Source organism: Streptomyces sp. NBC_01334 (assembly GCF_035983595.1).
Taxonomy (GTDB): Bacteria; Actinomycetota; Actinomycetes; order Streptomycetales; family Streptomycetaceae; genus Streptomyces; species Streptomyces coriariae.
Map to the genome: position 1 here is coordinate 7957698 of NZ_CP130718.1, position 57252 is coordinate 8014949.

The following is a 57252-nucleotide window of genomic DNA, read 5'->3' on the forward strand; positions in this document are numbered from 1 at the left end:
GGGTCGCCGAGGTCGTCTACCGTCCGCTGGAGACCGAGCTGCTGCGCACCGCGCGCGCGGTCGGCTGCGCCACTCTGGACGGGGGCGGCATGGCCGTCTTCCAGGCCGTGGACGCCTTCCGGCTGTTCACCGGCCGCGAGCCGGACAGCGTCGGCATGCTGGCCGACTTCGCGGAGATGGCCCGTGGCGCGGAGCACTCGGCGGGCCATGCCGTATGACGGCCGCGGGCCCACACCCTGGGACTGCCGCAGGATGTCCCGCCCCGCGCCCTGACGGGTCGCGGCACAGCCCTCGAAGGAGCATGACCGTGCGTACGTCGATAGCCACCGTCTCCCTCAGCGGATCCCTCACCGAGAAGCTCACGGCCGCCGCCCGGGCGGGTTTCGACGGCGTCGAGATCTTCGAGAACGACCTGCTCGCAAGCCCGCTCACGCCGGAGGAGATCCGCGCCCGCTGCGCCGACCTCGGCCTGAGCATCGATCTCTACCAGCCGATGCGGGACATCGAGGCGGTGCCGGCCGAGGAGTTCGCCCGCAACCTGCGCCGCGCCCGGCACAAGTTCGAGCTGATGGACAGGCTCGGCGCGGACAGCGTCCTGGTCTGCTCCAGCGTCTCCCCGCTCGCGGCCGACGACGACGCGCTCGCCGCCGGGCAGCTGAGCGAACTGGCCGACCTGGCACAGAACTTCGGCATCCGCGTCGCCTACGAGGCGCTCGCCTGGGGCCGGCACGTCAGCACCTACGACCACGCCTGGCGCATCGTCGAGGCGGCCGGCCACCCCGCGCTCGGCACCTGCCTGGACAGCTTCCACATCCTGTCCCGGAGCTCCGATCCGAAGGACCTCGACGGCATCGAGGACATCCCCGGCGAGAAGATCTTCTTCCTCCAGCTGGCCGACGCCCCGCTGCTCGGCATGGACGTCCTCCAGTGGAGCCGCCATCACCGCTGCTTCCCGGGTCAGGGCGGCTTCGACGTCGCCGGGCTGGTGAAACACGTCCTGCGCACCGGTTACGACGGACCCCTCTCGCTCGAGGTCTTCAACGACGTCTTCCGACAGGCCGAGGCCGGCCCGACCGCCGTGGACGCCCGCCGCTCCCTGCTGATCCTCCAGGAGGAGGCCGGCATCCGGGCCCTGCCCGCGCCCGCCGTGCCCACCGGGGTCGCCTTCGCCGAACTGGTCACCCACGACGCCGAACCCGTCGCCGCCCTCCTCACCGGCCTCGGCTTCGCCCGCACCGCCCGCCACCGCGGCAAACCTGTCGAGCTGTGGGAGCAGGGCGAGGCCCGCGTCCTGGTCAACACCGGTCCGGCCGTCCTCCCCCACGTTCGGCTTCGCTCGCGCGGGGGGTCTCCCATCGACGGCACCACCCTCGCCGCGCTCGGCCTGGAGTCACCGGACCCCGCGGCGGCCGCCCGCCGCGCCGAGGCACTGCTCGCCCCCGTCCTGCCCCGCCGTCGCGCCGCCGAGGACGCCCCGCTCGACGCCGTCGCCGCCCCCGACGGCACGGAACTCTTCCTGTGCGCGACGAACCGGCCCGAACTGCCCAACTGGCGGGCCGACTTCGCGGACGTACCGCACGCCCCGGCCGCCTCGGACGCCGTCCGCATCGACCATGTGGCGCTCACCCAGCCCTGGCACCACTTCGACGAGGCGGTGCTCTTCCACCGCGGTGTCCTCGGCCTCGACGCCCAGGAGAGCGTCGACGTCGCCGACCCCTACGGGCTGCTGCGCAGCCGCGCCGTCACCAACGCCGACGGCAGCGTCCGCTTCCCGCTCACCGTCGGCGCGGCCCCGGGCGACGACACCGCGCACGCCCGGCACATCGCGCTGGCCACCGACGACGTGGTCGCCGCGGCTCGCCGGTTCACCGAGGCCGGCGGACGCCTGCTGCCCATCCCGGCGAACTACTACGACGACCTCGCGGCCCGTTTCGAGTTCGCCGACGGCGAGCTGGACACCTACCGCGACCTCGGCATCCTCTACGACCGCGACGCGCACGGCGCCTTCCGCCACTGCTACACGCACACCGTCGGCCGGGTCTTCTTCGAACTCGTCCAGCGCGACGGCGGCTACCAGGGGTACGGCGCCGCCAACGCGCCGGTGCGGCTGGCCGCCCAGCACACCGCGCGCTGAGCTACTGCCGGCTGACCGTCCTGGTCACGCCGGCGACGACCGTCGTGGCCAGGATCCAACCGGTCACGATGAGGACGTACGACAGCGTCTGGTACCAGTCCCTCGGAGCGAACGCGCTCTCCTGCCCGAAGGAGATCACCGGAAGCAGCAGGTCGAGGGTGTAGAAGACCGGGTTGAATTCGGGTGCCTCACCCGCCTTGAGCGGGGGCGGGTGGTGCCCGGCGTACGTGATCGAGCCGACCGCCAGCAGGGACAGCAGCCAGACGGCCGCGCGCAGCGGGCGGAACCCGTAGCCGACGGCCGCGTCCTGGAGGTGGCCCCACGCCCGGCCGTACCAGGGCAGGGTGCCGCGATGCCGGCGCTGCTTGGCCAGCTGCACCACCCGGGCCGCACGGTCGTCGCCGATGCGACGGTAGGCGCCCGTCAACTGCTCGTAGGCGTGCGGGTCGAACGCGCCGTCGTCGCGCTCCAGCATCGGCAGCCGCCGCTCGGCGGGCTCGTGCGGGGTGAGGAAGGTGTAGGTGAGATCCAACAGCCGGACCTGGTCGGGCAGCATCTCCGGCTCCAGCTGGAGCTGGCCCACCTCGGCGCGCCGCAGATTGAGCCGGCCCTCGATCGGAGCGCCCTCGCGCAGCCAGAGTTCCCCGATGACGCAGCTGCTGGCCCGCAGCGCGGTGCCGCCCGGGTTGGACAGCGAGGTGCGCAGCAGGTCCACCCGGCCGGGGATGCGGGAGCCGCGCAGATCGATCCGGCCGTGTGCGCGCAGCCGCCGGCCCAGCAGGTTGGCCCCCACGTCGAGGGACTCCGCGTTCAGCACATGCGCGCCGGGGTTGTTCAGTTCGGCGTCCTCCAGGTCGATCGAGCCGGTGACGGAGGCGCCGTCGAGCCGGATCAGGCCCTGGGTGCGCAGCCCGCGGGCGCAGAGGTCGTCGTCGATGAACACCTGGTTGAGCTGGAGGACGGGCTCCGTGGGGTCCGTCGCGGCGACCTCCGCCCCGTCGAGGTACAAGGCACCCGAGATCTGCGCCCTGCTGAGGTGTACCTGGCCGCCGACACGGCAGCGGGTCAGCCGCAGCCCCCCGTCGATGCGGGTGTGCGACGCGTCCAGACCGGGCAGCTCGGAGTCGCGCAGGCTGACGTAGTTGAGCTGGGCGCCCACCAGCCGCGGGGCCTCGTCGAAGCGGCAGTGGACCAGGCGGATCATGCTGTCGACGACCGCGTGCCGCAGGTCGAGGAGACCGGTGACGCGCGCCCCGACGACCTTGAGGGCGGCTATCTCCCCCGGTTCGCGGGGGCCGTTGAGGAGGAGAGCCCGCAACACGGCCGCCCGTACGCTGCGTTCGGGGCCGTTCTCCTCGCCCTGCGCCCGGAAATCGACGGTCGCACCCGTGGCGAAGGCCCGCCAGAGTCGCTGTTCGGCCGGTGTCAGATCGTTGATCTCCATCAGCCGCGACTCTGGCGGGCCTTGCCGAGCGGTGTCAACCGGCTAGGGCCGGATGTTCCATTCGGCGATCACGGGTCGTCCGTGCTCCGTCGACAGACGGCTGACCGTGCCCGTCGCCAGCTGGAACAGCCGTCCCTCGGCGGGCGGGAGTCCCAGCCGACGTGCGGTCAGGACGCGCAGGAAGTGTCCGTGTGCGACCAGTACGACGTCACCGCCGCAGTTCTGGAGTGCCGCGTCCACCCGCGACAGCACCCGGTCGGCACGCCGGCCGACCTCCTCGGGCGACTCGCCGGGATGACCGTCAGGGCCGGGCGGCACACCGTCCGTCCACAGGTCCCAGGCGGGACGGGTGCGGTGTATCTCGACGGTGGTGATGCCCTCGTAGGCGCCGTAGTCCCACTCGTGCAGGTCGGGTTCGGGTACGGCCCCGGCGACGCCCGCGAGTTCGGCGGTGCGGACCGCGCGGTGCAGCGGGCTGGTCAGGGCGAGGCAGAAGGTCCGGCCGGAGAGGAGCGGAGCGAGCGACTTGGCCTGTTCCTCACCGTGTTCGGTGAGGGGCAGGTCGGTGAGGCCGGTGTGCTGTCCCGACACGCTCCACTCGGTCTCCCCGTGGCGGACCAGCAGCAGATCCCCCACGGCCGGGCCTACTTCTTCGCCGACTCGACGGCGTGGCCGCCGAACTGGTTGCGCAGCGCCGCGATCATCTTCATCTGCGGCGAGTCCTCCTGGCGGGAGGCGAACCGCGCGAACAGCGAGGCCGTGATGGCGGGCAGCGGCACGGCATTGTCGATGGCGGCCTCGACCGTCCACCGGCCCTCGCCGGAGTCCTCCGCGTAGCCGCGCAGCCTGTCGAGGTGCACGTCCTCGTCGAGGGCGTTGACGGCCAGGTCGAGCAGCCAGGACCGGATGACGGTGCCCTCCTGCCAGGACCGGAAGACCTCGCGCACGTTCTCCACGGAGTCCACCTTCTCGAGGAGCTCCCAGCCCTCGGCGTAGGCCTGCATCATGGCGTACTCGATGCCGTTGTGGACCATCTTCGAGAAGTGCCCGGCGCCCACCTTGCCCGCGTGGACATAGCCGTACGGGCCCTCCGGCTTGAGCGCGTCGAAGATCGGCTGCACCTTGGCGACGTGGGCGACGTCGCCGCCGACCATCAGCGCGTAGCCGTTCTGGAGGCCCCAGACGCCGCCGGACACACCGGCGTCGACGAAGCCGATGCCCTTGGCGCCGAGCTCCTTGGCGTGCTTCTCGTCGTCCGTCCAGCGGGAGTTGCCGCCGTCGACGACCGTGTCGCCGGACTGGAGCAGGCCGCCGAGCTCGTCGATGACGGACTGGGTGGCCTCGCCGGCCGGGACCATCACCCAGACGGTGCGCGGCGCTTCGAGCTTGTCGACGAGTTCGGCGAGACCGCTGACGTCGGAGACCTCGGGGTTGCGGTCGTAGCCGATGACGGTGTGGCCGGCGCGGCGGATGCGCTCGCGCATGTTGCCGCCCATCTTGCCGAGACCGATCAGGCCCAGCTGCATCGATGTCATGTCAGTTCACTACTTCCTGAGTTCGCGGTAGGCGGCGACGAGAGCGGCGGTGGAGGGATCGAGGCCGGGCACCTCGGCACCCTCGGTGAGGGCGGGTTCGACGCGCTTGGCGAGCACCTTGCCGAGCTCCACGCCCCACTGGTCGAAGGAGTCGATGTCCCACACGGCCCCCTGCACGAACACCTTGTGCTCGTAGAGGGCGATGAGCTGACCGAGCACCGACGGGGTCAGCTCGGGGCTGAGGATCGTGGTGGTGGGGTGGTTGCCCTGGAAGGTGCGGTGCGCCACCTGCTCCTCCGGCACGCCTTCCGCCCGGACCTCTTCGGCGGTCTTGCCGAAGGCGAGGGCCTGGCCCTGCGCGAACAGGTTGGCCATCAACAGGTCGTGCTGCGCCTTGAGTTCGTCGCTCAGCTCGTCGAGGGGGCGGGCGAAGCCGATCAGGTCGGCCGGGATCAGCTTGGTGCCCTGGTGGATCAACTGGTAGTAGGCGTGCTGCCCGTTGGTGCCCGGAGTGCCCCACACCACCGGGCCGGTCTGCCACTGCACGGGCCGGCCCTCGCGGTCCACCGACTTGCCGTTGGACTCCATGTCGAGCTGCTGGAGGTAGGCGGTGAACTTCGACAGGTAGTGGCTGTAGGGGAGCACGGCGTGCGACTGCGCGTCGAAGAAGTTGCCGTACCAGATGCCCAACAGGCCGAGGATCAGCGGGGCGTTGGACTCGGCGGGCGCGGTGCGGAAGTGGTCGTCGACGATCCTGAACCCGTCGAGCATCTCGCGGAAGCGGTCGGGGCCGATGGCGATCATCAGCGACAGGCCGATCGCCGAGTCGAAGGAGTAGCGACCGCCGACCCAGTCCCAGAACTCGAACATGTTGGCCGTGTCGATGCCGAAGTCGGCGACCTTCTCGGCGTTCGTGGACAGCGCGACGAAGTGCTTCGCGACCGCTTTCTCCTCGCCGCCCAGCCCCTTCAGCAGCCAGGTGCGGGCCGACGTGGCGTTGGTGATCGTCTCGATCGTGGTGAAGGTCTTGGAGGCGACGATGAACAGCGTCTCGGCGGGATCCAGGTCGTGGACCGCCTCGTGGAGATCGGCGCCGTCGACGTTGGAGACGAACCGGAAGGTCAGCGAGCGGTCCGTGTAGGCGCGCAGTGCCTCGTACGCCATCGCGGGCCCCAGGTCGGAGCCGCCGATGCCGATGTTGACGACATTGCGGATCCGGCGGCCCGTGTGACCGGTCCACTCGCCCGAGCGCACGCGCTCGGCGAAGCCGCTCATCCTGCCGAGCACGGCGTGGACCTGGGGGACGACGTCCTCGCCGTCGACCTCGACGACGGTGCCCGTGGGGGCCCGCAGCGCGGTGTGCAGAACCGCGCGGTCCTCGGTGATGTTGATCCTGTCGCCGCGGAACATGGCGTCGCGCAGCCCGAACACGTCGGTGGCGGCGGCGAGTTCGCGCAGCAGGGCGAGCGTCTCGTCGGTGACCAGGTTCTTGGAGAAGTCGATGCGCAGGTCGCCGACGCGCACCACGTACCGCTCCGCGCGCTCCGGGTCGGCCGCGAACAGCTCCCGCAGGTCCGTCTGCCACCGGGCGCGGTGGTCCTTCAGCGCGGTCCACTCGGGCCGCTGGTCGAGCCGGGGGGTGTCAGACATGGGAGGGGGTCTCCTTGGTGCCCTCGCCGCGCAGGGCGACGGCGTACATCTCGTCCGCGTCGAGGCGCCTGAGCTCCTCGGCGATGAGTTCTGAGGTGGCGCGGACCTTCAGCGCCAGGGTGCGCGAGGGCTGGCCGGGCAGCGTGAGCGTGGCGAGCGGGCCCTCGGGGCGGTCGATGACGATCTCGCCCTTTTCGGTGCCGAGCCGGACGGCCGTGACGACCGGCCCCGCGGTGACGACCCGGTCGACCACGACGTTCAGCCGGGCCTCCAGCCAGCGCGCGAGCAGCTCGGCGCTGGGGTTGTCTGCCTCGCTCTCGACGGCCGCCGAGGTGATCGGCACCTGGGCCTGGTCCAGGGCCGCCGCGAGCATCGAGCGCCACGGGGTGAGCCGGGTCCAGGCGAGGTCGGTGTCGCCGGGCGCGTACGACTTCACGCGCGCCTCCAGGGCCGTCAGCGGCCGCTCGACGGCGTACATGTCGGTGATCCTGCGCTGCGCGAGGGCGCCCAGCGGGTCCTTGGCGGGGTTCATCGGCGCGTCCACCGGCCACCACACGACCACCGGGGCGTCCGGCAGCAGCAGCGGCAGGACGACGGAGTCGGCGTGGTCGGACACCTCGCCGTACGTCCGCAGGATGACCGTCTCGCCGGTGCCCGCGTCGGCGCCCACCCGTACCTCGGCGTCGAGACGGGCGTTGGTGCGGTCGCGCGGGCTGCGGGCGTGCCGCTTGATGACGACCAGGGTGCGCGAGGGGTGCTCGTGCGAGGCCTCCTCGGCCGCCTTGATCGAGTCGTAGGCGTTCTCCTCGTCCGTGACGATGACCATCGTCAGGACCATGCCCACGGCCGGTGTGCCGATGGCGCGGCGACCCCGCACCAACGCCTTGTTGATCTTGCTTGCCGTGGTGTCGGTCAGGTCGATCTTCATGGCCTGCGCCAGCTCCGTCCGTCTCGTGCGAGCATCTCGTCGGCTTCCTCGGGTCCCCAGCTGCCCGAGGCGTACTGCGCGGGCTTGCCGTGCCGTGCCCAGTACTCCTCGATCGGGTCGAGGATCTTCCAGGACTCTTCCACTTCCTGGTGGCGCGGGAACAGGTTGGCGTCGCCGAGCAGCACGTCCAGGATGAGCCGCTCGTACGCCTCCGGGCTGGACTCGGTGAAGGACTCGCCGTAGGCGAAGTCCATCGTGACGTCCCGGATCTCCATCGAGGTGCCCGGCACCTTGGAGCCGAAGCGGACCGTGATGCCCTCGTCCGGCTGGACGCGGATCACGATGGCGTTCTGGCCGAGCTCCTCGGTCGCGGTGGAGTCGAAGGGGGAGTGGGGAGCGCGCTGGAAGACCACCGCGATCTCCGTGACCCGGCGGCCGAGGCGCTTGCCGGTCCGCAGGTAGAACGGCACGCCCGCCCAGCGGCGGTTGTCGACGTTCAGCTTCACGGCGGCGTACGTGTCCGTCGTGGAGGTCGGGTCGATGCCGTCCTCCTCCAGGTAGCCGAGCACCTTCGCGCCGCCCTGCCAGGCGCCCGCGTACTGGCCCCGCACGGTGTGCCTGCCCAGCTCCTCGGGCAGCTTCACCGCCCTGAGCACCTTGAGCTTCTCGGTGAGCAGCGCGTTCGCGTCGAAGGCGGCGGGCTCCTCCATGGCCGTGAGGGCCATCAGCTGGAGCAGGTGGTTCTGGATGACGTCACGGGCGGCGCCGATGCCGTCGTAGTAGCCGGCCCGGCCGCCGATGCCGATGTCCTCGGCCATCGTGATCTGCACGTGGTCGACGTACGACCGGTTCCAGATCGGCTCGAACATGGTGTTGGCGAAGCGCAGCGCCAGGATGTTCTGGACGGTCTCCTTGCCCAGGTAGTGGTCGATGCGGAAGACCTGGTCCGGCTCGAACACGTCGTGCACGACCGCGTTCAGTTCCTGCGCGCTGGCGAGGTCGTGCCCGAAGGGCTTCTCGATGACGGCCCGCCGCCAGGACCCCTCGGGCCCCTTCGCCAGCCCGTGCTTCTTGAGCTGCTCGACGACCTTGGGGAAGAACTTCGGCGGTACGGAGAGATAGAAGGCGAAGTTGCCGCCCGTGCCGCGGGAGGAGTCCAGCTCCTCGACGGCGTCCCGCAGCTGCTTGAACGCCGTGTCGTCGTCGAAGTCGCCGGGGACGAACCGCATGCCCTCGGCGAGCTGCTGCCAGACCTCCTCGCGGAACGGCGTCCGGGAGTGCTCGCGCACCGCGTCGTGGACGACCTGGGCGAAGTCCTGGTCCTCCCAGTCGCGGCGGGCGAAGCCGACGAGCGAGAAGCCCGGCGGGAGCAGACCGCGGTTGGCGAGGTCGTAGACCGCCGGCATCAGCTTCTTGCGGGACAGGTCGCCGGTCACGCCGAAGATGACGAGGCCGGAGGGGCCCGCGATACGGGGCAGGCGCCGGTCGCGGGCGTCCCGCAGGGGGTTCTCCCAGGCCGCGTCGAGACTGCTGGTGCTCATTCCGCGTCAACTCCCTTGCTCATCAGCGACTTCGTGACCGCGTCCAGAAGGTCCTGCCACGCCACCGCGAACTTGGCGACACCCTCGTCCTCCAACCGGGTGACGACCTCGTCGTAGGAGATGCCGAGCGCCTCGACGGCGGCGAGGTCGGCCCGCGCCTGGGCGTAGCCGCCGGTGACCGTGTCACCGGTGATGTCGCCGTGGTCGGCGGTGGCGTTCAGCGTGGCCTCGGGCATGGTGTTGACCGTGCCCGGTGCCACCAGGTCGTCCACATACAGCGTGTCCTTGTATGCAGGATCCTTCACACCGGTGGATGCCCACAGCGGACGCTGCTTGTTCGCCCCGGCGCCGCTGAGCGCGGTCCAGCGGTCGCCCGCGAAGACCTCCTCGTACGCCGCGTAGGCCAGCCGCGCGTTGGCGAGGGCCGCCCTTCCCTTCAGCGCGAGCGCCGCGTCGGTGCCGAGCACGGTCAGCCGCTTGTCGATCTCGGCGTCGACGCGGGACACGAAGAAGGAGGCCACCGAGTGGATCGTGGACAGGTCCAGGCCCTTGGCGGCGGCCTTCTCCAGGCCCGCCAGATAGGCGTCGATGACCTCGCGGTAGCGCTCCAGCGAGAAGATCAGCGTGACGTTGACGCTGATGCCGAGGCCGATGACCTCGGTGATCGCCGGGAGACCGGCCCGGGTCGCCGGGATCTTGATCATGACGTTGGGGCGGTCGACGAGCCAGGCGAGCTGCTTGGCCTCGGCGATGGTGGCGGCGGTGTGATGGGCCAGACGGGGGTCGACCTCGATGGAGACCCGGCCGTCACGGCCACCCGTCGCCGTGTATACAGAATGCAGGATATCGGCTGCGGAACGCACGTCGGCCGTCGTCATCATCCGTACGGCCTCGTCGACCGTGACGCCCCGCACCGCCAGGTCGGCGAGCTGCTCCTCGTAACCTTCGCCGGAGCCGATCGCGGCCTGGAAGATGGACGGGTTGGTGGTGACGCCGACGACGTTCTTCGTCTCGACGAGTTCGGCGAGGTTGCCGGAGGCGATCCGCCTGCGCGACAGGTCGTCCAGCCAGATGGAGACGCCCTCGTTCGACAGGCGGTCCAGTGCTCCCGCGGTCGCGGTTGCTTCGGTCACTTCGATCATCTTCTTTCTGGCGGTCGGATCAACCACGCGCTGCGGCAAGGGATTCCCTGGCCGCGGCGGCGACGTTCTCGGCGGTGAAGCCGTATGCGGCGAACAGGGTCTGCGCGTCGGCGGAGGCGCCGAAGTGTTCGAGGGAGACGATGCGTCCGGCGTCCCCCACGTACCGGTACCAGGTGAGGCCGATGCCCGCCTCGACCGCGACGCGGGCCTTCACCGACGGCGGCAGGACGTGGTCGCGGTACTCACGCGGCTGCTCCTCGAACCACTCCACGGACGGCATGGACACCACCCGGACGCCGACGCCCTCGGCCTCCAGCGCCTCGCGCGCGGCGACGGCCAGCTGCACCTCGGAGCCGGTGGCGACCAGGACGACCTCGGGGGTCGCGGTCGAGGACTCCACCAGGACGTAACCGCCCTTCGCCGCGTCCGGGTCCGGCGCGTACGTCGGCACGCCCTGGCGGGTGAGGACCAGACCGTGCGGGGCCGGCCGGGTGGCGTGCCGCTTCAGGATCTCGGCCCAGGCGATCGCCGTCTCGTTGGCGTCGGCCGGGCGGACGATGTTCAGGCCCGGGACGGCGCGCAGCGAGGCCAGGTGCTCGACCGGCTGGTGGGTGGGGCCGTCCTCGCCGAGGCCGATGGAGTCGTGCGTCCACACGTACGTCACCGGCAGCTGCATCAGGGCCGACATCCGGACGGCGTTGCGCATGTAGTCGGAGAACACCAGGAAGGTGCCGCCGTAGATGCGGGTGTTGCCGTGCAGGGCGATGCCGTTCATCTCTGCGGCCATCGAGAACTCGCGGATACCGAAGTGGACCGTGCGGCCGTACGGGCTCGCCTCGGGCAGCGGGTTGCCCTCGGGGAGGAAGGAGGAGGTCTTGTCGATGGTGGTGTTGTTGGAACCGGCCAGGTCGGCGGAGCCGCCCCACAGCTCGGGCAGGACCGCCCCGAGCGACTGGAGCACCTTGCCGGAGGCGGCGCGGGTGGCGACCGGCTTGCCGGGCTCGAACACCGGCAGCGCGTCCTCCCAGCCTTCGGGCAGCTGACCCGCGAGGACCCGGTCGAACAGCTGGGCCTGCTCGGGGTCGGCGCCGCGCCACTTCTCCAGCTGCTTGTCCCAGGCCGCGTGGGCCTCGGCGCCCCGGTCGAGGGCGGCCCGGGTGTGCGCGAGGACCTCGTCGGAGACCTCGAAGCTCTGCTCCGGGTCGAAGCCGAGGAGACGCTTGGTGGCGGCGACCTCCTCCGCGCCGAGGGCCGAGCCGTGGGAGGCCTCGGTGTTCCGGGCGTTCGGCGCGGGCCAGGCGATGATCGTGCGCAGCGAGATGATCGAGGGGCGTCCGGTCTCGGCCTGCGCCGTCTTCAGGGCCGCGTACAGGGCGGGGACGTCGACGTCGCCCTCCTCGGTCGGCTCGACGCGCTGCGTGTGCCAGCCGTAGGCCTCGTACCGCTTCAGCACGTCCTCGGAGAAGGCGGTGGCGGTGTCGCCCTCGATGGAGATGTGGTTGTCGTCGTAGACGAAGACGAGGTTGCCGAGCTTCTGGTGGCCGGCGAGCGAGGAGGCCTCGGCGGAGACGCCCTCCTCCAGGTCGCCGTCGGAGACGATGCCCCAGACGGTGTGGTCGAAAGGCGACTCGCCCTGCGGGGCGTCGGGGTCGAACAGGCCGCGCTCGTAGCGGGCGGCCATGGCCATGCCGACGGCGTTGGCGACACCCTGGCCGAGCGGTCCGGTGGTGGTCTCGACACCGGCGGTGTGCCCGTACTCGGGATGGCCGGGCGTCTTCGAGCCGTGCGTACGGAAGCTCTTGAGGTCCGCCAGCTCCAGCTCGTAGCCGGAGAGGAAGAGCTGGGTGTAGAGGGTCAGCGAGGTGTGGCCGGGGGACAGGACGAAGCGGTCACGGCCCGTCCACTCGGGGTCCGCCGGGTCGTGCCGCATCACCTTCTGAAAGATCGTGTACGCGACCGGGGCCAGGCTCATGGCCGTTCCCGGGTGCCCGTTGCCCACCTGCTGCACGGCATCCGCTGCCAGAAGGCGTGCGGTGTCGACGGCACGCCGGTCAAGTTCGGTCCACTCGAAGTTGTTCGGTGTCTGCGTGCTCATCTTCAAGAAATCCTCGATAGGAGCGGGTCATCTGCTCTGTTGTCTTCAAACCTAAAAGTCTGACTTTTACGAAGGAAGGTCTCCCTGTGTCAGCCTGTGGTGAAAGTGGGACACCCGTCGGCGACACATGAGCGCCACGGGGCGGCAACTGGGCGGCACGAGATGGACATGGTGGACACAAGTACCCAAGACGGCGTCGGTGAGGGCATCAGAACCTTTCCCTTTCCCGTCGAACTCAGCGTCGGCGGCGTCGGCATGCAGGTGGGCCCCATGGGCACCGGTCGCACCTGGCACACCGACGCGCCGCTGGACCGTGTGCACCGCATCGACTTCCACGTGGTGATGCTCTTCGACGACGGTCCGGTCCGCCACATGATCGACTTCGCCGAGCACGAGGCGGCGGCCGGCGACGTGCTGTGGATCCGCCCGGGCCAGGTCCACCGCTTCTCGAAGTCGAGCGGGTACCGCGGAACGGTCCTGACCATGCAGCCCGGTTTCCTGCCGCGTGCCACCGTCGAGGCCACCGGCCTGTACCGCTACGATCTGCCGCCGCTGCTGCACCCGGACGAGCGGCAGCTCGCGGGCCTGCGCGCGGCGCTGACGTATCTGCGCGGGGAGTACGACGACGGCGGTGCCGACGGAACGCTGCCCCTGAGTCTGCACACGGCGGTACTGCGGCACTCCCTCACGGCGTTCCTGCTGCGGCTGGCGCACCTCGCGGCGAGCAGCGCCGAGGCGGCGCGCGGCCTGGCCGACACCACGTTCACGCTCTTCCGGGACGCCGTGGAACGGGACTTCGCCACCAACCACAGCGTCAGCGCCTACGCCGACGCGCTCGGTTACTCCCGCCGTACCCTCGTGCGCGCGGTCCGCGCCGCCACCGGCGAGACACCCAAGGGTTTCATCGACAAGCGGGTCGTCCTGGAGGCGAAGCGGCTCCTGGCCCACACGGACCTGCCGATCGGCCGGGTCGGTGCGGCGGTGGGCTTCCCCGACCCGGCGAACTTCTCCAAGTTCTTCCAACTGCACACGGGAAACACCCCGGTGGCCTTTCGCGCGGAATTGCGCTGAGGCGACCGGGGTGTGTTTCGGCCGGGGTGTGCTGCGACCGGGGTGTGTTTCGGCCGGGGTGTCAGACCCGGGCGGCTCCCCTTCCGAAGTAGTGGCCCTCGTCCAGGTCCGCGAAGAGACCGCGCTGTTCGGGCCGCCGGTCCAGCAGCTTTCGGGTCAGGGCGCTGGACGCGGGGATGTCCCGGCCGACGAGCCCGCCGAGCCGGCCGAAGTGGGCACCCGCCTCGGCGGCCGGGACCGCGGTGACGGGCAGGTTCAGGTGGCGGCCGATGGCGGCGGCGATGTCGCGGAACGGCACGCCCTCGTCGTCGACGCCGTGCAGACGACTGCCCGCCGGGGCCGACTCCAGGGCCAGCCGGTAGAGGCGGGCCGCGTCGAGCCGGTGCACGGCGGGCCGGCGGTTGGCGCCGTCGCCGACGTACGCCGAGACACCCCGCTCGCGGGCGAGGTCGAGCAGCCGCGGCACGAAGCCGTGGTCGCCGACGCCGTGCACCGAGGGCGCAGGACGGACCGCGCCGACCCGCACACCGCGCTCGGCGAACGCCAGGGCCGCCGCCTCGTTGGGCATCCGCGCCGCCCACGCCCTGCACCTCACCCAGCCGTCCCTGAGCCGCCAAGTGCATTGCTTGGAGCAGCAGTTGGGCGTACGCCTGCTGGACCGCACGCCGCGGGGCACGCGGCTGACGGAGGCGGGCGAGGTGTTCCTGCCGCGCGCCAGGGCGCTGCTGGGCTCGGCCGCCGAGGCCGCCGCCCGGGCCCGCGCCGCCGCCGAACCCAGCCGGATCGTCGTCGGCTACCTCACGGCGATCATCGTCACGCCGGCCGTACGCGAGCTGCGTCGCAGGCACCCGGACGCCGACGTCCGCACCCTGCATCTGAACTGGAACGAGTCGCGTCAGGCCCTGCTCGACCGCCGGGTGGACGCCCTGGTCGCCCGGCTGCCGTTCCCGACGGACGGGCTGCACGTCACCGTCCTCTACGACGAGCCCCGGGCGCTGGTCGTCCCCCTCGACCACCGGCCGGTCGGCAAGGAGTCCGTCACCGTCGACGACCTGGCCGGCGAACCCATGCCCCGGGTGCGGGACTTTGACCCCGCCTGGAGCCGGTTCTGGCGTCTCGAACCGCGCCCCGACGGACTCCCGGTGCCGGACGGGCCGTATGCGGACGAGGTCGAGGACAAGTTCGAACTCGTCGCGCCGGGACAGACGGTGCTGGTCTCGGCGGCCGCCCCCGGATTCGCGCTGCGTCCCGACCTCACGAGTGTTCCCCTCGTCGGCGTCGAGCCGAGTCATGTCGTCCTGGCGACCCGCGCCGACGACCGCGGCCGTCTGGTGACCGCCTTCCGCAAGGCCGCCCGGACACACCCCACGGGCGGTTTCGTGCCCCGCGAGCAGGCCGGCCGCTGAACGCCCCGGAAGCAGGTCGCGCTCGTCGCACACGCGGCGCCGGGAGTCGACCGGTGCACACAGGTCGACCGCCCGGCGCCGCGCGGCCCTCGGTCAGTGGCCGAAGGTGAACCAGTTGACGTTCACGAAGTCCGCCGGCTGGCCGCTGGTGAAGGTCAGATAGACGTCGTGGGTGCCGGTGACGGAGCTGATGTTCGCCGGGATCGTCCGCCACGACTGCCAGCCACCGGTGTTGGCCACCGCGAAGCTGCCGACGGGCGTGGCGGTACGGCTGTCGAGGCGCACCTCGACCAGTCCGCTGACCCCGCCGGCCGCACCGCTCGCGACCCGGGCGCTGAACTGGGTCGCCGCCGAGGAACCGAAGGTGACGCCCTTGTAGAGCGCGTAGTCGCCGTTCGCGAGGGAGCCGATGTCCTGGCCGCCGCCCGTGTCGGTGGTCGTCTCGGTGACCGTGCCGGAGTGGCTGTCGTACGACTCGGCCTGGATCGTTCCGTAGGCGTCGCGGCTGCCGGACGGCGGGGGTGTGGTACCGCTCCCACCACCCGCGGCCTGGAGCACCTGCACATAGTCCACCACCATCGGGTGACCCGGCTGGGTGTCGCCGTCCAGACCGCCGCCGAAGGCGTCCGGGAAGCCGCCGCCCATCGCGACGTTCAGGATCACGAAGTAGCCGTGGTTCGTGGCGTTGGTCCACGTCGTCGCGTCGACCTGGTTCGCCGTGACGGTGTGGTAGTTGACGCCGTCCACGTAGAACCGGATCGCCTCGGGGCTCACCGAGCGGTCCCACTCCATGCTGTAGGTGTGGAAGCCGGACTGGCAGGTGGTGTTCGGACACGCGACGGAGTTGCCGATGCCGGTGGTCTCGTTGCACGGGCCGCCCGGGTTGGTGCCGCAGTGCATCGTCGACCAGACCTTGTTCAGGCCCTGGACGTTCTCCATGATGTCCAGCTCGCCGACGCCCGGCCAGTTCTGGTAGTTGCCGCGGTAGGGCGCGCCGAGCGCCCAGAAGGCGGGCCAGTAGCCCTCGGCGGCGGTGCCGGTCACGTTCGGCATCTGGATGCGGGCCTCCACCCGCAGCTTGCCGCCGGACGGGGGCTGGAAGTCGGTGCGGTTGGTCTCGATGCGGCCCGAGGTCCAGCGGCCCGCTGAGTCGCGCAGCGGGGTGATGCGCAGGTTGCCGTTGCCGTCGAGCGAGACGTTGCCGGTGCTGTTGGTCATCGTCTCGACCTCGCCGGTGCCCCAGTTGGCAGGCCCGCCCGGATACGAGGTCCCGGTGCTGTACTGCCAGTTGGAGGTGTTCACCCCGGTGCCCGCGGCGCCGGTGAAGTCGTCGAGGAAGACCTGCGTCCAGCCGGACGGGGGCGTGGGCGCGGAGGCGTTCGCGGGCAGGGTGACGGCCGCCGCGGCGGCGGCCGCCAGACCGAGGGTGCTGAGCACGGCGACGAGTGCGCGTCGCCGTCTGGGTATGCCGGAGGTTGCACTCATGGGGGGGTGCCTCTCGGGTACGGAGTGATGGGCGCGGGTGACTTCGAGAGTGTTTGAGAGCGCTCTCAAAGTGGGCCCAATGTGCTCTCCGTCCCGGAGGCCGTCAAGACTTAAAGCAAGGAAAGTCCTTTCGTGGCAAGGAAGTTCACGGGTTGAACCACGCAAACGTGCTAAAGCGCGCTGCCCGCCGTCCAGTCCGCCCAGGAGAGGTTCCAGCCGTTGAGCCCGTTGGCCGCGTCGACGGTCTTCTCGCCCGAGTTCTCGACGATCACCACATCGCCGAGCGTCGAACTCGCGTAGAACTCGTAGCCCGCGACGGAGCTGTCGTTCGCGCCCTTGGCGTCGTGCAGGCCGACGCAGCCGTGGCTGGTGTTCTGGCTGCCGAATATCGAGGTCGAGGCCCAGTAGTTGCCGTGGATGAAGGTGCCGGAAGTGGTCAGGCGCTGGGCGTGCGGGACGTCGGAGATGTCGTACTCGTCGCCGAGGCCGACCGTGGAGGACTCCATCCGGGTCTGTTTGAAGCGCTCGCTGATCACCATGATCCCGGACCAGGTGGTGTGGTCGGAGTCGCCGCCGGAGACGGGGTAGGTGGCCAGGGTCGCGCCGTCCCGCTCGACCGTCATCTTCTTGCTCGACAGGTCCACGGTGCTGATCTGTGCGCGGCCGATGTGGAACGTGACGTCCTTCGACTGCATACCGTATACACCATTCGATCCCTCGACGTCCTTCAACCGCAGACCGAGGGTGATCGTCGTCCCGGCCGCCCAGTACGTCTTCGGCCGGAAGTCCAGCCGGGTGGCGCTGAACCAGTGCCCGACGATCTCCACGGCCGGCTCGGCGGTCACCGTGATCGCCTTCTCCACGGCGGCCTTGTCGGACACGGCGTGCGAGAAGTTGATCGAGACCGGCATGCCCACGCCGGAAGTGGAGTTCGCCTCGGGAGTGAAGTAGCCGACGAAGGTCTCGCCGGGGGACTTGGTGGTGAAGGTGGCGGTCTGCGCGGCGGCGCCCTCCGCCTGCGCGGTGACCGTGTACTTCGTCCCCGAATACGGGTGGGCCGTGGACGTCCACGTGGTCCCGGCCTCGTCGAGGGAGCCCGCGAGCGTCGAGCCGTCGTTGCCCGTCACCGTCACGGAGGCGAGCGTGCCGTCGGTCACGGTGACCTCGACGGGGCTCGTGAAGGCCGCCTTCTTGGTGCCGTCGGCGGGGGTGACCGAGATCACCGGCTGTTTGACGGCCGGCGCGGCCTTCGTGGACGCGGAACCCGAGGTCCCGGTCGTGTTCTCCGAGGCGTCCGCCGATCCGGAGCTGCACCCGGTCAGCGCGACGGCCGGGACGGCCCCGAGCACGCCCAGGATCCCGCGCCGGGACCAGCCCTCCGGCTGCTGTTCGGACCGGTTCGATATGTGCGAGACGCCCACGGCACGCCTTCCTGAGTTGTCCACCTTTGCGCGTGCATCCTGCGCCTCCCAGATGGGGCGATCCTTTGAATCACCGGGTCGCAACCTGAGATTCCTGTGAGGACGGCCTGAGAGACGCCGACGCACGCCGGGGTGACACCCCAGGGACTCGTCCGGCAGGGCCGATCCTGCGGCGATTCACCGGATCGCCGGGGGAGAAGGCGCGAGGGCTCTCGTGCGGGGGAGGGGCCGGGTGCGGCTCGCCGTCGTGGGGGAGGGGGCGACGCGTCCGCCTCCACGGCCGACTCCCGTGTCCATGCCTGGCGCCCGCGTCCACGCAGGCCCGCGTCCATGCCCGCCCCCGCGTCCACGGCCGGCCCGCGTCCACGGCCGCCCCCGGTCCATGCCTGGCGTTAGCTCCCGTTCCCGGCCCGTGGGCCCTGGGTGAGCGGGTAGTCGTAGCGGATGAACCCGTTGAAGCCCGCCACCTTGTCGTACAGGGCGCGGGCCGTGGTGTTGTCCTCCTGGGTGGACCAGTACAGCCGGGCGGCGCCCCGCTCCCGCGCCGCCTCGGCCACGCGCTCGATCAGCGCCCGTGCCACCCCCCTGCCACGCACGGCCTCGTCGACGTAGAGATCCTGGAGACAGCAGCTGTCCGCCATCCAGCCCGAGGCGTGGAACAGGTAGTGGGCGATGCCCACCAGCCTTCCCTCCGCCCGGGCGCCGACGGCGTGCACCTCGCCGCCGTCCCGAAGGCGTCGCCACATCTCCTCGTAGCCGTCGTCGGGCACCTCGGTCCGGTAGAACGTCTTGTAACCGCGCGCCAGCACTTCCCAGGCGGCGCGGTCCTCCGGGCCCAGTGGGCCTGTCTGCGTCGTCTGCGTCGTCTCCGTCATGGTTGGGCATTCTCGCCGGGGACCCCCGGGTCACCAACCGGGTTTCGTGTGCGCCGAGCGGACCGCTGCCGATGTCCCGTCCGCGGGACCCGACGCGCCCGGCACCCGGCCGACCCGGCCTCGCGGGCCGGCCGCCGCGGGGTGCGGCGCCTCAGCCGGGCCGGCCGTCGGGCTGCCAGCCCAGAGCCCGGGAGATCCCGCGTGCCGCGAGACGTACGGCCGGTGCCAGCACCGGTACCTGCGCGTCGGCGTGCGGGACGACGACCGACACGGCGGCCGCCACCGCACCGCCCGGTCCGCGCACCGGGGCGGCCACCGACAGGGCGTCGTCGGTGACCTGACGGCTGCTCACCGCGACGCCCGCCCGCCGGACTTCGGCCAGTACCCGGCGCAACCGCGTCGGATCCGTGATGGTGTGGGCGGTATAAGAGGCCAATGGGCCAGCGCAGTACTCCTCTTGGAGAGCGAAGTCGCTGTGCGCCAGCAGCGCGAGCCCCACGCCGGTCACGTGCAGCGGCCAGCGGGCGCCCACCCGGATGTGCACCCCGACCGCCGAACGCCCCGACAGCCACTCGGTGTAGACGACCTCGGACCCGTCCCGCACCGCCAACTGCACGTTCTCGTGCGTGGCTTCGTACAGGTCCTCCAGAAACGGCAGCGCGACCTGCCGCAGCGCCAGGCCGCGCGGCGCCAGCGCCGCGACCTCCCACAGTCGCAGCCCCACGTGGTACACGCCGGACGGGTCCCGCTCCAGGGCGCCCCACTCGGTCAGGGCGCTCACCAGTCGGTGCGCGGTGGTGAGGGTCAGGCCGGCGCGGCGGCTGATGTCGGTCAGGGACAGCGCGGGGTGCGTGTGGTCGAACGCGGCGAGCACGGCCAGCAGCCGGCCGGGCGCGGAGCGGGCGGTCACGGCGAGAACGCCCTGGTCCATCGGGTCCTCCTCACGGCATCAGGCGAGTCCGTCCTGGGCGATCCGCCGCAGCAGGGTGTGCAGCGTCTCGCGGTCGGCCGGGTCGAGCGGGTCCAGCAGTTCGTTCGTCACCCGCAGGCCCGCCTCGTCGGTGCCGCGAAGGAACGCGCGGCCGTCCTGCGTGAGGGCGACGATCCGGCTGCGGCGGTCGTCCGGTGCCGCGCGGCGCTCGGCGAAGCCCAGCTTCTCCAGGTCGTCGACGAGGCCGACGATCGCGCTGGGGTCATAGCCGAGCCGTGCGCTCAGCTCCCGCTGGAGGGCGCCCTCGGAGGTGGCGAGGAAGCGCAGCACCGCGTAGTGGCGCAGCCGCACTCCCGACTCCTGGAGGAACGTGTTGAACAACTGACCCGAGCGCAGTCCCAGGCGGTACAGCAGGTATCCCGTGTCCGCGTGCAGCCCGCGCATCCACGGCTCGTCCGCGTCGATCGGTGCGGCGTTGGTTGCGTTGTCATGGCGGGCGATGGCGGGCTCCCTGGGCTCGGTCCCCTTCCGGGGTGGTTCTGCGTACAGATTCCAGCATGACGCACCCGTAGGACTACAACAACTATTGACGTCAACAATTATTGCTCTTAGCTTCGATCTCGTAGTCAGCACCCCGCGCACCCCATGTGAAGGGACACCGTCGTGCCCAGCATCGATCTCACCGGCAAGGTCGCCGTCGTCACCGGCAGCGGTCGGGGCCTCGGCCTCGCCTACGCTCATGCCCTGGCCGCCCGCGGCGCGTCCGTGGTCGTCAACGACGTCGACGAGGCCGTGGCCGAGCAGGCCGTGAAGTCCCTCGTCGCGGCCGGCGGCAGGGCGGTCGCCGAGGTGGTCCCGGTCGGTACGACCGAGGCCGCCGACCGGCTGGTGAACCGGGCCGTGGAGGAGTTCGGCCGGCTCGACATCCTGGTCACCAACGCGGGCATCCTGCGCGACAAGGTGCTGTGGAAGATGACCGACGACGACTTCGACGCGGTGATCGCCACCCACCTCAAGGGCACCTTCACCTGTGCCCGCGCCGCCGCCGTACGGATGCGCGAGCAGGGTGAGGGCGGCACGCTGATCCTCGTCGGCTCCCCGGCCGGCCAGCGGGGCAACTTCGGCCAGACGAACTACGCGGCCGCCAAGGCGGGCATCGCCGCCTTCGCCCGCACCTGGTCCATGGAGCTGGGCCGCGCGGGCATCACCGTCAACGCGATCGTCCCGGTCGCCGCGACCGCGATGACCGAGACGATCCCCGCCTTCGCCCCGTACGTCGAGGCCCTGAAGAACGGCGAGCCGTTCCCGGACTTCCTGCGCAAGGGCGAGGGCTTCGGCACCCCCGAGGACTGCGCGGCGCTGGTGCCCTTCCTGGCCTCCGAGGCCGCCCGGGGCATCACCGGCCAGGCCATCGGCATCGGCGGCGACAAGGTGGCACTCTGGTCGCATCCGCAGGAGATCCGCGCGGCCTACGCCGACGGCGGCTGGACGCCCGAGACTCTGGCCGACGTCTTCCCCGCCTCGGTCGGTGCCGAGCTCCAGACGGTCGGCATCCCGGCCCCCACGTTCCCGGAGGCGTGATGAGCCCCTCCACGGCCCCCGCCGCGACGCCCGCCATGAACGTCGACGAACTGGTCGCGATCGACGTCCACACCCACGCCGAGGTGTCGTCCAAGGGCCACTCCTCGCTGGACGACGACCTGCACGACGCCTCCTCCGCCTACTTCAAGGTCGAGGGCAAGCGGAAGCCCACCCTGGAGGAGACGGCCCGCTACTACCGTGAGCGGAAGATGGCCGCCGTGATCTTCACGGTGGACGCCGAGTCCGCGACCGGCACGGCGCCGGTCCCGAACGAGGAGGTCGCCGAGGCCGCCGCCGCCAACGCCGACGTCCTCATCCCCTTCGCCTCCATCGATCCCTTCCGGGGGAGGGCGGGCGTGAAGCAGGCCCGGCGCCTGGTCGAGGAGTACGGGGTGAAGGGCTTCAAGTTCCACCCCAGCATCCAGGGCTTCTTCCCCAACGACCGCTCGGTGGCGTACGACCTGTACGAGGTGATCGAGGAGACGGGGACCATCGCCCTGTTCCACACCGGTCAGACGGGCATCGGCGCCGGAGTCCCGGGCGGCGGCGGGATCAGGCTCAAGTACTCCAACCCGCTGCACGTGGACGACGTGGCGGCCGACTTCCCGCACCTCAAGATCATCCTGGCGCATCCGTCCTTTCCCTGGCAGGACGAGGCGCTCGCCGTCGCCACCCACAAGCCGGGCGTGCACATCGACCTGTCCGGCTGGTCGCCGAAGTACTTCCCGCCGCAGCTCGTGCAGTACGCCAACACGCTGCTGAAGGACAAGGTCCTCTTCGGCTCCGACTTCCCCGTCCTCACCCCCGACCGCTGGCTCGCCGACTTCGACAAGCTGACGATCAAGGACGAGGTGAAGCCGAAGATCCTCAAGGAGAACGCCGCCCGTCTGCTCGGGCTGACCACACCGTAAGGGGCGTGGAAGATGCGCAACGAGGGACTGGGGTCGTGGCCCGCACGCCGGGCCCGCAAGACCCCGCACCGCACCGCGCTGGTCCACGGTGAGCAGTCGACGGACTATCGCACACTGTATACACGCACCACGCGCCTGGCCCACGCCCTGCGCGCCCGGGGTGTGCGGCGCGGCGACCGCATCGCCTACCTCGGCCCCAACCATCCCTCCTACCTGGAGACGCTGTTCGCCGCAGGCACCCTCGGCGCGGTGTTCGTCCCCCTCAACACCCGCCTCGCCGGCCCCGAGATCGCCTACCAGCTCGCCGACTCCGGCGCCAAGGCACTCGTCTACGGTCCCTCGCACGCCGGTCTGGTCGCCGGCCTGCCCGGGAACACGGACGTGCGGACGTACCTCGAGGTCGGAGCCGAATACGAAAGGGAGCTCGCCGCCGCCTCGGACGAACCGATCGACACGCCGGTCACCCCCGACGACACCTGCATCATCATGTACACCTCGGGCACGACCGGCCGCCCCAAGGGCGCCATGCTCACGCACGGCAACCTCACCTGGAACGCGGTCAACGTCCTCGTCGACACCGATCTGACCGCCGACGAACGCGCCCTGGTCTCCGCGCCGTTGTTCCACACGGCAGGCCTGAACATGCTGACCCTGCCGGTGCTCCTCAAGGGTGGCTGCTGCGTCCTGGTCGAGGCCTTCGACCCGGAGGCCACCCTCGGTCTGATCGAGCGGCACCGGATCACCTTCATGTTCGGGGTGCCGACGATGTTCGAGCAGGTCGCCCGGCACCCGCGCTGGGCGGACGCGGATCTGTCCAGTCTGCGGATCCTGACCTGTGGCGGCTCCCCGGTGTCGACGCCGCTGATCGCCGCCTACCAGGAACGCGGACTGACCTTCCTCCAGGGCTACGGCATGACCGAGGCGTCCCCCGGCACGCTGTTCCTGGACGCCGAGCACGCGGTCAGCAAGGCGGGCTCGGCCGGCGTCCCGCACTTCTTCAGCGACGTACGCGTGCTGCGTCCCGACCTCACACCCGTCGAGGTCGGCGAGACCGGCGAGGTCGTCGTCCGCGGGCCGCACGTCATGCCCGGCTACTGGGGGCTGCCCGAGGAGACGGCCGCCTCCTTCGCCGACGGCTGGTTCCGCAGCGGGGACGCGGCCCGGGTCGACGAAGACGGTTACGTGCATATCGTCGACCGCATCAAGGACATGATCATCTCCGGCGGGGAGAACATCTACCCCGCCGAGATCGAGGACCTGCTCCTCGCCCACCCCGACATCGTGGAGTGCGCGGTCATCGGTGTGTCCGACGACAAGTGGGGCGAGGTGCCGCGCGCGGTCGTCGTGCCTCGCGAAGGCACCTCGCTCGACCCCGACGAGGTGCTGGCCTCGCTGTCCGGGCGGCTCGCCAAGTACAAGATCCCCAAGTCGGTGGTGGTGGCGGACGAACTCCCGCGCACCGCCTCCGGAAAGCTCCTGAAGTCCCGGGTGCGCTCCCGGTTCGGCACCGACTCCTGAACAACTCTCCTGTGAACTCTCCTGTGAGGAACGGAATATGAGCATCACCGTCAACGGTCTCGACGAGCTGAAGAAGCTGGCCGGCAGCGACCTGGGCACCAGCGAGTGGATCGAGGTCACCCAGGAGCGCATCGACACGTTCGCGGACGCGACCGGGGACCACCAGTGGATCCATGTGGATCCCGAGCGGGCGGCCGCCGGGCCCTTCGGAGCGCCGATCGCCCATGGGTACCTGACACTCTCCCTTTTCATCCCGCTCTTCACCGAGCTGCTGGACGTCCAGGGCGTCTCGACCAAGGTCAACTACGGGCTGAACAAGGTTCGTTTCCCCTCGCCGGTCAAGGTCGGCTCGCGGATCCGGCTGGTGGCCGAGCTCACCGAGGTCGAGGACGTGCCGGGCGGGGTGCAGATCACCGTCGACGGGGCGATCGAGATCGAGGGGGGCGCGAAGCCCGCCGCGGTGCTGCAGAGTCTGTCGCGCTTCTACGCGTAGGGCGCCGCGGGCCGGGCCGTCCGGAACGGCGCTGTGGGGAACCGCGGGACCGGTGTCGCCGGTCGCGCGGTTCCCCGCGCCCCGTTCGGGGCGCTCAGCCGACGACGTCCACGAAGATCGGGTTGGAGTAGAACCAGGTGTCGGCCCACGGGTCGCCGTCGCCCGGCGCGTGCGGGATCGGGCCGTGCGGGTCCACGGAAGCGCCCAGGTAACCGGTTCCGTTCCGGTTGCCGTCGCTGCCGCGCAGACGGAGGTAGCAGGACTCGTCGCCCACCGTGACCGGGACGCGCAGGGTGTAGGTCCCCTTGCGGCCGCTCACGTCCGTCGTGCGGACCACCTTCGTGTCGGGAGCCCGCCAGGTGTCACGGTCGGACACCGCGCCGCGCACCGCGCCCCGGATCACGTCCACGTGTGCCAACTGCGGGAGGATTCCCCGGGGGTTGGGGCGGGAGGCACTGGTGACGGTGACCTCCAGCGTGAGCTTCTCGCCTTTGCGCACCCGGAGCCGGCCGCCGAGCGTGACGCCCCGCCCGTTGCTGTGCTCCCGCCGCAGCCGGACCTCCAGGCCGTCGAGCAGATGCCCGTGGTCCAGCCAGACCCGGCCCTCGCGCAGGCCCGTCATCACCGCGCGGTAGCCGTAGCGGGTCACGCCGACGTGGGTCCGGCTGAACTGCCCCGGCCAGAAGTCGCTGCCGGCCTGCGGGGTGTCGGTGTTCACCGGATCGGGCAGCCTGCCGGTGTTGTCGAAGTTCTGCCCGGCGGGCCAGTCACCGTTCTTCCAGGTGTCGAAGACGGTCCGGTGGTTGTCGGAGTTGGTGGTGACCGAGAACAGCCGGCCCTCGGCCAGCATCGAGTCCCACAGCCCGCCGACGGTCGCGGTGGCCCAGTCGAAGCCGCCGTAGGTGAGGTAGGCGTCCGCCGGGTAGCCCGCCCAGGACTGGGCGGACGGCTTGTTCTCGTACTCGCCGCGGATGGAGGTGGCACCGCGCCAGCCGGGGATCGCCGCGCCCTGGGCGCCCGGCGCGCCCTCCATGCCGATCATGATCTCGGGCGCCGCGTCGCGCCAGGCCCGCATCTCGTGCGGGGAGTCGATGCCGAGGCGCAGCGGGTGGTTGGCGAGGACCAGGACGTCGTCGACATAGCCGCTGCGGCGCTGCTCGGCCAGCCACTTGACCGCCTTGACGGCGTGCGCCTCGTTGCGGGCGGTGTCGGCCGCGCCGGCGGCTCCCTCGGTGTAGCCCAGCAGCTTGCCGTCGTAGGCGAGTTCGAACCGCGTGAGCAGGTCGACCTCGTGCGGGCCGGGGGCGGCGAACACCGTGCAGTGCTCGGCGGCCGGGATGTACCACTCCAGCCCCTGGAAGATCAGCTGGCGCGGGTTCGCGGCGCGGGCCTCGAGGATCTCCTTGTGCTCCAGCGCGGCGCCGTAGGAGGCGTGCCCGAAGTTGGAGTGCTCGTTGAAGACCATCCAGTCGAGGCCGTACCGGGCGGCGGCCCGGGCCTGCTGGGAGAAGGTGTACTTCGCGTCGTGGCTGTAGACGGAGTGGACGTGGTGGTCGCCCACCAGGTAGGCGAGCCGCGGGTCCTCACCGCCGTGGCCCCGGCCGGTGGCGGCGACGGCCGGGGTGGCCGCACCGCCGAGTGCGAACGCGGCGCCGAAGAGGCCGGCGCGGCGCAGAAGTCCGCGCCTCGACACGCCCTGGGCGTCGAGAACGGCGGGCGGGACGGACGGATCGGCCCAGGCGGGCAGCTGCTGCTCGGTCACGGTGATCCTCGTGCAGAAGGTCAGTGGTTCATGAAGGAGGTGACGGGCAGCGCCCGCGAGACGATCCGGACGTCGCCGAGGCGGCCGTGCAGGATCTGGTCGATCTGTCCGCCGTACTCGTAGCCGCCGAGCAGCCACGGCAGCCCGACGGAAGTGACGCCGACGGCCGCCGCCTTCGGGTTGCGCACCGCCGGGCAGCCCTCGACGTACAGCGTGGTGTGCCTGCCGTCGTTGACGACCGCGAGGTGCCACCAGGTCTCCAGCGGGGTCTCCTGACCCCAGTTGGTGGCGATGCCCTCCTGATTCAGCGGACGCATGGCCCACTGCGGTTCCCGGTCGTTGGACAGGGAGAGGGTGGCGAGCGGCTCGTCGGGGTCGTCGCCGGTCCTGCCCGCGGCGCCGCCTGTTCCGGTCCGGCTCACCAGCCCCGACCAGGCGTGGTGCGACGGGTCCCAGTCGGCCGGGAGACGGTAGAACGCCTCGATGGTGTAACCGTTCTTGAAGGTCGCCGAGTTGAGCGGGGCGCCGTCGACCGTGCGCAGGTAGGCGCCCTTCAGCGGGGACTTGTATCCCTGGAACTCCAGGCTGCCGTGGCCGGGTTGGTCGGGGTGGTGGTCGGAGGACCAGGTCAGGGAGCCGCCGCCCACCGTGACGAGGGTGAGGTCGTTGCCACGTCCGGACAGGTCGCGGACGGTGCCGCCGACCGCCGCACCGTCGTCGTGGCCGTCGAACCGCCAGTAGGCGACCGTGTCGCGCACCAGCACCTTCGACACGGGACGGGCAGGACGCGCGGGCACCGGATCGAAGCCCGCGAAGCGCTCGGCGAAGTCGATGTCGACCGTGAACCGGTCGGCGTCGCCGCTCAGTTCGATCTCCTGCCGCTCCAGCTCGTTGAGCCCCTTCGCGGCCCGGCCGAGGATCCACGGGGAGACCGTCTCCACGTCGATGACGTTCCGGTCGAGGTCGAAGCGGTAGAGGCGGATCATGGCGGCGCCGCCGAAGTAGCGATTCTGATAGTTCGTCAGATGCAGCTGCACATCATGTCCGGCCGCGTTCCTGCGCGTCGCCCGACCGGCGGGCCAGTAGTGCCCGTTGAGGGTGAGGAAGATCTGGTCGTGGTCCTCGATCAGTCGGTCCCACAGCTGCTGGCCGTACGGCGACAGGGAGTCGTCCTCGGCGACCAACTCGTGCGTGGTCAGGACGACCGGTGTCCTCGGGTGCCGGGCGAGGACGTCGGCGGCCCAGGCGTAGCCCTTCTCCGACAGCCGCCAGTCCAGCGCCAGCACCATCCACTCCCGGCCGCCCGCCCGGAACAGGTGGAAGGTGTTGTAGCCGTCGGGGGAGGCCCCGCCGAACGTGGGCTTCCCCTGGAAGCGCTGCGGGCCGAAGGCGTCCAGGTACGGGGTCGCGCCGCGCTGGTCGGTCGTCGACGACTTCACGTCGTGGTTGCCGGCCAGCACGCTGTAGCCGATCCCGCGCCGGTCGAGCAGCCCGAACGCCTCGCTGATCGCGGCGACTTCGTCCTTCGCCCCGTTCTGGGTGAGGTCACCCAAGTGGGACAGGAACACGAGGTTCTCGTGCTTGCCCTGGTCGAGGAGGTAGCGCAAGGACGCCTCGACCGGCGCCTTGTCGATGCTCGGGCCGTCGAAGAGATACTGCGTGTCGGGCATGACGGCGAGCGTGAAACGGCGGCTCTCCGGGTCCGGACGCCACTGGGCGGAGGCCGCCTCGGCGGTGGACGGCAGCGCGAGTCCGGCCGTGGCGGCCGCGCCGAGCAGCGCGGTGGCCCGGAGGAATCCGCGTCTTCCGGCACCGGCCTGCGCGGCCTCGCCCTGTTCGTGGGCATGCGAAGTACACACGTGTGCTCCGTAGGTAAGTCCGTTGCTGACAACGGGAGTTCAGAGGACGCGCAGGGTCCAGCTCCAGCGGTGGACGCCCGGTGCGACGAGGTAGGAGGGGAAGGTGTCGGGGCCGCACGACGCTGTGCCGAGGCCGCGGTGCGCCGCGTCGAGGTGCACCACGCAGCCGGCGCGCGGGACGAGTTCGTCGTGATGGGTGACGGCCGTGAGGTCCTCGGCGCGGTAGCGCGAGACGGAGACCTGGCGGGGCTCGTCCAGAGTGACGGAGAGGCCCGTGGCGTCCGGCGCGGAGAGCGTGAAGCGCCGCACACCGTGCCGGCCGCCGCTCTCCTGCGGACGCAGGTACGGGGTGAACAACTCGTCGACCCGGGCGTGGTGATGGCCCACCGGCGCGCCCGCGCTCCGGTCGGGGTACGACTCCCAGGGGCCCTGTCCGAACCAGTCCAGCCGGTCCGGTCCCGCCACCGTCTCGAAGACCGAGCCCACGCGCGCCACGTCGTCGAACTCCGCGGGAAGCTCGGCCTGTTCGTCGATCCGGATGCCGCCCTCGACCGGCGTGAAGACCTGCCGGTGCCGGACGACGCCGGTGGTGCCGGCGTACTCGGCGAGCACGGTCACCCCGTCGCCCTCCTGGTGTACGGACACCAGCCTGCGCACCAGGGCGTCCAGGCCCCACGTCCGCCAGCGCAGCGCCGCCCCGCCCAGCTCGTCGTTGTCGGTGGGCGCCCGCCACAGCGACAGCGCGGGCGCGGAGGTCAGCAGAGGGTGGACGAGGAGTCCGTCGGCGTCGATCTCGACGCGGCCGGAGCCCACCGGGTCCTCGACCGGCACCGGCGCCCGCAACCGCACCTGCGGCGCGCACACCACAGTGCCCCGCGGAGCCCACGGCAGATCCTGTCCCGTCCTCACCCGCAGCGTCAGCCACGCCTCTCCGCCGTCGTCCGGCAACGCGAACGGCAGCGGCACCTCGACCGTGCCGCCCGGGGGAAGGCCGGGCAGCTCGGCCTGCGCGGTGAGCGTCCCGCCGTGGGCGAGCGACAGCTCCCACTCGGCCGCGAGCCACTCCAGGCCCCGGAAGTGCTGGTGGTTGGAGACCGTCACCCCCTCCGGTCCGACGCCGTGCAGCCGTACCGGTGCGGAGAGTTCCCGGTGTTCGTACATCACCGGTTTCGGGGTGCGGTCCGGGAAGACGACACCGTCCGCGATGAACGCGCCGTCGTGGTCCTTCTCGCCGAAGTCGCCGCCGTACGCCCAGCGGTGTCCGGGCGCGGCGACAGCGTTGTCATAGAGTCCGGCGCCCCCACGCCCGACCGGTCTTCCGTCGTTCACACGCTGGAGAATGCCGTGGTCCCAGAACTCCCAGATGAACCCGCCCTGAAGACCCGGGGTGGCCTCGATGGCGGCCCAGTGGTCCGCCAGCGTCCCGTTGCTGTTGCCCATGGCGTGGGAGTACTCGCACTGGATGAGCGGCTTGGTCTGCCGCCCGGACAGCGCGTGTGCCACGCAGTCCTCCAGGGGCGCGTACATCGGGCAGGCGATGTCGGAGGCGACCTCCGGGTCGGCCCAGCCGAGCTTGGCGGCCCCCTCGTACTGCAACGGCCGGGTCGGGTCGTGCCGGCGCACCCAGCCCGCGGCGGCGTCGTGGTTGGCGCCGTAGTCGGACTCGTTGCCCAGCGACCAGATGATGACCGACGGGTGGTTCTTGTCCCGCAGCACCATCCGCGAGACCCGGTCGACGAAGGCGTTCAGATAGCGGGGGTCGTCGGCGATCTCGTGGGCGTGGTCGTGGGACTCGATGTTCGCCTCGTCGACGACGTAGAAACCGATTTCGTCGGCGAGGTCGTACAGCGTGGGGTCGTTCGGATAGTGCGCGGTGCGGATCGCGTTGAAGCCGAAGCGCTTCAGCAGGACCAGGTCGGCGCGCATGTCGTCGTACGACACCGTCCGTCCCGTCAGGGGGTGGAAGTCGTGCCGGTTCACCCCCCGGATGAAGACCCGCTCGCCGTTGACCAGCAGATCCCGGCCGACGATCGCCACGTCGCGGAAGCCGACCCGGTGGCGGGAGGTGTCGGCGACGGTGCCGTCGGCGCGGTGCAGCCGGACCGTGAGGTCGTACAGCTCGGGCGTCTCGGCCGTCCAGGTACGCACCTCGGGCACCCGCGCGCCCAGCCGTGCCTCGCCGAGGAAGGCGGAGACGCGCTCCTCCTCGGCGTTGGCCAGGTCGAACTCCGCGTCCTGCGCCAGCGGCAGTCCGTCCAGCTCCCCGCTCACGTACCAGCCCGCGGGCAGGGCTCCGCCCGAGTCCCGCACCTGGCAGTCGACCCGCAGCGCGCCGTCCCGCGCCGCCCGCACGCTCACGTCGGCCAGCCGCAGCGGGTCGGTGGCGTACAGCAGCACCGAGCGGGTGATCCCGGCATGCCACCACTGGTCCTGGTCCTCGATGTGCGAGGCGTCCGACCATTTGACGACCGTCAGCCGCAGCACGGACCGGCCGCCGGGGCGTACGACGCCCGACAGATCGAACTCGGCCGCCAGATGCGAGTCCTTGGAGATGCCGACGGGCCGCCCGTCCACATGCACCAGCAGCACACTCTCGGCGGCCCCGACCTGGAGCACGATGCGGCGCCCGGCCCACTCGGCGGGGATGTCGATCTCCCGCTCGTACACACCCGTCGGATTGTCCGCGGGCGACAGTGGGGGGAATTCTGTATACGGCATACGGACGTTCAGATACTGCGGAAGGTCGGCAGTGCCCTCGATGGTCTGCATGGTCCATACGCCGGGCACGAATGCCGTCGACCAGGGACCGCCGACCGGCGCGTCCGGAGCGGACAGCAACCGAAACCGCCAGTCGCCGTCCAGGGAGTTTGCTCCGGAGCGCCGGTCGACGGCGTTCATGGGCAGCCGTCCCCACGAGGTCACCTCGGGTGCCTCCCAGGGGCGGAGCGCCAGCAGCGGATCGGTCACTTGATCGCTCCCTTCGCGAGGTCGCCGATCATCTGACGGGCGCCGATCGCGAACACGATGAGCAGCGGGACCAGGGCGAGCAGCGCGCCGGTCATGACCATTCCGTAGTCCGTGGTGCCGTGCGTGCCGTTGAGCTGGGACAGCGCGACCTGGAGGGTCACGTTGTCCGGGTTGGTGAGGGCGATCAGGGGCCAGGCGTAGTCGTTCCACTGGCCCATGAAGGTGAAGATGCCGAGGAAGGCCAGTCCCGGCCGTACCACCGGGAGGGCCACGTGCCAGTACTGGCGCAGGAAGTTCGCGCCGTCGATGCGGGAGGCGTCGAGGAGTTCGTCGTGGATCGCGCCCTTCATGTACTGACGCATCCAGAAGATGCCGAACGCGTTGGCGGCGGCCGGCACGATCAGCGCCGTCATCGAGCCGATCCAGCCGAGCTTCGCCATGATGACGAACTGGGGGATGGCCTGGAGCTGCGCCGGGACCATGAAGATGAACATGAGCAACACGAACAGCAATCGCTTGCCCGGAAATTCGAACTTGGCGAAGACGAAGGCGGCCAGCGAGTCGAAGAACAGGACCAGGAAGGTCACCGATCCCGCCACCAGCAGCGAGTTGAACATCGAGCCGAAGAAGTCGATGTTGTCGAAAAGGCTGCGGACGTTTTCCAGGAAGTGCGTGCCCGGCAGCAGCTTGGGCGGATAGGAGAAGATCTCCGACGACGTGTGCGTCGACATGATCACGGCCCAGTAGAACGGGAAGGCCGAGAGCAGGACGCCGAGGACGAGAGCGGCGTGCAGCCCGATCCCTCTGCGGCGGGACCCGTCGATCCCCTTGGCGCGCCGTGTTTCTTGGGTGGATGCCATGGTGTGCGGGCCTCCCTATTCTTCGCCCCGGCGCTGCACCAGCCGCCAGTTGATGATCGAGAAGAGGACGACGACGAGGAAGATGCCCCACGCCACGGCGGCGCCGTAGCCGAAGTCGTTGTTGTCGAAGGTCTGTTGGAAGAAGTAGAGGACCATCGTCCGGCCGGCGTGGCCGGGACCGCCCGAGAACGTCGAGTCGTTCGAGGTGTTCTGGAGCAGTACCTGGGGTTCGGAGAAACTCTGCAGACCGGTGACCGTCGACACGACGAGCACGAACAGCAGCACCGGCCGCATCATCGGCAGCGTGATCCGGAAGAACGTCTGCACCGGCCCCGCGCCGTCCATGCGCGCCGCCTCGTACAGCTCGCTCGGCACGGTCTGGAGACCGGCGAGGAAGATGATCGCGTTGTAACCGGTCCACTGCCAGGTCATCAGCGTCGCGATGGCGATCCTGATGCCCCACGGGGTGTTCAGCCACGCGATCTGGTCGAAACCGATTGCCTGGAGGAAAGCGTTCACCAGGCCGAAGTTGGTGGAGAAGACCGAGCCGAAGATGATCGCGATCGCCACGACGGAGGTGACGTTCGGCAGGAAATAGGCGACGCGGTAAAGGTTCTTGAAACGGACCGCCGAGTTGAGCATCACGGCCGTCACCATCGCCAGGAAGATCATGGGGAAGGTGGCCAGCGCCCAGATGACGATCGTGGTCCCGATCGAGCTCCAGAACTCGGAGTCGCTCACCAGGTACTGGTACTGCGACAGTCCCGCCCACTCCATCGAGCCGAGGCCGTCCCAGCGGTGGAAGGAGAGGTAGAGCGAGAAGCCGACGGGGATCAGGCCGAAGCAGAGGAAGAGCAGGTAGAAGGGGGAGATCGCGGCGTAGAGGTGCCAGTACTTCCGCAAGCCCTGCCGGGGCCGGGTGACGGGGACGTCCGCCACGACCGCCGGGGGCTTCTCCAGCGCGGGGAGGGTGGCCATCAGTAGCTCACCCCCAGGTGCTTCGCGATGCGCCGGCACTTGCTCATGGCGTCACTCCATGCCTGCTCCGGGTCCTTGCCGAGGACACCGACGTTCTTGATCTCGTCCTTGATGGGCTGCCCGAGCGCGATGTCGAACGGGCTGTTGTAGGCGACCACGATCTTCTGCGCGGCCGGACCGAAGACGTCCATCGTGACCTGACCGCCGAAGAACTCGTCCGGCTCGCGCACCTGCTTCAGGTCGTACGAGGCGGGGGTCGAGGGGAAGAGCCCGGCGTCCACGAACCCCTGCGCCTGGTTGCCCGCGTCGAGCATCCAGCTGATGATCTGGAACGCCCGCTCGGGCTCCCGGCACGCCTTGGTGACCGACAGGAAGGAGCCGCCGTTGTTGGAGGGCCGCACGGGCATGTCGGCCACCCGCCAGCGGCCCTTGGTCTTCGGCACGCCGTTCTTGAGGTCGCTGGTGGCCCAGGAGGCGCCCAGCTGGCTCGGCAGCTTGCCGTCCTCGACGGCCGACAGCTGGTCCGGGGTGCCGGTGACCAGGTTGGAGACGATCTTGCGCTGTTTGGCCTCCACGGCGAGCGCCCAGGCGTTGCGCACATGCTCCTGGTCGCCGATGAAGTGGCGGTCCTTGTCGACGTACCGCTCGCTGCCCTGCTGGACCACGTTCTCGAAGACGCTGTTGACGTCGGTGAGCAGCGAGGTCCCCGGTATCCGCTGCCTGAGCCGCTCGCCCGCCGCGAAGAACTTCTCCCAGGTGTCGAGTTCCTTCGAGACGTCGGCGGGCTCGTAGGGCAGACCGGCCTTGCGGAAGACGGCGTACTGGTAGAAGTGCGCCACCGGCCCGCAGTCGATCGGGAAACCGACCATCCTGCCGTCGTCCGCGATGCCCTGCTCCCACTTCCAGGGCAGGTAAAGGGACTTGTACCTGTCCGCGCCGAGCGTGCGCAGGTCCACGAACTGGTCGGCGTTGGGCAGGTAGGACGCCATGTCCTCGCCCTTCAGGCCCGCGATGTCGGGGACGTGGGCGCGGCCCGCCATCGTGGTGATCAGCTTCGACCGGTAGTAGCCGCCGATCTTGATGGCCTGGAGGTCGACCGAGCTGTCGTAACGGGCCCTGGCGTTCTTGACGACCGTGTCGCCCAGGCCTCCGTCCCAGTACCACAGGACCATGTTCCGGCCGGTCGAACCGGTCGGAACGGCACAGCCGGACGCCAGGCCGCCGAGCGCCGTGGCGGCCGAACCGGCCAGGCCCGCACGGAGCAGGCCTCTACGTGAGAGCCGCACAGCTCCCACCGCCTTTCGGATCTGTTCGCGTCTTCGCAGACGGGGTGCAATTCGAGGGGCATGCGTGGGGTCGTCTTCTGGATACGGACGCGGTCAGGGCCGCGGGGCGGGCGGGGTGACCGGCGCGTACCGCACGGGCGGGCCGACGTCCGCCGGGATGCGGTCGGTGAGGAAGCCGTAGGCCCGCTTGAGCTCGGGGTCCCGCAGCGAGCGCCACCAGCGGTCCACGCCGTACCAGCCGGGGGCCGCCAGTGCCCCGCCGTGGTGCTGCACCGAGAGCCCGGCGGCGAGGACGGCGAACCGCAGCCGCTCCACCAGCGGCCAGCCGCCGAGCGAGGCCGCCACGAAGCTCGCGCCGAACACGTCACCGGCGCCCGTCGCATCCAGGACATCGATGTCAAGGGCGGAGACCTCGGCGTACTCGCCGGTCGCCTGATCGACCGCGATCGCGCCGTCGGCGCCCCGGGTGACCACCGCCACCGGCACCAGTTCCGCGAGCGTGCCGAGCGCGGCGATCGCGCTGTCGGTGCGGGTGTACGCCATCGCCTCGGCCTCGTTGGGCAGGAAGGCGTGGCACAGGGCGAGCTGGTCGAGCAGGTCGGTGGACCACCGCTCGGTGGGGTCCCAGCCGACGTCGGCGTAGATCTGGGTGCCGTTCGCGGCCGCCTTGGCGAGCCAGGCGCGCGGTTCGGCCTCGAGGTGCACGAGGGCCGTGCGCGCCTCGGGCGGGTCGCCCATCAGCACGTCCTGCGAGTACGGCGGCTCCTGGCCATGGGTGACCAGGGCGCGGTCGTGACCGTGCGCGAGGGCGACGGTGACCGGCGTGTGCCAGCCGGCGGCCACGCGGGAGAGAGCGAGGTCGACGCCCTCCTGGCCGGCGAGGACCTCGTGGCAGTGGGCGCCGTAGAAGTCGTCGCCGAAGACCGTGGCCAGCGAGGTCCTGAGGCCGAAGCGGGACGCGGCCACCGCGAGGTTGGCGATGCCGCCGGGGCCGCAGCCCATGCCGGCCGTCCAGATCTCCTCGCCCGGAGTCGGCGGTCCGCCGAGCCCCGTGAGGACGAGGTCGTAGAAGAGCAGCCCGGTGAGCAGCACCTCGGGCCGGTCGTCGTCCACCGCACATCCTCCTCGCCGGGGGGAGCTCGTCCCGTCGGGGGGAGCTCGTCAAAACTCTTCAATTCGGTGACCGGAATCGTGCGCCCCTCGGCGACATTGGTCAATACCTCAGCAGAAGTGAGCATAGATTTGATTGAAGATGACGAGTAGTGTTCATGCCGTGCTGGCAGAACGACGACATCAACTCATCCTGCGGGCCCTGCGCTCCGGTGGCCCCGCGGCCGTGACCGATCTCTCCGAGCAGCTGGGTGTGAGCCCCGCCACGATCAGGCGTGACCTGGTGAAACTCGAGGAGGACGGCCTGCTCACCCGGGTGCACGGCGGCGCCGTCGCGGAGGAGGGCGACCAGCCCTTCGCCGAGGTCGCCGAAGTGCGGGTGGGCGAGAAGGACGCCATAGCGGCCCATGCGGCGGCCATGGTCGCCGACGGTCAGTCGGTCCTCCTCGACATCGGCACCACCGCCTACCGCCTGGCCCGGCAGCTGCACGGCCGCCGCCTGACGGTCATCACCAGCAACCTCGTGGTCTACGAGGAGCTCGCCGACGACGAGGGCATCGAGCTGGTCCTGCTCGGCGGCATGGTCCGCCGCGAGTACCGCTCCCTGGTCGGCTTCCTCACCGAGGACAACCTGCGCCAGCTGCATGCCGACTGGCTGTTCCTCGGGACCAGTGGAGTGCGTCCGGGTGGGCAGGTGATGGACACGACGGTCGTCGAGGTGCCGGTGAAGCGGGCCATGATCAAGGCCGGTGACAAGGTCGTCCTGCTCGCCGACTCGGCGAAGTTCCCGGGTACGGGCATGGCGAAGGTCTGCGGTCCCGAGGACCTGGACGTGGTGGTGACGAACACGCCGGTCGATCCGGCGACCCGGTCCTCCTTCGAGGAGGCGGGCGTCGAGGTGGTCGTGGCAGGAAAGGTGCAAGCGTGAAACTGACGATTCTGGGCGGCGGCGGGTTCCGGGTGCCGCTCGTGTACGGGGCGCTGCTGACGGACCGCGCCGAGGGTCGGGTCACGGAAGTCGTTCTGCATGATCTGGACGACAGTCGACTGTATGCAGTCGCCCGTGTGCTGAACGAGCAGGCGGCCGTCGTCCCCGACGCGCCCCGGGTGACCGCCACCACCGACCTCGACGAGGCTCTGCGCGGCGCCGACTTCATCTTCTCCGCGATCCGCGTCGGCGGCCTCGAAGGCCGCGCGCACGACGAGCGGGTGGCCCTGGCCGAGGGCGTCCTCGGCCAGGAGACGGTCGGCGCGGGAGGCATCGCCTACGGTCTGCGGACGGTCCCCGTCGCCGTCGACATCGCCCGCCGGGTGGCCCGCCTGGCCCCCGACGCCTGGGTCATCAACTTCACCAACCCGGCGGGCCTGGTCACCGAGGCCATGTCCCGTCACCTCGGCGACCGGGTGATCGGCATCTGCGACTCACCGGTCGGGCTCGGCCGCCGGATCGCCCGCGTGCTCGGCGCGGACCCGAAACAGGCGTGGATCGACTACGTCGGTCTCAACCACCTCGGCTGGGTCCGCGGGCTGCGGGTCGCCGGTCGCGACGAACTCCCGCGGCTGCTCGCCGACGCCGACCTGCTCGGTTCCTTCGAGGAGGGCAAGCTGTTCGGCGTCGACTGGCTCCAGGCGCTCGGGGCGATCCCCAACGAGTATCTGCACTACTACTACTTCAACCGGGAAGCCGTACGGGCCTACCAGCAGGTCGAGAAGACCCGCGGCGCCTTCCTGGCCGACCAGCAGGCCCGCTTCTACGAGGAGATGAAGCGCCCCGACGCCGCGGCCCTGACCGCCTGGGACCGCACCCGCGCCGAACGCGAGGCCACCTACATGGCCGAGAACCGGGAGACGGCCGGCGCCGGCGAGCGGGACGCCGACGACCTCTCCGGCGGCTACGAGAAGGTCGCCCTCGCTCTGATGCGGGCCATCGCCCGGGACGAGCGCACCACCCTGATCCTCAACGTCCGCAACCAGGGCACCCTCTCCGTGCTCGACGCCGACGCCGTCATCGAGGTGCCCTGTCTGGTCGACGCCAACGGCGCGCATCCGGTGGCCGTCGCCCCGCTGCCCGACCACGCCACCGGTCTGGTCTGCGCGGTGAAGGGCGTCGAGCGCGAGGTGCTGGCCGCGGCCGAGTCGGGCTCGCGCACGACGGCCGTGAAGGCGTTCGCGCTGCATCCGCTGGTCGACTCGGTGAACGTGGCCCGCAAGCTGGTCGAGGGCTATACCGACGTCCATCCCGGGCTGGCGTACCTTAGGTGAGCCCCGGAGGGAAAGCGCTTTCCCCGCGCTTCCCTCCGACCGGCGCTTCCCCCGGCCCCCCGGCCTCCCCGCCCCTCGTGGTCCCTCTCTGGAGATTCCCCATGCATGACGAACGCCGCCGCATCGAGGAGCGCGTCGAGCGCGTCCACAACCAGCGCATCAAGCCCGCGATCTACGCGGCCAGCGTGCCCTTCGAGGTCGAGGCCTGGCAGGCGCCGGGAGAGCCCGTCCCCTTCGCGGAGGCCGCGGCCGCCGCCTACGAGCCCTTCGCGATGGACACCCCGTGGGGCCCGCCGTGGGGCACCACCTGGTTCCGGATGCGCGGGCAGGTGCCCGCCGAGTGGTCCGGCAAGCGCGTCGAGGCCGTCATCGACCTCGGCTTCGTGGGTGACTGGCCCGGCAACCAGGCCGAGGCCCTCGTCCACCGCACCGACGGGACGCCGCTGAAGGCGGTCAACCCGCTCAACCAGTACGTGCCGATCGGCAATCCGGCGACCGGCGGGGAGAGCGTCGACTACCTGGTCGAGGCGGCCTCGAACCCCGACATCCTGGCGAACGACTTCGCGGGCCCGACCCTGCTGGGCGATGTACTGACGGCGGGCGACCGTCCACTGTATACATTCCGCCGCGCCGACATCGCCGTCCTGGACGAGGAGGTCTGGCACCTCGACCTCGACCTCCAGGTGCTGCGCGAACTCATGGTCCACCTCGGCGAGCACGAGCCGCGCCGGCACGAGATCATGCACGCCCTGGACCGGGCCATGGACGCCCTCGACCTGGACGACGTCTCCGGCAGCGCCGCGGCCGTCCGCGAGGTCCTCGCGCCGGTGCTGGCCAGCCCCGCCCACGCCAGCGCCCACACCATCTCCGGCGTCGGTCACGCGCACATCGACTCCGCCTGGCTGTGGCCGATCCGCGAGACGAAGCGCAAGACCTCCCGCACCTTCTCCAACGTCACCTCGCTCGCCGAGGAGTACGACGACTTCATCTTCGCCTGCTCGCAGGCCCAGCAGTACGAGTGGGTGCGCGACAACTACCCGCAGGTGTGGGCGCGCATCCAGGAGTCGGTGAAGAAGGGCCAGTGGGCGCCGGTCGGCGGCATGTGGGTCGAGTCCGACGGCAACCTGCCCGGCGGCGAGGCGATCGCCCGCCAACTGGTCCATGGCAAGCGGTTCTTCATCGAGCACTTCGGCATCGAGACCAAGGGCGTCTGGCTGCCGGACTCCTTCGGCTACAACGCCGCCTACCCGCAGCTCGCCAAGCTCGCCGGGAACGAATGGTTCCTCACCCAGAAGATCTCCTGGAACCAGACGAACAAGTTCCCCCACCACACCTTCTGGTGGGAGGGCATCGACGGCACCCGCATCTTCACGCACTTCCCGCCCGTCGACACCTACAACGCGCGGTTCAGCGGCGAGGAGATGGACCGCGCCGTGCGCAACTACTCGGAGAAGGGTGGCGGTACGCGTTCGCTCGCCCCCTTCGGCTGGGGGGACGGCGGTGGCGGCCCCACCCGCGAGATCATGGAACGGGCGCGTCGGCTGGCCGACCTGGAGGGCTCGCCCAAGGTCGTCGTCGAGCACCCCGACACGTTCTTCGCCAAGGCCCGCGCGGAGTACCAGGACGCCCCCGTCTGGGTCGGCGAGCTCTATCTGGAGCTGCACCGGGCCACGTACACCACCCAGGCCCGCACCAAGCAGGGCAACCGCCGCAGTGAACACAAGCTGCGCGAGGCAGAGTTGTGGGCGACCACGGCCGCACTGCACGCGCCGGGCTACGCCTACCCGTACGCGAAGCTCGACCGGCTCTGGAAGACCGTGCTGCTGCACCAGTTCCACGACATCCTGCCGGGTTCCTCGATCGCCTGGGTGCACCGCGAGGCGGAGGCGGAGTACGCACGGGTCGCCGAGGAGCTGGAGGTGCTGACGGCCGAGGCGGTCGCCGCGCTGGGCGGCGGGCGGCCGGGCGGCGCGCTCCGGGTGTTCAACACCAGCCCGTTCGGCCGTGCCGAGGTGGTCCGTACGCCGGAGGGCGCACCGGCGTACGTCGAGGTGCCCGCGAGCGGCAGCGCGCCGCTGACCGGCGCGGAGCCCCCGCGACCGGTGACGGTCTCCGGGCGGATCCTGGACAACGGGCTGGTCCGGGTACAGGTCGCGGAGGACGGCACCCTGTCGTCCGTATTCGATCTGCGGGCGAACCGTGAAGTCCTCGCCGACCAGGGCAATCTGCTGCGCCTGCACACCGACCTCCCGAACTACTGGGACGCCTGGGACATCGACAAGCACTACCAGAACCGGTACACCGACCTGCTGGAGCCGGACGCGGTGACGGTCGTCGAGGAGGACCCGCTCGTCGGCGCGATCCGGGTCACGCGCTCCTTCGGCAAGGGCTCGACGATCACCCAGACCATCACGCTCCGCGCCGGCAGCCCCCGCGTCGACTTCGAGACCGACATCGACTGGCACGAGGCGGAGAAGATCCTCAAGGCGGCCTTCCCGGTGGACGTCAGGGCGCCGCATTCCTCCGCCGAGATCCAGTTCGGCCACATCCAGCGCCCCACCCACACCAACACCAGCTGGGAGGCGGCCCGGTTCGAGGTCTCCGGCCACCGCTGGGTGCACATCGGCGAACCCGGCTACGGCGTCGCGGTCATCAACGACTCCACCTACGGCCACGACGTCTCCCGCACGGTCCGCGAGGACGGCGGTACGACCACCACCGTCCGCCTCAGTCTGGTCCGCGCCCCGCGGATCCCGGACCCCGAGGCGGACCAGGGCCGGCACCGCTTCAGCTACGCGCTGCTCCCCGGCGCGAGCATCGAGGACGCGGTCACCGAGGGCTACTCCCTCAACCTCCCGCTGCGCGTGGCCGACGCGGCGGACGCCGCTCCCGAGCCCGTCGTCTCGGTGGACGGCGCCGGGGTCACCGTCGAGGCGGTCAAGCTCGCCGACGACGAGTCCGGTGATGTCGTCGTCCGGCTCTACGAGTCCAGCGGCGGCCGTTCCACCGGCACCCTGCGCACCGGCTTCCCGCTCGCGGGCGCCCGGGTGACCGACCTGCTGGAGCGGCCGCTGGAGCCCGCGGTCGTCGGCGAGGACGGCACGGTCGCCGTCGTACTGCGGCCGTTCCAGATCCTGACGCTCCGTCTGGAGCGCGCCGCAGCCGGCTGCTAGCCCCGGCCTCGGGGGCGGGCGCGACCGATGCGCGCCCGCCCCGCCCCGAAGTTCCCTGCTCTGCGGAGGAGTTCAGTCGTGCCCATGCAACCCTGGTTCACCGACGCCAAGTTGGGGATCTTCGTCCACTGGGGCATCTACGCCGTCGACGGTGTCCAGGAGTCCTGGTCCTTCTACGACGACATCGTGCCCCACGACCGGTACATGTCCCAGCTCGACCGCTTCACCGGCGCCCACTACGATCCGCGGGCCTGGGCCGACCTGTTCGCCCGCGCCGGCGCCGGTTACGCCGTCCTCACCAGCCGCCACCACGACGGTGTCGCCCTGTGGGACACGGCGTACGGCGATCTGAACCTGGGCCGCGACTATCTCACCGGTTACGCCGAAGCCCTGCGCGAGAAGGGCCTCAAGGTCGGTCTGTACTACTCGCACTCCGACTGGAACCACCCGGACTACGCCACCACCCGCAAGCCGGGCCGCCCGCCGGAGATGGAGGACAACCGCTACTCGGAGTGCTCCGCCGAGGACGAGGACCTGGAGGCCTGGGAGCGGTTCCTCGCCTACCGGGACGGTCAGATCCGCGAGTTGGCCTCGCGCCACCGGCCCGACCTGATGTGGTTCGACGGCGAGTGGGACCGCAGCGAGGAGCAGTGGCGCATCAAGGAACTCGCCGCGCTGATCCGCTCGTACTCCCCGGACGTCGTCTTCAACGCCCGCATGCTCAGCGAGGGCGACTACGCCACCCCCGAACAGGGCGCACCCATCGAACCCCCCGCCGGGCCGTGGGAGTTGTGCCTGACCATCAACGACTCGTGGGGATACCAGCACCACGACCACAACCACAAGTCCGTCCCCCAGCTGGTCCGCTACTTCGCCGAGACCATCGGTGGCGGCGGCAACATGCTGCTCGACGTCGGCCCGATGGAGGACGGCACCATCCCGGCGCCGCAGGTCGAGCGCCTCGAAGGCCTGGGGGAGTGGATCCGCAAGCACGCGGAGGCCGTGTACGGGACGGTGCGGGGGCTGCCGGCCGGGCACCACTACGGGCCCAGCACCCTCTCCGCCGACGGCCGCACCCTCTACCTCACCCTGTTCGACATCCCGCGTTCCGAGATCGGCGTCCGGGGTCTGGTCACGCCGGTCCGCAGGGTCACCGTGCTCGGTACCGGAACGGAACTCGCCCACCGTGTCGTCGGCGGACTGCACGAGGCGGTCGGTGTGCTGTGGATCGACCCGCCGGCCGGCTCCGACCTCGACCCGCACGCCACGGTCCTCGCCCTGGAACTGGACGGCGAACTGGAGCTGTACCGGGGGTCGGGACGCTTCTGAGGCACCCTGTCGGCCCGGGTCGGGTGGGCCGGGGGCGGCCGAACCGGCCGTACGGCGGGCGGAGAACGTGATGCGGGCCGGTCGGTCGCTCCCCGTGACAGCGGCCGACCGACCCGATCCCCCGTACCGCCGGGAATCCCCCGTCGATTCCCGGTCTTCCCCCGTTGATCCCCGTGCTTCCCCCTGGAGCCCCGTGCTTCCCCGGTTGCTCCCCCGTGGGGCCCTTCACTCTTAAGAGCGAGCCGCCCGGATCCTGATACACCCTTCGCCGAAAAAGTCCCCCGGACCGCGGTCCGGGGGACTTTCGCTCGCGTCCGGGGACGCTCAGCCGGTGAAGCCGGCCGTGATCGAGGTGAACTGCCAGGTGCTCTGGCTGATGCCGGAGCAGTTGCTCACCACGCCACCGCCCGGGCAGGGCCGGTCGCGGTTGACGGCCCAGTAGGCGAGCCGGGCGATGTGGTGGGAGTTGGCCCAGTCACGGATCTGGGTCCAGATCGCCGGGGTGGTGTTCTCCTGCTGGTCCGACAGGCCGTTCATGCCGGAGATGCCGATGTGGGCGTAGGCGGTCGCGTCGTCCCAGCCGAAGGTGGACTTCAGCTTGTTCTTCAACCCCTCCGTGGCGTTGACGGTGTTGCCGTACATGTCCGAACCGCCGCCGAAGTCGAACGGCATGATGGTGAAGACGTCGATGTCGGCGCCGAGCGACTTGGCCTGCTCGATGAGACGGTTGCCGTAGTAGGTCGGCCCGGTCGTGGACGTCCCGAAGGTGACGATGGTCTTGAGGCCGGGGTTGTTGGCCTTGACCGTCTTCAGGGCGGTGAGGATCCGCGCCTGCACGGCCTCGTTCTCGAACTCGTCCGTGTTCTCGATGTCCATGTCGATGGCCTTGAGGGAGTAGGCGTCGATCACCTTCTGGAGGGCGCCCGCCAGCGCGCTCGCCGAGGAGCAGTTGGCGCCGAGCTTGCTGCCCTGCCAGCCGCCGAACGAGGGCACGATGTCACCGCCCGCCGAGCGGACCTGGTTGATGACGCTCTGGTCGACCCCACCGGTCAGCGGCCGGTTGCTGTCCCACATCGGGTTGCACCCGCCCCCGTCCAGCATGAACGCCATCGTGAACCACTTGATGCCGGTCGAGCTCATCACCGTGGACACGCTCGGCGGGTCGCCCCAGCCCTCGAACAGGTAGGGCGCCGCCTGCTTGAACCCGGTCCCGCCACCGCCGCCCGCGTTCGTCGTGACACTCACGGAGTTGGAGGCCGCGGAGGTGTTCCCCGCCGCGTCGCGCGCCTTCACGGTGAAGGTGTACCCGGTGCTCGCGGACAGTCCGCTGACCGTGGCGGACGTACCGGCGACAGTCAGCACCTTGGCGGACCCGCTGTACACGTCGTAACCCGTGACGCCGACGTTGTCGGTGGCGGCGTTCCAGGACAGCGACACGCTGGAGGACGTCTTGCCGGTCGAGGTCAGGCCGCCCGGCGCGGTCGGCGCCTGGGTGTCCGAGCCGCCCCCGCCGCCCGGCCCGTCCAGGCTGATGTCGTCGGCGTAGTAGGTGCCCTGGGCGTACCACCCGTGGACGTAGATCGTGGCGCTGGTCTGCGAGGCCCCGGTGGTGAAGGACACCGACAACCGGCTGTACGCCGACGGTGACGACGTCCAGGTGGAGGCACCCCCGTCGACGCCGAGGTAGACGTAGGAGCCGCGCACCCAGCCGGTGAGCGCGTACGTGGTGTTCGGCTGGACCGGGACGGTCTGGCCGCACTTGGCGATGTCGCTCGAACTCACCGCCCCCGCAAGGGCCTTGGAGCCGCTGTGGGTGGGCGAGGAGACGACGGAGCCGAGGTTGCCGGTGCAGGACCAGGGCGAGAGGGCGCCCGACTCGAGACCGGGGTTGGTGAGGATGTTGGCCGCCTGAGCGGTGCCCGGCAGGGCCACGGCCCCGGCGAGGGCGAGACCGGCGGTGCCGAGCAGGGCGAGGAACCGACGCCATGGGCGTCCGAGGGGTCTGGTGCGCACGCGATCTCCCTGAAGGAATGGGGGTGTTCGGGAGTGCAGGGGAGTGCAGGAGGGTGCGCAACAAAGTTGGTATGGACCAATCCGCCTGTCAAGGCGAGAGACGGAATTGGTCCATACCGGTGGGTGAAATGTCCTGCTTGGTCTTTCCTGGAGCCTTGGTCTCTCCTAGAGCGGCAGTGCCTGCGCGGCGCCCGCCGTGGTCACCTCGACGGAGCCGGCCGGCGCGGGCACGGCCGGCAGCAGCGGCTCGGCGGTCTCCTCCACCCGCTGGTGCGGCAGCGTGACCGCGCGCAGCGGACGCGGCCCCGACACCACCGTGTAGTCCTGCCCCAGGAACGGCGGCACGATCTCGCCCGGGTCCTCACCGAGCGCCAACTGCACCGCTGCCCAGGGGGCGTTGACGCCACACAGTGACAGCTGGTGGAGTCCGCCGGCCGGGCGGGTGTTGACGTCCATCAGGACCGGCCGGTCGCCGAACATCCGGAACTGGATGTTCGACAGGTAGTGCAGCCCGAAGCCCTCGGCGATCAGACGCGCCGGCTCCAGCCACTGCTCGTGCAGGGTGAACCCCCGACGGCGGCCGTTCTTCGTCCGGCCGATGGCCATCCGCAGGATGTTGTCCGGGCCGGTGAGGCAGTCCACGGACACCTCCGGCTGCTCCAGGCGCGGCATGACCAGCCAGTCGATCTGCTCCTCGCCCTGCTCCTCGGCCCGCCGCAGCGCCTCGACCACCATGTCGAGCTGGACGTACGGGGTCGGGAAGCCGCTGAGGTGCATCAGCGAGAAGGGGGTGCGGGTGATCACCCGGAAGCCCACCCCGCCCGCACCGGACGCCGGCTTGAAGCACGCACGGTGCCCGGCCTCCTCCAACTCCTCGACGGCGGCCACGAGTTCGTCAGCGGTCCGGACCCGGAACCACGGCGGCACGGGCACGCCGATCGCCTGCACGGCCTCGTACGCGATCACCTTGTCGTGGAAGACGGCGACGGCCTCCGGCGGCGGCGCCAGCAGGGCCGTGCCGACCGCGTCGAAGTCGGCGCGGTGCGCCACGACGGCCGCCTGGTGCAGCCGGGGCACGAACACGTCGATGCTGCGGCGCTTGCACTGCGCGAGGGCGTACTCGACGTACGCGGCCGGGGACAGGCCCTCCGGCTCCAGCTCGGCGGTGTCGGCGGCGGCCAGTACGGGGGAGTCGGCGTCACCGTGCGTGGCGTGGATCTCGACGGCGCGGTCGCTGGGATTTCGTCGCAGCTGATCCGTGAAGAACACGTTCTCCGCGTACGTGCGGTTGAGCCAGACGCGTACGCGAGAGACCATGCAGGCCGCCTTTCACGGTTCGCGGGCAGGGCAAAGCGGGCCCGGCCCGGGCAGGGGAATTGGTGGGTCACCAAACCGCCCTGCGGAAGGGTCGTCCATGGCGGTGGTGTTGGGGCGATCATACGGCTTCCCGGGGGTGCGGCGTGCAACGCCCGTGTTACGGATTTTCCGATCTTGTTCACGTGAGGCGTCTGTTCGGGTAGAGGCGCGCTACGGCGCAGGTGGGACCGTGTCCGGGCCCGGCGGGCGGCTCGGTCCGACCTTGTACCGCACGCGTGAATGTGTTCTCGTGGTGGCACTGGTGTATTCGTGGGAATGCGGAGAGTGGGCTCGTGAGCGGGGGCGGAAGGTGACGTCGACGGCCGGTGGCGCCGGACAACTGCTGGCCATCAGCGATCTGCACATCGGCTATCCGGAGAACCGCGCGCTGGTCGAGGCGATGGCCCCGGAGTCGGACGAGGACTGGCTGCTGGTCGCCGGCGACGTCTCGGAGAACGTGGCCGACATCCGCTGGGCGCTGAAGACCCTCGCCGGCCGCTTCCGCAGGGTCGTCTGGGTCCCCGGGAACCACGAGCTGTGGACCCATCCCTCGGATCCGGTCACCCTGCGCGGAGTCGCCCGCTACGAGCACCTCGTCGAGGTCTGCCGCGACCTGGGTGTCACCACGCCCGAGGACCCCTACCCGGTCTGGGAGGGCCCCGGCGGCCCGGTGGCCGTCGCGCCGCTGTTCCTGCTGTACGACTACTCGTTCCTCCCGGCCGGCTGCGCCACCAAGGAGGAGGGCCTGGCGTACGCGCAGGGCACCGGCATCGTCTGCAACGACGAGTACCTGCTGCACCCCGACCCGTACCCGACCCGCGAGGCCTGGTGCCGGGCCCGCGTCGCCGAGACCGAGCGGCGGCTCGCCGAGATCCCCGACGGTCTGCCGGTAGTCCCCGTCAACCACTACCCCCTGCACCGGCACCCGATGGACGTGCTGTGGCACCCCGAGTTCGCCATGTGGTGCGGCACCGGGCTCACGGCGGACTGGCACCGCCGGTTCCGGATCGAGACCATGGTCTACGGCCACCTGCACATCCCGCGGACCACCTGGCACGAGGGCGTCCGCTTCGAGGAGGTGTCGGTGGGCTACCCCCGCGAATGGCGCAAGCGGGCGCAGCCGCCGGGCCGGCTGCGCCGGATCCTGCCCAGGGAGGCCGGGACCGAATGATCGAGGAACTGTTGCCGGAGTCGGTGGTGGCGGTGGAGGCCTTCGGCGAGGAGGGCGTCCGCGAGTTCGGGAACGCGCCGCTGTACCCGCAGGAGGAGGCGCTGGTGGTGCGGGCGGTCGCCAAGCGCCGCCGCGAGTTCACCGTCGTACGCTCCTGTGCCCGGCGCGCCATGGAGAAGCTCGGCGTGCCCGCCCAGCCCGTGCTGCCCGGTGAGCGGGGTGCCCCGCAGTGGCCGGACGGCCTGGCAGGCAGCATGACCCACTGCGAGGGCTACTGCGCGGCCGCCCTGGTCCGGGCCGCCGACCTGGCCTCCCTCGGCATCGACGCCGAGCCCCACGAGCCCCTTCCCGAGGGCGTCCTGTCCGCCGTCGCGCTGCCCGCCGAGGCGGAGCGGATCGGCCGGCTGACCGCGGGGCGTCCCGAGGTGCACTGGGACCGGCTGCTGTTCAGCGCCAAGGAGTCCGTCTACAAGGCGTGGTTCCCCCTCACCCGTAAGTGGCTGGACTTCAGCGAGGCGGACATCGACCTCACGCCCGACCCCGCCCTCGCCCCCGCCTCCGCAGCCGGTCCTGCCGAGGGCGCGGAGGGCGTCTTCCGCGCCCGGCTGCTCGTCCCCGGACCGGTGGTCGGCGGCCACCGGCTCGGGCACTTCGACGGCCGCTGGAGCGTCCGCCGGGGGCTGCTGGCCACGGCGGTCACCGTGCACCACGCCTGAGGCGGCGACCGCCCCCGGGGGTCACTGGCCCGGGCACCAGTGGTGCAGCAGCCGGAAGAACTCCTCCTCGTTGCCCGCCAGGCCCGCCGCGGCCAGGGCCTGTTCCGCCTCGGCCAGAACGGCGGGCGGGACGACCGGGGGCAGCCGGTCCTGCGGCGGACCGGCGGCGCCGACGCCCTTGCCGTCCCCCTCGTCGCCGAAGGCGGCACGTACGGTGTGCAGCAGCCGCAGGTAGGCCTGTACGGCAGTGCGCTCGCGGTCGGTCAGTACGGCAGTGGGCATCGGTCGGCTCTCCCCGTGTCGGCGTCGTGTCCCCCGCGCCCGACGGCGCGAACGCCCCCGTGCGGTGGCGCACCCCCCAGCTTGCCGCGCACCACTGACAATCCGGCCTGACCCGGCTTCGGTTCGCCCGCTTAGCGGAGGCGAAACCTCCTTGAAATCCCCTGGCCGAAAGGGGTTCTACGCTGAGGAGAAGGGCTTTCGGCGGACCGTCGACGGCCGGCGGAACAGGAGGCGATCGGGTGGTCGACGTCCCACAGCGGCGCCCGGCGCGCGGCCCCCGGCTGCGCCCGGTGGGCGACGGAGAACTGGAGCTGCGCCACCGGGTCGTGCACGGATACCGGCGTGCCTTCCGCATGGCCGGCGAGGGCCCGGCGCTGGTCCTCATCCACGGCATCGGAGACTCCTCGCAGACCTGGGCCGAACTGATCCCCGACCTCGCCCGCACCCACACCGTGATCGCCCCGGACCTCCTCGGCCACGGCGCCTCCGACAAGCCCCGCGCCGACTACTCGGTGGCCGCGTACGCCAACGGTCTGCGCGATCTGCTCAGCACGCTCGGCATCGAGTCGGCGACCCTGGTCGGACACTCGCTGGGCGGGGGAGTGGCGATGCAGTTCGCCTACCAGTTCCCCGAGCGCACCGAACGGCTGATCCTCGTCAGCGCGGGCGGAGTCGGCCGCGAGGTCAACCCCGCCCTGCGGCTGGTCTCACTGCCGGGCGCCCATCTGGCGCTGTCCGCGCTGCGGTTGCCGGGCGCGCGCTTCCAGGTCGGCCTCGCCGTCGGTCTGATGAAGCTGCTGGACACCGATCTCGGCCAGGACGCCCCCGATCTGCTCCACCTCGTCGACGCCCTGCCGGACGAGACCGCGCGCAACGCCTTCATCCGCACCCTGCGCGCGGTCGTCGACTGGCGCGGCCAGGTCGTGACCATGCTCGACCGCTGCTATCTGACGGCCGGCATGCCGACGATGCTGCTGTGGGGCGACCGGGACAGCGTGGTGCCCGTGCGGCACGCGTACGGCGCCCACGAGGCGATGCCCGGCAGCCGGCTGGAGATCTTCGAGGGAGCCGGCCACTTCCCGTTCCACAGCGACCCCGCACGGTTCCGCGCCCTCGTCGAGGAGTTCACCCGCACCACCGCCCCGGCCGACTGGAGCCGCGACCACTGGCGCCGGCTGCTGCGCGAGGGCGGGCCCGGAACGGGGACGGCGGGTGCGCCGGACGGCACGGAACGGGACCTGCGCGGGGCGAGCGAGCGCAGCGCGACCTGACGGCCGCACGCGGGAGTGGGAGGGAGTCCGGGGGAGCCCCGACGGTATCCGGCCGGGAGCGCGCTCCTACGGCCCCAGATAGCCCAGCGACGCCTCGATCCGGCCGGCCAGATGGTCCCGCTGGCCCCGTTCCCGCGGCGACGAACCCGACAGCCAGGTACGGCACTTGCTGGCCAGCAGCAGGCCGAAGCTCTCGGCCTCCCTCTCGTCGGTCTGGTCGAAACGGGTGCGCGCGGCGACGCTGCGCACCGTCGCCCGGAGATCCGCCCCGTCGCTGAGTAAACGGGCCGCGACCGCGGCGCCCTCGACGTGGTGGCCGCAGTGGCCCGCCTTCATGTGCCACAGCTCGTGGCCCAGGATCACCAACTGGTGCTCCGGCGCGGTGCGTTCCTCGATGACGACGAGGTCCTGGTCGGCCATGTCGAGCCACAGCCCGCTGGCCGTGTCGGCCGGGAAGGGGGCCATGCGGAAGTGCACGGGGCGGCCGCGCCGTCTGCTCATCCCGTCACACAGGGCGGTGTACAGGTCGGCCGGCACGGCGGGCGCCGGCAGGGCCAGTTCCGCGACCAACTCGCCGCTGAGACGACGCATTTCCCTGGCGATGCTCACACTTCTCCCCCGGATCACGACTCGGGCCGCTTCACGCTCTCCAGGAGCATGTCCAGCCACTCGGCGACCTTGTCGCGGTGCTGGTCGGTGGGCAGCTGGGCGGCCCGCCACGCGATCCCGCGCACGCCGTGGTCCTGCAGCAGCCGTTCCAGCGGGTCCTCGGCGGCCGCTGCCGCCTCCCGCGCGGCGAGCTTCTGGAGCAGCTCCTGCTCGATGTGCTGGAGGGCGCCCGCGAGCGCCTCCGGGTCCTCGGCGGTGAGGAAGCCGGCGTGCACCCGGAAGAAGCGCTGGAGGGCGTCGCAGTGCTCCATCGTGGGCCGCCGGTCGCCGTTGATGAGGGCGCCCGCCTGCTGGCGCGACATGCCGGCGCCGTCGGCGATCTCCTGCTGGGTGTGCTTACGGCCGTTCGGCTTGAGCCGGGTGCGGCGCAGCAGGTCCAGGCGCTGCAGGAAGCGGGCCTGGACATCGGGCTCACCGGCGGGCCGGCCGCTCAGCAGGGCCTTGACCACCGACTCCGGCACACCGGAGGCGACGGACAGCCGCCCGGTGCCGAAGACCTCCGCGTGCGGCACGCCGAGCCGGTCGGCGAGCGCGGCGACACGGGCGACGACGGCCGACATCAGCACCGTCGCCGCGGCGCCCGGAACCTCGAAGCCATCCTCCGACACCGACAGGTCTCCTAGGTCTCTCACGTCCCTCTCACAGGCACACGATCACCAATACAGACGGTCGCCGTGAACTGCGTGGAGAGTAGCGGGTCTTTCGAACTCACATCCAGGTCTCGCCACAACTGTGGCCAATTTCAGCCGTCAACCAGCACGGAATGCCACGATAGTTGACACCGATCGCGTCGGGGCAGCAGGATCGGGGCGCCGCGTGAAGGCCGCATAGGCAAGAGGGGTGACCTCCCGATGGCATATCAGGCAGGAGGGCAGCGGTCCGCACCGCGGCCCGTCCCCGAGAGTCTCGAGGCCCAGGCGTACCTGCACGACTACGCCACGTACCTGGAGGCCGTCCCCTTTCCGTCCGTCGTCCTCGACCACCGCTGGGACGTCGTTCTCTCCAACGACGCTTTCGCGTCACTTTTCCGGGAGGTGGGCCCGCATCCGACGGCCCTGCCCGGCGACAACTTCCTGCGTTTCGTCCTCTTCCATCCCGACGCCCCCTCGGTCCTCGGCGACCACGAGGCCGGCTGGTGCCTGCCGATGCTCGCCCGCTTCGCCGCGGCCGTGGAGCGGCACGGTCACGACCACGGGCTCCAGGCGATCCGCCGCGACATCGCCCAGGATCCGATCATGGAGGCCGCCTACCGCCACGGGCTGCCGCACTGGATCCGCGCGGTCGGCGAGGAGGCCGTCGAGCACGACGGGGCGGTCCGGCCCCTGCTGCACCCCGACCCGCGCTGGGGCGCCACGGACTGCCGCATCGTCGGCGACACCCCCAGGACCCTGCACGACATGGGGTACACCCGGCTGACGATGGTGCTGCGCTCCACCCGTCCGGCCCCCGTAGCCCGCAGGACACGCGGCGCACGCCGCGGCGCGAGCCACCTCAGCGTGGTCCCGGCCCCCGAGGCCTGACCGGGCACCGTCGGCGTTCAGGTCGCCGACGGCGCCCTGGTCGGCACCGCGGGCGCGTGGTCGGCACCGCGGGCGCGCTCACCCCGGCCGCGTGCGCGTTCAGTGCGGCGGAGGAGCGTCCGACTTCGTGAGGCGGTCCACCGGGGTTCCTCGCTTCGCCGCCTGGATCTGCTCGTACACATGGGTCCGCAGTTCCGCGAAGCGCGGGGCCACCCGCGTGTGCAACTGGTCGCGCTCCGCCGGGAGATCGACCTTCAGCTGCTCCTGGACGACCGTCGGGGAGGCGGACAGGACGAGGACCCGCTCACCGAGGTAGACGGCCTCGTCGATGTCGTGCGTGACGAACAGGATGGTGATCCCGCGCTCCCGCCAGAGTCCCCGGACCAGGTCCTCCAGGTCGGCGCGGGTCTGCGCGTCCACGGCGGCGAACGGCTCGTCCATCAGCAGGACCCGGGGCTCGTAGGCGAGCGCCCGGGCGATCGCCACCCGCTGCTGCATCCCGCCCGACAACTGCCACGGGTACGCGGAGAGCGCGTCCTCCAGGCCGACCGAGCGAAGGGCGTCCGCGACCAGCTCCCGCCGCCGCGCCTTGGCCAACCCCTTCTGCTTCAGCGGCAGTTCGACGTTCTCGCCGACCCGCATCCACGGGAAGAGGCTCCGCCCGTACTCCTGGAAGACGAACGCCATGTCCGGCGGCGGCCCGGTCACCCGCCGTCCCTCCAGGAGCACTTCGCCCGAGGTCGGTGCGAGCAGCCCCGCCATGCACTTCAGCAGGGTCGTCTTGCCGCAGCCCGACGGGCCGACGAGACACACGAGTTCACCCGCCTCGACGGTGAAGGTGAGGTCGCGCACCGCCTCGACCCGGCGCCCGGACCCCTCGTAGACCTTCCGCAGGCCGGACACTGCAAGACGCGGGTGCATGGAACGCCCTTTCGCGAGGGTCACGGGGACCGCCGGGTGGATGCCCGCAGACCGTGGTACCAGCCGAGCACCCGGCGCTCGACGACCTGGAAGAGCACCGACAGGACGAAGCCCAGGAGACCGAGCACCAGGATTCCGGTCCACATGTCGGGGATGGCGAAACCCCGTTGGAACTGCACGATGGTGAAGCCGAGACCGTTGCTCGCGGCGAACATCTCGCTGATCACCATCAGGATGATGCCGATCGACAGCGCCTGGCGCAGCCCCGCGAAGATCTGCGGGCTCGCCGACGGCAGCACCACGCTGCGCAACCGGGCGAGGCCCGCGATGCCGTACGACCGTGCCGTCTCCGCCATCACCGGGTCCACCGCCCGTACGCCCTCGACCGTGTTGAGCAGGACCGGCCACACACAGCCGCTCGCGATGACGACGACCTTCATCGTGTCGCCGATGCCCGCGAACAGCATGATGACGGGCACCAGCACGGGCGGCGGCACCGCCCGCAGGAACTCCAGGACCGGCTCGCACACCGCCCGCACCCGGCGGTAGGAGCCGATGACCGTGCCCAGGGCGACCCCGACGACGGCCGCCGTCGTGTAACCGCCGAGCAGCCGCAGCACGCTCGGCCGCACGTCGGTGCGCAGCCGCTCGCCCGTCCACACGTCGGGAAAGGCCTTCAGGATCGTGCGCAGCGGCGGCCAGTACACGTTCGTACTGCCGTCGGACGCCACCCACCACGCGGTGACCAGCACGGCCGGCAGGGCCAGCGTGAAGAGCAGCCGCAGCAGGACGCGCCGCCAGGCTCCCGACCCCGCCCGGACGGGGGACGTCCCGGTCACACCGCCACCTCCCCGCGCACCGACTGGTGCCAGGCCAGCGCGCGCCGCTCCACCGTCCGGGCGCCCACGTTGATCAGCAGCCCCAGCACCCCGGTGACCACGATCAGGGCGTACATCTCGGGCACCGCCTGCGAGGTCTGCGCGACGGCTATGCGCGCGCCCAACCCCGGTGCCCCGATGACCAGTTCGGCGGTGATGACGAGAATCAGCGCGACGGCCGCAGCGAGCCGCACGCCGGTCATGACGTACGGCAGGGCGGTCGGCCACAGCACGTGCCGGACCCGCGCCCAGGTGCCGAGCCCGTAGGAGCGGGCGGTCTCCTCGGCGACCGGGTCGACGTCCTGGACGCCGTACAGGACCTGGATCAGGATCTGCCAGAAGGAGGCGTAGACGACCAGCAGCAGGACCGAGCGCAGTTCGGTGCCGTACAGCAGCACCGCGAGGGGGATCAGGGCGACCGACGGGATCGGGCGCAGGAACTCGATGGTCGATGCCGTCGCCTCGCGCAGGTGCGGGACGACCGAGACGATCACGCCGGCCACGATCCCGGCGCCCACGGCGATCGCCAGACCGAGGGCCCAGCCGGTGAGGGTGTCGCCCAGCGCCGTCCAGAAGGCGGAGTCGGCGAGTTCGTCGCCCAGCGCGCCGGCGATGCGGCTCGTCGGCGGGAAGTAGGCCTCCTTGACCAGCCCGAGCCGCGGCACCGCCTCGCCCAGGGCGAGGAAGGCCGCGAGCCCGGCCGCACCGAGTGCGAGGTTCGCGCCTCTCACGGCAGCAGCTTCTCCAGGTCCGGGGTCGACTTGAAGAGCTTGTCCTGTTCGCCGAGCTTCTCCAGGGCCTCGATCGACGAACGGTTCGCCTCGGCGGGCCACTTGGGCAGCGTCACCTGTGCCAGCACCGACGTCGGGATCTTGGTGTAGGTGGTGACGATCTGGCGGACCTCGTCCGGGTGCGCGTCGGCGTAGGCGAGGGACTCCGCGGTGGCCTCCTGGAACTTCTTCACCACGTCCGGGTTCTTCTGCGCGTACTGCGTGGAGGTGAAGTACATGGCGACGGTGAGGTTCGGCGCCACGTCCACCAGCGGCGAGGCGATCTCCACGCCGCCCTGGCTCTTGACGGTCGCCAGGGCCGGTTCGACGACCATCGCCGCGTCGATCTGCCCGCTGTCCAGGGCGGCGGGCATCTGGTCGAAGGCCAGCTCGACGAACTTCACCCGGTCCGGGTCGCCGCCCGCCTTGCGCACCGACTCGCGCACCGCGGTCTCGTTGATGTTCTTCAGGGTGTTGATGGCGACCTTCTTGCCCTCCAGGTCCTTCGCGGACTTGAGCGGGCTGTCCTTCTTCACCGTGATCGCCCCGAAGTCCTTGCCCTGCAAGCCGGTCGAGGCGATGCCGTTCGAAACGGCCTGCACGGGGACGTTGTTGGACTGGGCGACCATGAGCGAGGTCATGTTGCTGAAGCCGAACTGGAACTGTCCGCTGACGACTCCGGGCACGATCGCCGCGCCGCCCTGCGCGGTGGTGATCGACAGCTTCAGGCCGTGCTTCTCGTAGAAACCCTGTTTCACGCCCAGATAGACGGGCGCCACGTCGACGATGGGGATGAGTCCGAGTTTGACGGTCGTGGTATCTCCGGACGACGAGTTCCCCGTGGACGTACCGGAGTCGTCGGACGAGCCACAGGCCGCCGTGGCGAGCAGGAAAGTGCCGGCCGCGAGACCGGCGAACAGACGACGCAAGGCTCCTCCTGTGCAGACAACGGTGTTCCGACAGGCTGTGCGCACACCGCACAGTAGTGCTCAATTGGCGTGCAGGGAACGTAGAGCCCGCTGTCCGACGGGGTCAATGGGTTTGGCTGACGAAATTGTTGACAGTCTGGGAGGGCGGCATGTCCACCGTGGCCCGAGCACCGCATTTCGTGAGGTCCTTCGAGCGCGGCCTCGCGGTGATCCGCTCCTTCGACGCCGAGCACCCCGCGCGCACCCTCAGTGAAGTCGCCCGCGCCTGCGGACTGACCCGGGCGGCCGCCCGGCGCCTGCTGCTCACCCTCGCGGATCTGGGATACGTGCACAGCGACGGCCGGCTCTTCCGGCTCACCCCGCGGGTGCTGGAACTCGGCTACGCCTATCTGGCCGGCCTCACGCTCCCGCAGGTCGCCGAGCCGCATCTGGAGCACCTCGTCGCACAGGTGAAGGAATCCTCGTCGCTGTGCGTCCTGGACGGCGACGACATCGTCTATGTCGCCCGGGTGCCGACCACCCGCATCATGTCGGCCGTCATCACCGTCGGTACCCGCTTCCCGGCGCACGTCACCTCGGTGGGCCGGGTGATGCTCGCGGCCTTGGCGGACGAGGAGCTCGAACTCCGCCTGAGCCGGGCGCAGCTGCGCCCGCTCACCGCACGGACGCTGATCGCGCCGGAGGATTTGCGGGCGGAACTGGCACGGGTGCGGCGCCAGGGGTACGCGCTCGTCGACCAGGAACTGGAGGAGGGGCTGCGGTCGGTGGGCGTCCCGGTGCGCGGCCGGGACGGCACGGTGGTGGCCGGCGTGAACCTGGCCGTCCACGCCGGCCGCACCTCGGTGGCGGCGGTCCGCCGGGATCTGCTGCCACCGCTGCTCGCGGCCGTGGCGCGGATCGAGGCCGACCTGCGGGTCACCGGCCCGACGGCAGGTGCCGCCGCCCCCCGGGTCACAGATCCAGGACGAGCTTCCTCCCCCGGCACCGGGACACACAGATCATCATCGTCTCCCCGGCCTCCCGCTCCTGCGGACTGAGGACGGAGTCCCGGTGCTCCGGCGTGCCCTCGAGCACGTCGGTCTCACAGGTGCCGCAGGTGCCCTCCGTGCAGGAGTAGAGGACCTCGACTCCCGCCGCCCGCACGGTGTCCAGCACGGACACACCCGCCGCGACGGTCAGCGTCCGGCCGCTCTGCGCGAGCTCGACCTCGAACTCGCCGTCCTCGCCCGCGGGTTGCTCCCGAGCCTGGAACCGCTCGACCCGGAGCGCGTCGGGCGGACAGCGCTCCTCCACGGCGTCCAGCAGCGGACCCGGGCCGCAGCAGTAGACGAGCGTGTCCTCGGGCAGCGCGTCGAGCACGGGACCGAGGTCGAGCAGACCCGTCTCGTCCTGCGGGGCGACGGTGACCCGGTCGCCGTACCGTGCCAACTCCTCGGCGAACGCCATGGATCCGCGGGTGCGACCGCCGTAGAGAAGGCTCCACTCGGCGCCCGCCGACTCGACCGCCGCGAGCATCGGCAGAATGGGGGTGATCCCGATGCCGCCCGCGACGAAGCGGTAGCGGGCCGCCGGGCGCAGCGCGAAGTGGTTGCGCGGGCCGCGCACCCGTACCTTGTCGCCCGGCCTCAACTGCTCGTGCACATGGGCGGATCCGCCCCGTCCGGCCGGCTCGCGCAGCACCGCGACCCGCCACCCGGAACGGTCGGCCGGATCGCCGCACAGCGAGTACTGGCGCTCGAGTTCCGGGCCGAGGACGAGGTCCACATGGGCGCCCGGCCCCCAGGCCGGGAGCGGCTCGCCCAGCGGGTGGCGCAGGGTGAGGGCGAGCACGCCCTCGGCGGCGAACTCACGGTCCGCGACGACCAGTTCGGTTTCGTACACGCTCATGAGTCGCTTCCTCGCGGCCGGTGTCCTTCGGGGTGGCCGAGCATCCACTCCCACATCTCGATCGGGTCCTGGGAGGTGTGCTCGGCACCGCAGTGACAGGTGCCGTGCAGCACGTCGGTGCCCGGCAGCCAGTCGATGCGGTAGATCTCGCCGGTGGGACCGGTGCTCACAGGACCTTCTCCACGGGCTTGTCGCCCTCCTCCACCAGCCGGGCGAGGATACGGCGCGCGGCCAGGCCACCGGTGTCGATGTTGATGCTCAGCTCCTGGTAGCCGGTGCGCTCCGAACCGAGCGTCCGCTGCAGGAGGTTGAGTGCGTCGACGTCCTGCATGACCACCGTGTGGTTGTTGCCCCGCAGGAACTCGGTCACCTCGTCGTCGTCCGTCGCCCAGTCCCGCGAGACCATCCAGAAGTCGTACACCTTGCCGTCGGCGGACGGCGTGATCGCGTAGGTGATCTCGGTGTGGAAACCGTTCGGGTCGCTGCCGTCCGCCTCGGGCAGGACGCCCACCGGCGCGATACGGCTGTGCAGCAGGTACAGACAGGGCGCGTGGTACTCGATGTCCTGCCAGCGGGTGATCCGGCCCTCGATGCCGGTCGAACGGGCGTAGAACGGCGGGCACTCGGCGTCGTCCATGTGCCGGCTCACCCGCACGATCCCCGCGCCCTCGTCGACCTCGGTGGTGATCGGCGTCTCGGCGACCTCGGGGGTGCCGATGTAGCCGCCGTGCAGATACGTCTCGTGGGAGAGGTCGAGGAGGTTGTCGACGAGCAGCCCGTAGTCCGCGTCGATGGGCTCCATGCCCCGGACGGTGGTCCAGCCGGGGGCGTCGAGGTGGCGGGCGCGCGGGATCGTCCGCGGGTCGGCGAGCGACGGGTCGCCGATCCACACCCAGACCAGGGAGTCCTGCTCGACGACCGGGTAGGCCGTGACCCGGGCGGTGCGCGGGATGCGTTTCTGCCCCGGCACGTACACGCAGGCGCCGGTCGTGTCGTACGTGAAGCCGTGGTAGCCGCACACGATGCGGTCGCCGTCCAGCCGGCTCTCCGACAGCGGGAACCGGCGGTGCACACAGCGGTCGTGCAGCGCGACGGGCGTCCCGTCCTCCTCGGTCCGGTAGA

50 protein-coding genes (2 of these 50 running past the window's edge) are annotated in these 57252 nt (G+C 70.9%); 17 read left to right on the plus strand and 33 right to left on the minus strand.

Annotated elements, in window-relative coordinates:
• Together OG736_RS35435 and OG736_RS35440 are read left to right on the plus strand one after the other, a co-directional pair.
• Positions 1–218 carry the final stretch of a shikimate dehydrogenase gene (locus tag OG736_RS35435; RefSeq protein ID WP_327186026.1) on the plus strand. It extends 679 nt beyond the left edge of the window, so 218 of the gene's 897 nt are visible here — the last part of the coding sequence; its start codon lies beyond the left edge, outside the window; the stop codon is at positions 216–218.
• An 89-nt stretch (positions 219–307) separates the two neighbouring features.
• Positions 308–2134 (plus strand): bifunctional sugar phosphate isomerase/epimerase/4-hydroxyphenylpyruvate dioxygenase family protein, encoded by a 1827-nt coding sequence (locus OG736_RS35440; protein ID WP_327186027.1) that lies wholly within the window; start codon positions 308–310, stop codon positions 2132–2134.
• Between the two features lies 1 nt (position 2135).
• On the opposite strand, the gene OG736_RS35445 is transcribed toward OG736_RS35440, so the two are convergent.
• Genes OG736_RS35445 through tkt form a run of 8 tightly spaced genes read right to left on the minus strand, consistent with a single transcriptional unit; the run spans position 2136 to position 12469 of the window.
• A complete protein-coding gene (locus tag OG736_RS35445; RefSeq protein ID WP_327186028.1) occupies positions 2136–3578 on the minus strand; it encodes a membrane-associated oxidoreductase in 1443 nt (480 codons plus the stop codon).
• Positions 3579–3620: 42 nt separating this feature from the next.
• Positions 3621–4214 (minus strand): histidine phosphatase family protein, encoded by a 594-nt coding sequence (locus tag OG736_RS35450; RefSeq protein WP_327186029.1) that lies wholly within the window; start codon positions 4212–4214, stop codon positions 3621–3623.
• An 8-nt stretch (positions 4215–4222) separates the two neighbouring features.
• On the minus strand, positions 4223–5104 hold the full coding sequence (gnd, locus tag OG736_RS35455; protein ID WP_327187804.1) for a phosphogluconate dehydrogenase (NAD(+)-dependent, decarboxylating): 882 nt from the start codon (positions 5102–5104) through the stop codon (positions 4223–4225).
• 18 nt (positions 5105–5122) lie between these two features.
• Positions 5123–6763: a glucose-6-phosphate isomerase gene (gene pgi, locus OG736_RS35460; RefSeq protein ID WP_327186030.1), complete on the minus strand. Its 1641-nt coding sequence runs from the start codon at positions 6761–6763 to the stop codon at positions 5123–5125.
• On the minus strand, positions 6756–7691 hold the full coding sequence (opcA, locus tag OG736_RS35465) for a glucose-6-phosphate dehydrogenase assembly protein OpcA (RefSeq protein ID WP_327186031.1): 936 nt from the start codon (positions 7689–7691) through the stop codon (positions 6756–6758). The genes pgi and opcA overlap by 8 nt, the downstream gene beginning before the upstream one ends.
• Positions 7688–9232 (minus strand): glucose-6-phosphate dehydrogenase, encoded by a 1545-nt coding sequence (gene zwf / locus OG736_RS35470; protein ID WP_327186032.1) that lies wholly within the window; start codon positions 9230–9232, stop codon positions 7688–7690. Before zwf ends, opcA begins: the two co-directional genes overlap by 4 nt.
• Positions 9229–10374 (minus strand): transaldolase, encoded by a 1146-nt coding sequence (gene tal / locus OG736_RS35475; RefSeq protein ID WP_327186033.1) that lies wholly within the window; start codon positions 10372–10374, stop codon positions 9229–9231. The genes zwf and tal overlap by 4 nt, the downstream gene beginning before the upstream one ends.
• A 19-nt stretch (positions 10375–10393) precedes the next feature.
• Positions 10394–12469: a transketolase gene (tkt, locus tag OG736_RS35480; protein ID WP_327186034.1), complete on the minus strand. Its 2076-nt coding sequence runs from the start codon at positions 12467–12469 to the stop codon at positions 10394–10396.
• 168 nt (positions 12470–12637) lie between these two features.
• Between tkt and OG736_RS35485 the strand changes: the two genes are divergently transcribed.
• Positions 12638–13540 (plus strand): helix-turn-helix domain-containing protein, encoded by a 903-nt coding sequence (locus tag OG736_RS35485; protein ID WP_327186035.1) that lies wholly within the window; start codon positions 12638–12640, stop codon positions 13538–13540.
• Positions 13541–13601: 61 nt separating this feature from the next.
• Here the strand turns inward: OG736_RS35485 and OG736_RS35490 are convergent, their stop codons facing one another.
• A complete protein-coding gene (locus OG736_RS35490) occupies positions 13602–14108 on the minus strand; it encodes a Rossmann-fold NAD(P)-binding domain-containing protein (protein ID WP_327186036.1) in 507 nt (168 codons plus the stop codon).
• Between OG736_RS35490 and OG736_RS35495 the strand changes: the two genes are divergently transcribed.
• Positions 14101–14946: a LysR family transcriptional regulator gene (locus OG736_RS35495; RefSeq protein ID WP_442817115.1), complete on the plus strand. Its 846-nt coding sequence runs from the start codon at positions 14101–14103 to the stop codon at positions 14944–14946. The genes OG736_RS35490 and OG736_RS35495 overlap by 8 nt on opposite strands.
• A gap of 93 nt (positions 14947–15039) precedes the next feature.
• Here the strand turns inward: OG736_RS35495 and OG736_RS35500 are convergent, their stop codons facing one another.
• The 5 genes from OG736_RS35500 to OG736_RS35520 all read right to left on the minus strand — a co-directional run bounded on the left by OG736_RS35500 (position 15040) and on the right by OG736_RS35520 (position 20102).
• Positions 15040–16431, minus strand: coding sequence for a glycoside hydrolase family 16 protein (locus OG736_RS35500; protein ID WP_327186037.1), 1392 nt, complete (start codon positions 16429–16431; stop codon positions 15040–15042).
• 170 nt (positions 16432–16601) lie between these two features.
• On the minus strand, positions 16602–17852 hold the full coding sequence (locus OG736_RS35505; RefSeq protein ID WP_327186038.1) for a L,D-transpeptidase: 1251 nt from the start codon (positions 17850–17852) through the stop codon (positions 16602–16604).
• A gap of 392 nt (positions 17853–18244) precedes the next feature.
• Positions 18245–18727: a GNAT family N-acetyltransferase gene (locus OG736_RS35510; RefSeq protein WP_327186039.1), complete on the minus strand. Its 483-nt coding sequence runs from the start codon at positions 18725–18727 to the stop codon at positions 18245–18247.
• A 151-nt stretch (positions 18728–18878) separates the two neighbouring features.
• Positions 18879–19658 carry an IclR family transcriptional regulator gene (locus OG736_RS35515; protein ID WP_327186040.1) on the minus strand — a complete coding sequence of 260 codons (780 nt, stop codon included), beginning with the start codon at positions 19656–19658 and terminating at the stop codon, positions 18879–18881.
• A gap of 18 nt (positions 19659–19676) precedes the next feature.
• Positions 19677–20102 carry a MarR family winged helix-turn-helix transcriptional regulator gene (locus OG736_RS35520; RefSeq protein ID WP_327186041.1) on the minus strand — a complete coding sequence of 142 codons (426 nt, stop codon included), beginning with the start codon at positions 20100–20102 and terminating at the stop codon, positions 19677–19679.
• 219 nt (positions 20103–20321) lie between these two features.
• On the opposite strand from OG736_RS35520, the gene OG736_RS35525 reads away from it, so the two are divergent.
• The 4 genes from OG736_RS35525 to OG736_RS35540 are packed head-to-tail and all read left to right on the plus strand — an operon-like array spanning position 20322 to position 24161.
• Complete coding sequence (locus OG736_RS35525) at positions 20322–21239, plus strand: SDR family NAD(P)-dependent oxidoreductase (protein WP_327186042.1); 918 nt, start codon at positions 20322–20324, stop codon at positions 21237–21239.
• A 35-nt stretch (positions 21240–21274) separates the two neighbouring features.
• Positions 21275–22150 (plus strand): amidohydrolase family protein, encoded by an 876-nt coding sequence (locus OG736_RS35530; RefSeq protein ID WP_327187805.1) that lies wholly within the window; start codon positions 21275–21277, stop codon positions 22148–22150.
• Positions 22151–22162: 12 nt separating this feature from the next.
• Positions 22163–23668 carry an acyl-CoA synthetase gene (locus tag OG736_RS35535; RefSeq protein ID WP_327186043.1) on the plus strand — a complete coding sequence of 502 codons (1506 nt, stop codon included), beginning with the start codon at positions 22163–22165 and terminating at the stop codon, positions 23666–23668.
• A 37-nt stretch (positions 23669–23705) separates the two neighbouring features.
• A complete protein-coding gene (locus tag OG736_RS35540) occupies positions 23706–24161 on the plus strand; it encodes a MaoC family dehydratase (RefSeq protein WP_327186044.1) in 456 nt (151 codons plus the stop codon).
• 94 nt (positions 24162–24255) lie between these two features.
• Here OG736_RS35540 and OG736_RS35545 read toward each other — a convergent pair whose 3' ends face one another.
• The 7 genes from OG736_RS35545 to OG736_RS35575 form a co-directional block, all read right to left on the minus strand.
• Positions 24256–25923, minus strand: a complete 1668-nt coding sequence (locus tag OG736_RS35545; RefSeq protein ID WP_327186045.1) for a histidinol-phosphatase — start codon at positions 25921–25923, stop codon at positions 24256–24258.
• A 20-nt stretch (positions 25924–25943) separates the two neighbouring features.
• Positions 25944–27782, minus strand: a complete 1839-nt coding sequence (locus tag OG736_RS35550; RefSeq protein WP_327186046.1) for a LamG-like jellyroll fold domain-containing protein — start codon at positions 27780–27782, stop codon at positions 25944–25946.
• Between the two features lie 39 nt (positions 27783–27821).
• Positions 27822–30749, minus strand: a complete 2928-nt coding sequence (locus OG736_RS35555) for a glycoside hydrolase family 2 TIM barrel-domain containing protein (RefSeq protein ID WP_327186047.1) — start codon at positions 30747–30749, stop codon at positions 27822–27824.
• On the minus strand, positions 30746–31609 hold the full coding sequence (locus OG736_RS35560; protein ID WP_020129348.1) for a carbohydrate ABC transporter permease: 864 nt from the start codon (positions 31607–31609) through the stop codon (positions 30746–30748). Before OG736_RS35560 ends, OG736_RS35555 begins: the two co-directional genes overlap by 4 nt.
• A gap of 15 nt (positions 31610–31624) precedes the next feature.
• Positions 31625–32587: a carbohydrate ABC transporter permease gene (locus tag OG736_RS35565; protein ID WP_327186048.1), complete on the minus strand. Its 963-nt coding sequence runs from the start codon at positions 32585–32587 to the stop codon at positions 31625–31627.
• Positions 32587–33873 carry an ABC transporter substrate-binding protein gene (locus tag OG736_RS35570; RefSeq protein ID WP_327186049.1) on the minus strand — a complete coding sequence of 429 codons (1287 nt, stop codon included), beginning with the start codon at positions 33871–33873 and terminating at the stop codon, positions 32587–32589. The genes OG736_RS35565 and OG736_RS35570 overlap by 1 nt, the downstream gene beginning before the upstream one ends.
• 93 nt (positions 33874–33966) lie before the next feature.
• A complete protein-coding gene (locus OG736_RS35575) occupies positions 33967–34986 on the minus strand; it encodes a carbohydrate kinase family protein (protein ID WP_327186050.1) in 1020 nt (339 codons plus the stop codon).
• Between the two features lie 160 nt (positions 34987–35146).
• Between OG736_RS35575 and OG736_RS35580 the strand changes: the two genes are divergently transcribed.
• The 4 genes from OG736_RS35580 to OG736_RS35595 all read left to right on the plus strand — a co-directional run bounded on the left by OG736_RS35580 (position 35147) and on the right by OG736_RS35595 (position 41747).
• The gene (locus tag OG736_RS35580) at positions 35147–35911 is read left to right on the plus strand and encodes a DeoR/GlpR family DNA-binding transcription regulator (RefSeq protein WP_020129352.1); all 765 of its coding nucleotides are present in this window, start codon (positions 35147–35149) and stop codon (positions 35909–35911) included.
• On the plus strand, positions 35908–37245 hold the full coding sequence (locus OG736_RS35585) for a 6-phospho-beta-glucosidase (RefSeq protein ID WP_327186051.1): 1338 nt from the start codon (positions 35908–35910) through the stop codon (positions 37243–37245). Before OG736_RS35580 ends, OG736_RS35585 begins: the two co-directional genes overlap by 4 nt.
• Before the next feature lie 101 nt (positions 37246–37346).
• Positions 37347–40418: an alpha-mannosidase gene (locus OG736_RS35590; RefSeq protein WP_327186052.1), complete on the plus strand. Its 3072-nt coding sequence runs from the start codon at positions 37347–37349 to the stop codon at positions 40416–40418.
• 78 nt (positions 40419–40496) lie between these two features.
• Complete coding sequence (locus OG736_RS35595; protein WP_327186053.1) at positions 40497–41747, plus strand: alpha-L-fucosidase; 1251 nt, start codon at positions 40497–40499, stop codon at positions 41745–41747.
• Positions 41748–42071: 324 nt separating this feature from the next.
• On the opposite strand, the gene OG736_RS35600 is transcribed toward OG736_RS35595, so the two are convergent.
• Positions 42072–43760 (minus strand): fibronectin type III domain-containing protein, encoded by a 1689-nt coding sequence (locus OG736_RS35600; protein ID WP_327186054.1) that lies wholly within the window; start codon positions 43758–43760, stop codon positions 42072–42074.
• Positions 43761–43925: 165 nt separating this feature from the next.
• Complete coding sequence (locus OG736_RS35605) at positions 43926–45077, minus strand: ATP-grasp domain-containing protein (protein WP_327186055.1); 1152 nt, start codon at positions 45075–45077, stop codon at positions 43926–43928.
• A 349-nt stretch (positions 45078–45426) separates the two neighbouring features.
• Here OG736_RS35605 and OG736_RS35610 point away from each other — a divergent pair, with 349 nt between their 5' ends.
• The gene (locus OG736_RS35610; protein WP_327186056.1) at positions 45427–46287 is read left to right on the plus strand and encodes a metallophosphoesterase family protein; all 861 of its coding nucleotides are present in this window, start codon (positions 45427–45429) and stop codon (positions 46285–46287) included.
• Entirely contained in the window at positions 46284–47003 is a 720-nt protein-coding gene (locus OG736_RS35615) for a 4'-phosphopantetheinyl transferase family protein (protein ID WP_327186057.1), read from the plus strand. Before OG736_RS35610 ends, OG736_RS35615 begins: the two co-directional genes overlap by 4 nt.
• 21 nt (positions 47004–47024) lie before the next feature.
• Here OG736_RS35615 and OG736_RS35620 read toward each other — a convergent pair whose 3' ends face one another.
• Positions 47025–47285, minus strand: coding sequence for a hypothetical protein (locus tag OG736_RS35620; RefSeq protein ID WP_327186058.1), 261 nt, complete (start codon positions 47283–47285; stop codon positions 47025–47027).
• Between the two features lie 239 nt (positions 47286–47524).
• Between OG736_RS35620 and OG736_RS35625 the strand changes: the two genes are divergently transcribed.
• On the plus strand, positions 47525–48556 hold the full coding sequence (locus OG736_RS35625; RefSeq protein WP_327186059.1) for an alpha/beta fold hydrolase: 1032 nt from the start codon (positions 47525–47527) through the stop codon (positions 48554–48556).
• Positions 48557–48622: 66 nt separating this feature from the next.
• Here the strand turns inward: OG736_RS35625 and OG736_RS35630 are convergent, their stop codons facing one another.
• Together OG736_RS35630 and OG736_RS35635 are read right to left on the minus strand one after the other, a co-directional pair.
• On the minus strand, positions 48623–49147 hold the full coding sequence (locus OG736_RS35630) for a toxin-antitoxin system, toxin component (protein ID WP_327186060.1): 525 nt from the start codon (positions 49145–49147) through the stop codon (positions 48623–48625).
• Positions 49148–49179: 32 nt separating this feature from the next.
• Complete coding sequence (locus OG736_RS35635; RefSeq protein ID WP_171402337.1) at positions 49180–49785, minus strand: helix-turn-helix domain-containing protein; 606 nt, start codon at positions 49783–49785, stop codon at positions 49180–49182.
• Between the two features lie 291 nt (positions 49786–50076).
• On the opposite strand from OG736_RS35635, the gene OG736_RS35640 reads away from it, so the two are divergent.
• Positions 50077–50745 carry an MmyB family transcriptional regulator gene (locus tag OG736_RS35640; protein WP_327186061.1) on the plus strand — a complete coding sequence of 223 codons (669 nt, stop codon included), beginning with the start codon at positions 50077–50079 and terminating at the stop codon, positions 50743–50745.
• 99 nt (positions 50746–50844) lie between these two features.
• On the opposite strand, the gene OG736_RS35645 is transcribed toward OG736_RS35640, so the two are convergent.
• The 4 genes from OG736_RS35645 to OG736_RS35660 are packed head-to-tail and all read right to left on the minus strand — an operon-like array spanning position 50845 to position 54243.
• Positions 50845–51666: an ABC transporter ATP-binding protein gene (locus OG736_RS35645; protein WP_327186062.1), complete on the minus strand. Its 822-nt coding sequence runs from the start codon at positions 51664–51666 to the stop codon at positions 50845–50847.
• A 20-nt stretch (positions 51667–51686) separates the two neighbouring features.
• Positions 51687–52505 (minus strand): ABC transporter permease, encoded by an 819-nt coding sequence (locus tag OG736_RS35650; protein WP_327186063.1) that lies wholly within the window; start codon positions 52503–52505, stop codon positions 51687–51689.
• On the minus strand, positions 52502–53275 hold the full coding sequence (locus OG736_RS35655; RefSeq protein ID WP_020129367.1) for an ABC transporter permease: 774 nt from the start codon (positions 53273–53275) through the stop codon (positions 52502–52504). The genes OG736_RS35650 and OG736_RS35655 overlap by 4 nt, the downstream gene beginning before the upstream one ends.
• Positions 53272–54243, minus strand: coding sequence for an ABC transporter substrate-binding protein (locus OG736_RS35660; protein WP_327186064.1), 972 nt, complete (start codon positions 54241–54243; stop codon positions 53272–53274). Before OG736_RS35660 ends, OG736_RS35655 begins: the two co-directional genes overlap by 4 nt.
• 149 nt (positions 54244–54392) lie before the next feature.
• On the opposite strand from OG736_RS35660, the gene OG736_RS35665 reads away from it, so the two are divergent.
• On the plus strand, positions 54393–55280 hold the full coding sequence (locus tag OG736_RS35665) for an IclR family transcriptional regulator domain-containing protein (RefSeq protein WP_327186065.1): 888 nt from the start codon (positions 54393–54395) through the stop codon (positions 55278–55280).
• Here the strand turns inward: OG736_RS35665 and OG736_RS35670 are convergent.
• The 3 genes in view from OG736_RS35670 to OG736_RS35680 are tightly spaced (each overlapping or abutting the next) and all read right to left on the minus strand, a layout consistent with a single transcriptional unit that may run on beyond the window.
• Positions 55195–56130: a PDR/VanB family oxidoreductase gene (locus tag OG736_RS35670; protein WP_327186066.1), complete on the minus strand. Its 936-nt coding sequence runs from the start codon at positions 56128–56130 to the stop codon at positions 55195–55197. The genes OG736_RS35665 and OG736_RS35670 overlap by 86 nt on opposite strands.
• Positions 56127–56300, minus strand: a complete 174-nt coding sequence (locus OG736_RS35675) for a hypothetical protein (protein WP_327186067.1) — start codon at positions 56298–56300, stop codon at positions 56127–56129. The genes OG736_RS35670 and OG736_RS35675 overlap by 4 nt, the downstream gene beginning before the upstream one ends.
• On the minus strand, positions 56297–57252 hold the 3' portion of the coding sequence (locus OG736_RS35680) for an aromatic ring-hydroxylating dioxygenase subunit alpha (protein WP_327186068.1). The gene runs 112 nt beyond the window's last position; only the last 956 of its 1068 coding nucleotides appear in the window; its start codon lies off the right edge, out of view; it ends in the stop codon at positions 56297–56299. The genes OG736_RS35675 and OG736_RS35680 overlap by 4 nt, the downstream gene beginning before the upstream one ends.

What these genes read in the sequence shown, in the direction of transcription:
- pgi (WP_327186030.1), bottom strand. Translation starts at nt 6,763, where the DNA reads ATGTCTGACACCCCCCGGCTCGACCAGCGGCCCGAGTGGACCGCGCTG.
- OG736_RS35485 (WP_327186035.1), top strand. Translation starts at nt 12,638, where the DNA reads ATGGTGGACACAAGTACCCAAGACGGCGTCGGTGAGGGCATCAGAACC.
- OG736_RS35640 (WP_327186061.1), top strand. Translation starts at nt 50,077, where the DNA reads ATGGCATATCAGGCAGGAGGGCAGCGGTCCGCACCGCGGCCCGTCCCC.
- OG736_RS35615 (WP_327186057.1), top strand. Translation starts at nt 46,284, where the DNA reads ATGATCGAGGAACTGTTGCCGGAGTCGGTGGTGGCGGTGGAGGCCTTC.
- OG736_RS35520 (WP_327186041.1), bottom strand. Translation starts at nt 20,102, where the DNA reads ATGCGCGGGCTGCACGCGGACACGGGATACCTGCTGTACCGCCTGGGA.
- tal (WP_327186033.1), bottom strand. Translation starts at nt 10,374, where the DNA reads ATGATCGAAGTGACCGAAGCAACCGCGACCGCGGGAGCACTGGACCGC.
- opcA (WP_327186031.1), bottom strand. Translation starts at nt 7,691, where the DNA reads ATGAAGATCGACCTGACCGACACCACGGCAAGCAAGATCAACAAGGCG.
- OG736_RS35670 (WP_327186066.1), bottom strand. Translation starts at nt 56,130, where the DNA reads ATGAGCGTGTACGAAACCGAACTGGTCGTCGCGGACCGTGAGTTCGCC.
- OG736_RS35490 (WP_327186036.1), bottom strand. Translation starts at nt 14,108, where the DNA reads ATGCCCAACGAGGCGGCGGCCCTGGCGTTCGCCGAGCGCGGTGTGCGG.
- gnd (WP_327187804.1), bottom strand. Translation starts at nt 5,104, where the DNA reads ATGCAGCTGGGCCTGATCGGTCTCGGCAAGATGGGCGGCAACATGCGC.
- OG736_RS35500 (WP_327186037.1), bottom strand. Translation starts at nt 16,431, where the DNA reads ATGAGTGCAACCTCCGGCATACCCAGACGGCGACGCGCACTCGTCGCC.
- OG736_RS35635 (WP_171402337.1), bottom strand. Translation starts at nt 49,785, where the DNA reads ATGTCGGCCGTCGTCGCCCGTGTCGCCGCGCTCGCCGACCGGCTCGGC.
- OG736_RS35605 (WP_327186055.1), bottom strand. Translation starts at nt 45,077, where the DNA reads ATGGTCTCTCGCGTACGCGTCTGGCTCAACCGCACGTACGCGGAGAAC.
- OG736_RS35560 (WP_020129348.1), bottom strand. Translation starts at nt 31,609, where the DNA reads ATGGCATCCACCCAAGAAACACGGCGCGCCAAGGGGATCGACGGGTCC.
- OG736_RS35515 (WP_327186040.1), bottom strand. Translation starts at nt 19,658, where the DNA reads ATGGACCAGGGCGTTCTCGCCGTGACCGCCCGCTCCGCGCCCGGCCGG.
- zwf (WP_327186032.1), bottom strand. Translation starts at nt 9,232, where the DNA reads ATGAGCACCAGCAGTCTCGACGCGGCCTGGGAGAACCCCCTGCGGGAC.
- OG736_RS35620 (WP_327186058.1), bottom strand. Translation starts at nt 47,285, where the DNA reads ATGCCCACTGCCGTACTGACCGACCGCGAGCGCACTGCCGTACAGGCC.
- OG736_RS35530 (WP_327187805.1), top strand. Translation starts at nt 21,275, where the DNA reads ATGAACGTCGACGAACTGGTCGCGATCGACGTCCACACCCACGCCGAG.
- OG736_RS35445 (WP_327186028.1), bottom strand. Translation starts at nt 3,578, where the DNA reads ATGGAGATCAACGATCTGACACCGGCCGAACAGCGACTCTGGCGGGCC.
- OG736_RS35510 (WP_327186039.1), bottom strand. Translation starts at nt 18,727, where the DNA reads ATGACGGAGACGACGCAGACGACGCAGACAGGCCCACTGGGCCCGGAG.
- tkt (WP_327186034.1), bottom strand. Translation starts at nt 12,469, where the DNA reads ATGAGCACGCAGACACCGAACAACTTCGAGTGGACCGAACTTGACCGG.
- OG736_RS35535 (WP_327186043.1), top strand. Translation starts at nt 22,163, where the DNA reads ATGCGCAACGAGGGACTGGGGTCGTGGCCCGCACGCCGGGCCCGCAAG.
- OG736_RS35565 (WP_327186048.1), bottom strand. Translation starts at nt 32,587, where the DNA reads ATGGCCACCCTCCCCGCGCTGGAGAAGCCCCCGGCGGTCGTGGCGGAC.
- OG736_RS35590 (WP_327186052.1), top strand. Translation starts at nt 37,347, where the DNA reads ATGCATGACGAACGCCGCCGCATCGAGGAGCGCGTCGAGCGCGTCCAC.
- OG736_RS35540 (WP_327186044.1), top strand. Translation starts at nt 23,706, where the DNA reads ATGAGCATCACCGTCAACGGTCTCGACGAGCTGAAGAAGCTGGCCGGC.
- OG736_RS35665 (WP_327186065.1), top strand. Translation starts at nt 54,393, where the DNA reads ATGTCCACCGTGGCCCGAGCACCGCATTTCGTGAGGTCCTTCGAGCGC.
- OG736_RS35645 (WP_327186062.1), bottom strand. Translation starts at nt 51,666, where the DNA reads ATGCACCCGCGTCTTGCAGTGTCCGGCCTGCGGAAGGTCTACGAGGGG.
- OG736_RS35630 (WP_327186060.1), bottom strand. Translation starts at nt 49,147, where the DNA reads ATGCGTCGTCTCAGCGGCGAGTTGGTCGCGGAACTGGCCCTGCCGGCG.